Source organism: Synechococcus sp. CB0101 (assembly GCF_000179235.2).
Taxonomy (GTDB): domain Bacteria; phylum Cyanobacteriota; class Cyanobacteriia; order PCC-6307; family Cyanobiaceae; genus Vulcanococcus.
Genome location: NZ_CP039373.1, coordinates 214,526 through 270,162, shown reverse-complemented (window position 1 = coordinate 270,162; position 55,637 = coordinate 214,526). Strand labels below are relative to the sequence as shown.

Annotated in this window: 58 protein-coding genes, 1 tRNA gene and 1 pseudogene (2 of these 60 running past the window's edge); 26 read left to right on the top strand and 34 right to left on the bottom strand. The window is 63.2% G+C overall.

Translation table 11 applies throughout. The features are described 5' to 3' along the window. Positions 1-902, bottom strand: the start of a protein-coding gene (locus CB0101_RS01495) for a mechanosensitive ion channel family protein (RefSeq protein ID WP_043717723.1). It extends 1,291 nt beyond the left edge of the window; the window shows 902 of its 2,193 coding nt (coding positions 1-902); the start codon lies at positions 900-902; its stop codon lies beyond the left edge, outside the window. A 187-nt stretch (positions 903-1,089) separates the two neighbouring features. Between CB0101_RS01495 and nrdJ the strand changes: the two genes are divergently transcribed. The 3 genes from nrdJ to CB0101_RS01480 all read left to right on the top strand — a co-directional run bounded on the left by nrdJ (position 1,090) and on the right by CB0101_RS01480 (position 4,880). Continuing rightward, entirely contained in the window at positions 1,090-3,399 is a 2,310-nt protein-coding gene (gene nrdJ, locus CB0101_RS01490) for a ribonucleoside-triphosphate reductase, adenosylcobalamin-dependent (RefSeq protein ID WP_010309435.1), read from the top strand. A gap of 358 nt (positions 3,400-3,757) precedes the next feature. Further along, positions 3,758-4,198, top strand: a complete 441-nt coding sequence (locus tag CB0101_RS01485; protein WP_136643927.1) for a hypothetical protein — start codon at positions 3,758-3,760, stop codon at positions 4,196-4,198. Between the two features lie 304 nt (positions 4,199-4,502). Next, the gene (locus CB0101_RS01480; protein WP_010309439.1) at positions 4,503-4,880 is read left to right on the top strand and encodes a hypothetical protein; all 378 of its coding nucleotides are present in this window, start codon (positions 4,503-4,505) and stop codon (positions 4,878-4,880) included. Here CB0101_RS01480 and CB0101_RS15205 read toward each other — a convergent pair. Further along, positions 4,860-5,024, bottom strand: coding sequence for a hypothetical protein (locus tag CB0101_RS15205; RefSeq protein WP_010309441.1), 165 nt, complete (start codon positions 5,022-5,024; stop codon positions 4,860-4,862). The genes CB0101_RS01480 and CB0101_RS15205 overlap by 21 nt on opposite strands. A 124-nt stretch (positions 5,025-5,148) precedes the next feature. Here CB0101_RS15205 and CB0101_RS01475 point away from each other — a divergent pair. Together CB0101_RS01475 and CB0101_RS01470 are read left to right on the top strand one after the other, a co-directional pair. Continuing rightward, positions 5,149-5,233, top strand: a tRNA-Ser gene (locus CB0101_RS01475). A gap of 136 nt (positions 5,234-5,369) precedes the next feature. Continuing rightward, complete coding sequence (locus CB0101_RS01470; protein ID WP_010309444.1) at positions 5,370-5,567, top strand: hypothetical protein; 198 nt, start codon at positions 5,370-5,372, stop codon at positions 5,565-5,567. Between the two features lie 137 nt (positions 5,568-5,704). On the opposite strand, the gene ppk2 is transcribed toward CB0101_RS01470, so the two are convergent. The 5 genes from ppk2 to CB0101_RS01445 are packed head-to-tail and all read right to left on the bottom strand — an operon-like array spanning position 5,705 to position 8,347. After that, positions 5,705-6,508 (bottom strand): polyphosphate kinase 2, encoded by an 804-nt coding sequence (gene ppk2 / locus CB0101_RS01465; protein ID WP_010309452.1) that lies wholly within the window; start codon positions 6,506-6,508, stop codon positions 5,705-5,707. Next, the gene (locus CB0101_RS01460) at positions 6,505-6,906 is read right to left on the bottom strand and encodes a hypothetical protein (RefSeq protein ID WP_010309455.1); all 402 of its coding nucleotides are present in this window, start codon (positions 6,904-6,906) and stop codon (positions 6,505-6,507) included. The genes ppk2 and CB0101_RS01460 overlap by 4 nt, the downstream gene beginning before the upstream one ends. Continuing rightward, positions 6,903-7,151 carry a hypothetical protein gene (locus CB0101_RS01455; RefSeq protein ID WP_010309457.1) on the bottom strand — a complete coding sequence of 83 codons (249 nt, stop codon included), beginning with the start codon at positions 7,149-7,151 and terminating at the stop codon, positions 6,903-6,905. The genes CB0101_RS01460 and CB0101_RS01455 overlap by 4 nt, the downstream gene beginning before the upstream one ends. Positions 7,152-7,188: 37 nt before the next feature. Next, positions 7,189-7,785, bottom strand: coding sequence for a DUF4335 domain-containing protein (locus CB0101_RS01450; protein ID WP_010309459.1), 597 nt, complete (start codon positions 7,783-7,785; stop codon positions 7,189-7,191). Positions 7,786-7,810: 25 nt separating this feature from the next. Next, positions 7,811-8,347: a DUF3038 domain-containing protein gene (locus CB0101_RS01445; RefSeq protein ID WP_010309460.1), complete on the bottom strand. Its 537-nt coding sequence runs from the start codon at positions 8,345-8,347 to the stop codon at positions 7,811-7,813. A gap of 39 nt (positions 8,348-8,386) precedes the next feature. Here CB0101_RS01445 and CB0101_RS01440 point away from each other — a divergent pair, with 39 nt between their 5' ends. Next, positions 8,387-8,911, top strand: coding sequence for an adenine phosphoribosyltransferase (locus CB0101_RS01440; RefSeq protein ID WP_010309462.1), 525 nt, complete (start codon positions 8,387-8,389; stop codon positions 8,909-8,911). Positions 8,912-8,928: 17 nt separating this feature from the next. Here the strand turns inward: CB0101_RS01440 and CB0101_RS01435 are convergent, their stop codons facing one another. The 6 genes and pseudogenes from CB0101_RS01435 to dapB all read right to left on the bottom strand — a co-directional run bounded on the left by CB0101_RS01435 (position 8,929) and on the right by dapB (position 12,280). Next, positions 8,929-9,144 (bottom strand): DUF2949 domain-containing protein, encoded by a 216-nt coding sequence (locus CB0101_RS01435; RefSeq protein WP_010309463.1) that lies wholly within the window; start codon positions 9,142-9,144, stop codon positions 8,929-8,931. A gap of 30 nt (positions 9,145-9,174) precedes the next feature. Continuing rightward, a complete protein-coding gene (locus CB0101_RS15820) occupies positions 9,175-9,876 on the bottom strand; it encodes an FAD-dependent monooxygenase (protein WP_371413613.1) in 702 nt (233 codons plus the stop codon). 295 nt (positions 9,877-10,171) lie between these two features. Continuing rightward, a pseudogene (locus CB0101_RS15815) lies at positions 10,172-10,357 on the bottom strand (2-octaprenyl-6-methoxyphenol 4-monooxygenase); the annotation flags it as partial. A gap of 78 nt (positions 10,358-10,435) precedes the next feature. Next, the gene (locus CB0101_RS01425) at positions 10,436-10,681 is read right to left on the bottom strand and encodes a high light inducible protein (RefSeq protein WP_010309466.1); all 246 of its coding nucleotides are present in this window, start codon (positions 10,679-10,681) and stop codon (positions 10,436-10,438) included. 67 nt (positions 10,682-10,748) lie between these two features. Then, a complete protein-coding gene (locus CB0101_RS01420; protein ID WP_010309468.1) occupies positions 10,749-11,396 on the bottom strand; it encodes a hypothetical protein in 648 nt (215 codons plus the stop codon). A gap of 26 nt (positions 11,397-11,422) precedes the next feature. Further along, the gene (dapB, locus tag CB0101_RS01415; RefSeq protein ID WP_010309471.1) at positions 11,423-12,280 is read right to left on the bottom strand and encodes a 4-hydroxy-tetrahydrodipicolinate reductase; all 858 of its coding nucleotides are present in this window, start codon (positions 12,278-12,280) and stop codon (positions 11,423-11,425) included. Between the two features lie 123 nt (positions 12,281-12,403). Between dapB and CB0101_RS01410 the strand changes: the two genes are divergently transcribed. The 5 genes from CB0101_RS01410 (at position 12,404) to CB0101_RS01390 (ending at position 21,913) form a co-directional block, all read left to right on the top strand. After that, positions 12,404-16,405, top strand: coding sequence for a magnesium chelatase subunit H (locus tag CB0101_RS01410; protein WP_010309474.1), 4,002 nt, complete (start codon positions 12,404-12,406; stop codon positions 16,403-16,405). 13 nt (positions 16,406-16,418) lie between these two features. After that, the gene (locus CB0101_RS01405; protein WP_010309478.1) at positions 16,419-16,676 is read left to right on the top strand and encodes a Nif11 family protein; all 258 of its coding nucleotides are present in this window, start codon (positions 16,419-16,421) and stop codon (positions 16,674-16,676) included. A gap of 74 nt (positions 16,677-16,750) precedes the next feature. Next, complete coding sequence (locus tag CB0101_RS01400; protein WP_010309480.1) at positions 16,751-17,899, top strand: HlyD family secretion protein; 1,149 nt, start codon at positions 16,751-16,753, stop codon at positions 17,897-17,899. Between the two features lie 5 nt (positions 17,900-17,904). Continuing rightward, positions 17,905-19,872 (top strand): glycosyltransferase, encoded by a 1,968-nt coding sequence (locus tag CB0101_RS01395; protein WP_010309482.1) that lies wholly within the window; start codon positions 17,905-17,907, stop codon positions 19,870-19,872. 64 nt (positions 19,873-19,936) lie between these two features. Then, the gene (locus CB0101_RS01390; protein WP_136643925.1) at positions 19,937-21,913 is read left to right on the top strand and encodes a CHASE domain-containing protein; all 1,977 of its coding nucleotides are present in this window, start codon (positions 19,937-19,939) and stop codon (positions 21,911-21,913) included. Here CB0101_RS01390 and folP read toward each other — a convergent pair. From folP to CB0101_RS01375, 3 genes are read right to left on the bottom strand one after another with little or no spacing between them, the layout of a single operon-like run. After that, the gene (gene folP / locus CB0101_RS01385) at positions 21,903-22,790 is read right to left on the bottom strand and encodes a dihydropteroate synthase (protein ID WP_010309486.1); all 888 of its coding nucleotides are present in this window, start codon (positions 22,788-22,790) and stop codon (positions 21,903-21,905) included. The genes CB0101_RS01390 and folP overlap by 11 nt on opposite strands. Further along, positions 22,790-23,530: a triose-phosphate isomerase gene (gene tpiA, locus CB0101_RS01380; protein WP_029553006.1), complete on the bottom strand. Its 741-nt coding sequence runs from the start codon at positions 23,528-23,530 to the stop codon at positions 22,790-22,792. Before tpiA ends, folP begins: the two co-directional genes overlap by 1 nt. 44 nt (positions 23,531-23,574) lie before the next feature. Then, positions 23,575-23,799 (bottom strand): RNA-binding S4 domain-containing protein, encoded by a 225-nt coding sequence (locus tag CB0101_RS01375; protein WP_010309490.1) that lies wholly within the window; start codon positions 23,797-23,799, stop codon positions 23,575-23,577. A gap of 23 nt (positions 23,800-23,822) precedes the next feature. Between CB0101_RS01375 and CB0101_RS01370 the strand changes: the two genes are divergently transcribed. Next, complete coding sequence (locus tag CB0101_RS01370; RefSeq protein ID WP_010309493.1) at positions 23,823-25,559, top strand: ABC transporter ATP-binding protein; 1,737 nt, start codon at positions 23,823-23,825, stop codon at positions 25,557-25,559. 43 nt (positions 25,560-25,602) lie between these two features. Continuing rightward, positions 25,603-25,830, top strand: coding sequence for a DUF6447 family protein (locus tag CB0101_RS01365; protein WP_010309494.1), 228 nt, complete (start codon positions 25,603-25,605; stop codon positions 25,828-25,830). 24 nt (positions 25,831-25,854) lie between these two features. On the opposite strand, the gene cysK is transcribed toward CB0101_RS01365, so the two are convergent. Further along, a complete protein-coding gene (cysK, locus tag CB0101_RS01360; protein WP_010309497.1) occupies positions 25,855-26,832 on the bottom strand; it encodes a cysteine synthase A in 978 nt (325 codons plus the stop codon). A gap of 98 nt (positions 26,833-26,930) precedes the next feature. Between cysK and CB0101_RS01355 the strand changes: the two genes are divergently transcribed. Continuing rightward, the gene (locus CB0101_RS01355) at positions 26,931-27,431 is read left to right on the top strand and encodes an HdeD family acid-resistance protein (RefSeq protein ID WP_010309499.1); all 501 of its coding nucleotides are present in this window, start codon (positions 26,931-26,933) and stop codon (positions 27,429-27,431) included. A gap of 9 nt (positions 27,432-27,440) precedes the next feature. Here CB0101_RS01355 and CB0101_RS01350 read toward each other — a convergent pair whose 3' ends face one another. Further along, positions 27,441-27,692: a hypothetical protein gene (locus tag CB0101_RS01350; RefSeq protein WP_010309501.1), complete on the bottom strand. Its 252-nt coding sequence runs from the start codon at positions 27,690-27,692 to the stop codon at positions 27,441-27,443. 86 nt (positions 27,693-27,778) lie between these two features. Between CB0101_RS01350 and CB0101_RS01345 the strand changes: the two genes are divergently transcribed. Continuing rightward, a complete protein-coding gene (locus CB0101_RS01345) occupies positions 27,779-28,975 on the top strand; it encodes an FAD-dependent oxidoreductase (protein ID WP_010309503.1) in 1,197 nt (398 codons plus the stop codon). Here CB0101_RS01345 and CB0101_RS01340 read toward each other — a convergent pair. The 6 genes from CB0101_RS01340 to CB0101_RS01315 form a co-directional block, all read right to left on the bottom strand. After that, the gene (locus CB0101_RS01340) at positions 28,972-31,140 is read right to left on the bottom strand and encodes a glutamine synthetase III (protein WP_010309505.1); all 2,169 of its coding nucleotides are present in this window, start codon (positions 31,138-31,140) and stop codon (positions 28,972-28,974) included. The genes CB0101_RS01345 and CB0101_RS01340 overlap by 4 nt on opposite strands. A gap of 103 nt (positions 31,141-31,243) precedes the next feature. After that, positions 31,244-31,630: a hypothetical protein gene (locus CB0101_RS01335; protein ID WP_043717708.1), complete on the bottom strand. Its 387-nt coding sequence runs from the start codon at positions 31,628-31,630 to the stop codon at positions 31,244-31,246. Beyond that, positions 31,630-31,917, bottom strand: a complete 288-nt coding sequence (locus tag CB0101_RS01330) for a hypothetical protein (RefSeq protein WP_010309510.1) — start codon at positions 31,915-31,917, stop codon at positions 31,630-31,632. Before CB0101_RS01330 ends, CB0101_RS01335 begins: the two co-directional genes overlap by 1 nt. Positions 31,918-31,996: 79 nt before the next feature. After that, the gene (locus CB0101_RS01325) at positions 31,997-32,755 is read right to left on the bottom strand and encodes a pirin-like bicupin family protein (protein ID WP_010309512.1); all 759 of its coding nucleotides are present in this window, start codon (positions 32,753-32,755) and stop codon (positions 31,997-31,999) included. Between the two features lie 14 nt (positions 32,756-32,769). After that, positions 32,770-33,297, bottom strand: a complete 528-nt coding sequence (locus CB0101_RS01320) for an NADPH-dependent FMN reductase (protein WP_010309514.1) — start codon at positions 33,295-33,297, stop codon at positions 32,770-32,772. A 59-nt stretch (positions 33,298-33,356) separates the two neighbouring features. After that, positions 33,357-34,586, bottom strand: a complete 1,230-nt coding sequence (locus CB0101_RS01315) for an FAD/NAD(P)-binding oxidoreductase (protein WP_010309515.1) — start codon at positions 34,584-34,586, stop codon at positions 33,357-33,359. Between the two features lie 148 nt (positions 34,587-34,734). Between CB0101_RS01315 and CB0101_RS15785 the strand changes: the two genes are divergently transcribed. The 4 genes from CB0101_RS15785 (at position 34,735) to CB0101_RS01295 (ending at position 37,632) form a co-directional block, all read left to right on the top strand. Beyond that, positions 34,735-35,448 (top strand): rubrerythrin family protein, encoded by a 714-nt coding sequence (locus CB0101_RS15785; protein ID WP_010309517.1) that lies wholly within the window; start codon positions 34,735-34,737, stop codon positions 35,446-35,448. 80 nt (positions 35,449-35,528) lie between these two features. Further along, complete coding sequence (locus tag CB0101_RS01305; RefSeq protein ID WP_010309520.1) at positions 35,529-35,717, top strand: hypothetical protein; 189 nt, start codon at positions 35,529-35,531, stop codon at positions 35,715-35,717. Between the two features lie 67 nt (positions 35,718-35,784). Beyond that, entirely contained in the window at positions 35,785-36,489 is a 705-nt protein-coding gene (locus CB0101_RS01300) for a response regulator transcription factor (RefSeq protein WP_010309522.1), read from the top strand. A gap of 3 nt (positions 36,490-36,492) precedes the next feature. Continuing rightward, on the top strand, positions 36,493-37,632 hold the full coding sequence (locus CB0101_RS01295; RefSeq protein ID WP_010309525.1) for a cell wall metabolism sensor histidine kinase WalK: 1,140 nt from the start codon (positions 36,493-36,495) through the stop codon (positions 37,630-37,632). Between the two features lie 4 nt (positions 37,633-37,636). Here CB0101_RS01295 and CB0101_RS01290 read toward each other — a convergent pair whose 3' ends face one another. Beyond that, positions 37,637-38,257, bottom strand: a complete 621-nt coding sequence (locus CB0101_RS01290; protein ID WP_010309528.1) for a Crp/Fnr family transcriptional regulator — start codon at positions 38,255-38,257, stop codon at positions 37,637-37,639. A gap of 89 nt (positions 38,258-38,346) precedes the next feature. Continuing rightward, entirely contained in the window at positions 38,347-39,264 is a 918-nt protein-coding gene (locus CB0101_RS01285; RefSeq protein ID WP_029553010.1) for a CHAD domain-containing protein, read from the bottom strand. Between the two features lie 119 nt (positions 39,265-39,383). Here CB0101_RS01285 and CB0101_RS01280 point away from each other — a divergent pair, with 119 nt between their 5' ends. Beyond that, on the top strand, positions 39,384-39,632 hold the full coding sequence (locus CB0101_RS01280; RefSeq protein WP_010309534.1) for a hypothetical protein: 249 nt from the start codon (positions 39,384-39,386) through the stop codon (positions 39,630-39,632). On the opposite strand, the gene CB0101_RS01275 is transcribed toward CB0101_RS01280, so the two are convergent. After that, entirely contained in the window at positions 39,623-39,808 is a 186-nt protein-coding gene (locus CB0101_RS01275; protein WP_010309537.1) for a hypothetical protein, read from the bottom strand. The genes CB0101_RS01280 and CB0101_RS01275 overlap by 10 nt on opposite strands. Before the next feature lie 318 nt (positions 39,809-40,126). On the opposite strand from CB0101_RS01275, the gene corA reads away from it, so the two are divergent. After that, positions 40,127-41,245, top strand: coding sequence for a magnesium/cobalt transporter CorA (gene corA / locus CB0101_RS01270; RefSeq protein ID WP_029553011.1), 1,119 nt, complete (start codon positions 40,127-40,129; stop codon positions 41,243-41,245). A gap of 12 nt (positions 41,246-41,257) precedes the next feature. Here corA and CB0101_RS01265 read toward each other — a convergent pair whose 3' ends face one another. Then, entirely contained in the window at positions 41,258-41,629 is a 372-nt protein-coding gene (locus CB0101_RS01265) for a Crp/Fnr family transcriptional regulator (RefSeq protein ID WP_010309541.1), read from the bottom strand. 104 nt (positions 41,630-41,733) lie between these two features. Between CB0101_RS01265 and CB0101_RS01260 the strand changes: the two genes are divergently transcribed. The 3 genes from CB0101_RS01260 (at position 41,734) to CB0101_RS01250 (ending at position 46,692) form a co-directional block, all read left to right on the top strand. Beyond that, positions 41,734-43,575, top strand: a complete 1,842-nt coding sequence (locus tag CB0101_RS01260; protein ID WP_010309543.1) for an NAD-binding protein — start codon at positions 41,734-41,736, stop codon at positions 43,573-43,575. Continuing rightward, on the top strand, positions 43,568-44,584 hold the full coding sequence (locus CB0101_RS01255; RefSeq protein WP_010309545.1) for an esterase-like activity of phytase family protein: 1,017 nt from the start codon (positions 43,568-43,570) through the stop codon (positions 44,582-44,584). Before CB0101_RS01260 ends, CB0101_RS01255 begins: the two co-directional genes overlap by 8 nt. Positions 44,585-44,715: 131 nt before the next feature. Then, the gene (locus CB0101_RS01250; RefSeq protein ID WP_010309547.1) at positions 44,716-46,692 is read left to right on the top strand and encodes an alkaline phosphatase PhoX; all 1,977 of its coding nucleotides are present in this window, start codon (positions 44,716-44,718) and stop codon (positions 46,690-46,692) included. A 45-nt stretch (positions 46,693-46,737) separates the two neighbouring features. Here the strand turns inward: CB0101_RS01250 and CB0101_RS01245 are convergent, their stop codons facing one another. From CB0101_RS01245 to CB0101_RS01220, 6 genes are all read right to left on the bottom strand, one after another. Next, positions 46,738-47,577 (bottom strand): sigma-70 family RNA polymerase sigma factor, encoded by an 840-nt coding sequence (locus tag CB0101_RS01245; RefSeq protein ID WP_010309550.1) that lies wholly within the window; start codon positions 47,575-47,577, stop codon positions 46,738-46,740. Between the two features lie 10 nt (positions 47,578-47,587). Continuing rightward, positions 47,588-50,125: a glycogen/starch/alpha-glucan phosphorylase gene (locus tag CB0101_RS01240; RefSeq protein WP_010309553.1), complete on the bottom strand. Its 2,538-nt coding sequence runs from the start codon at positions 50,123-50,125 to the stop codon at positions 47,588-47,590. Between the two features lie 37 nt (positions 50,126-50,162). Beyond that, positions 50,163-51,599, bottom strand: a complete 1,437-nt coding sequence (locus CB0101_RS01235) for an MFS transporter (protein ID WP_010309557.1) — start codon at positions 51,597-51,599, stop codon at positions 50,163-50,165. A 60-nt stretch (positions 51,600-51,659) separates the two neighbouring features. Continuing rightward, a complete protein-coding gene (locus tag CB0101_RS01230) occupies positions 51,660-53,117 on the bottom strand; it encodes an NAD(P)/FAD-dependent oxidoreductase (RefSeq protein WP_010309559.1) in 1,458 nt (485 codons plus the stop codon). An 82-nt stretch (positions 53,118-53,199) separates the two neighbouring features. Further along, on the bottom strand, positions 53,200-53,961 hold the full coding sequence (locus tag CB0101_RS01225; protein WP_071778135.1) for a phosphatase PAP2 family protein: 762 nt from the start codon (positions 53,959-53,961) through the stop codon (positions 53,200-53,202). Next, positions 53,958-54,566 (bottom strand): hypothetical protein, encoded by a 609-nt coding sequence (locus CB0101_RS01220; protein ID WP_010309564.1) that lies wholly within the window; start codon positions 54,564-54,566, stop codon positions 53,958-53,960. The genes CB0101_RS01225 and CB0101_RS01220 overlap by 4 nt, the downstream gene beginning before the upstream one ends. A gap of 143 nt (positions 54,567-54,709) precedes the next feature. Between CB0101_RS01220 and CB0101_RS01215 the strand changes: the two genes are divergently transcribed. Further along, a complete protein-coding gene (locus CB0101_RS01215; RefSeq protein WP_010309565.1) occupies positions 54,710-55,021 on the top strand; it encodes a hypothetical protein in 312 nt (103 codons plus the stop codon). Positions 55,022-55,071: 50 nt separating this feature from the next. Continuing rightward, positions 55,072-55,637, top strand: the 5' portion of a protein-coding gene (gene ppk1 / locus CB0101_RS01210) for a polyphosphate kinase 1 (protein ID WP_010309567.1). Its footprint extends 1,687 nt past the window's final position; the window shows 566 of its 2,253 coding nt (coding positions 1-566); its start codon is at positions 55,072-55,074; the stop codon falls past the right edge of the window.

The window sequence follows — 55,637 nt, the reverse complement described above, 5'->3', positions numbered from 1 at the left end:
ACCGCCAGAAACACCAGCAGGCTGATCAGCACCGCAACGATCTGAAAGAGGGTTTGATCGCCAAAGGGAATCTCAAGGGTTTGGCGCAGGGTCTTCGGGAGCGCGAGATACCAATCAGGCGGAACGAGATAGCCAGGTGTATAGACAAAATCACTAAAGAAATCAGGTGTTGCGAAGGGCTGCTTCACCACGGGATAGCCCTGGATCTCGCGATACATCTGGCCGATCGCCATCACCGTTGGCACGGAGAAGCGATAGTCCTCGTTATCAGGGTCGCCGTCTTCCTCAGCTGTCAGCGTGATCGCGGTACCTGGAAGGCGCCAAGACTCTGTTGGCGTGGTGCGCAGGTCATTGATCGACTTCATCCCAGCGGCATCCGGGATCTGAATCGGCTTGGCGCTATGGGTGAAGACGTAATCCAGCACATGCTTGAGCTGAATGGCAGCTTCTTCTGCCATATCCACGCGCACGCTCGCTGGGAAGCCCGAGGCATCCAGCGCCTTCACAGCCAAACGAAACAACAGCTCGGTGTCGTCGATCTGCTCTTGGCGCTCAGCGGGCGTTAGGCGCTCCTGATGCCATGGGCCCAACCGGCCTAGCCGCTCCGAGCGATGCCCCACCTCAGCCATCACGGCGTAGAAGTTGAGGAGAGTGGCCTGGGGGCTGCCGCCCACCACCTGATCCAGCACCACATCTGACCAAGCCTTAGCCGTGAGCTCCAACTCCCCATAGAAGGGTTGCTGCTCGATCGGGATCAGCGCGGCTGTGGCGCGCGACCGAGCCGCCACCGACGACAGGGCCGGAGCAGCCTGCAGGGGCGCGAAGACCTGAAGGGTCAGCACAGCAGCCGCCACCAGGAGCGCCGCAAACCAGCGCCTGCGCAGACGATGAAAGGAACGCATCGACGCCAGAGCCATCAGAACCGGTGCCCGCAATCTGCCAAAACCCAGGCAGAGCTGCACGGGAGCACGCCCCACCGCCAATGGTGGCAACGGCAGCTTGCAGACCCCATCAGTGGCGTTATGGTTCCGACACGCTGAGTCAACGCCGCACGTGACCTTGTCAGTTCCTGGACCAAGCACCGCGCCTGTGGGCGATGCCCTCAAGGCCCCCAGACCTGACTTCCCGGCCACGGCCCCAGCGGCCAATCCGGTCTTCTACCGGACCTATTCGCGCAAGACCGCCAGCGGCCGTGAAAGCTGGCAGCAAGTGGCTGAGCGCAACCTGGGCGGCCTGCAAAAGCTGGGCAACCTCAATCAAGACGAGGTGGATCTGCTGCGTCGCATGCAGCTCGAGCAGAAGGCGCTGCCCTCAGGCCGTTGGCTGTGGATCGGCGGCACCCCCTGGATCGAGCAGAGCGAAAACTTCTCCGGCTCCTACAACTGCACCTCCACCAACCTGGTGGATTGGGAAGCCTTCGGTCTGATGATGGACCTGGCGATGATGGGCTGCGGCACCGGCGCCATCATTGAGCCCCACCTGATCAGCCGCCTGCCCGCGGTGCGCAACCAGCTGGCGATCAAGTCGGTGAGCGACATTGGCGCCACCCCGCCTGGCCAGCGCCAGGAACACACCAGCCATCGCATCGACGGCCAACAGGTGTTCATCAAAGTGGGCGACACCCGCCGCGGCTGGGTCGACAGCTACCAGCTACTGCTCGAGCTGTGCAGTGATGAGCGGTTTGTGGCCACCGCACCGATTGAGATCCACGTCGATCTCGCCGATGTGCGCCCCGTGGGCGAAACCCTCAAGGGCTTCGGTGGCATGGCCAACCCGGTCAAGCTGAAGGACCTCTATGGCCGCGTGGCCCAGATCCTGGGCAAAGCCCAGGGCCGCCAGCTGACCTCGGTGGAGTGCTGCCTGCTGATCGATGAGGCGGCCGTCACGATCGTGGCCGGCAACATCCGCCGCAGCGCCGGCATGCGTCAGTTCGCCGCCGAGGATCATTCCGCCGCCGGCGCCAAGGAAAACCTCTGGCAGCAGGACAGCGACGGCAACTGGCGCATCGACCCCGAGCGCGATGCCCTGCGCATGGCGAACCACACCCGGGTGTTCCACACCCGTCCCGATCGGGCCACTGTGCTGGAAGCCGTCACCAAGCAGTTCCATTCCGGCGAAGGCGCCATTCAGTTCGCACCCGAAGCGATTGCCCGCTCCAATGCCGATCTACTCAGCACCCCGGAGCTGCGGGCTGAGTTCATCGAGATCTATTGCGACCAGGGCCGTGAAGAAGCCGGCCGCTGGTTAACCACCCATCACCCCGAGATCAGCGCGGCTGAACTGGAGCACCGCCTCGGCCGCTACGGCCTCAATCCCTGCGGCGAAATCCTCGGGGCCGATTTCCACTGCAACCTGGCCGAGGTGCACCTCAACCGCATCGACCCCGACGATCTGGTGGCCCAGGAAGAAGCCTTTACCGCAGGCGGTCTTGCCGTGGCTTGCCTGCTCAACCATCGCTTCGAAGTGGAGCGCTACCGCCAGAGCCGCGCCTGGGATCCGATTGTTGGCGTGAGCTTCACCGGTCTGTTCGATTTCTTCGTGCATGCCTTCGGGACGCCCTGGCTCACCTGGTGGGAAGCCGGCCGCCCCGACACCGAAGAGGGCCGAGTTTTTAAAGCCAAGGAAGCGGAGTACCTCAGCCGTTGGAAGGCGATTGTGAACAAGGCGGTTTGGGACTACTGCGATCGCCATGGCCTGCGCCGCCCGAATCGCTGCACCACCGTGCAGCCGGCAGGCACCAAGAGCCTGCTCACCGGTGCCTCCCCCGGCTGGCACCCCCCCAAGGCTCAGCGCTTCATCCGCCGGATCACGTTCCGCAAGAACGATCCCGTCGCCCTGGCCTGCATGGACTACGGCTACACCATCGTGCCTTCACAATCCGACAAGGATGAGCAAGGCCGGCTGCTCAACGATCCGTTCGATCCGCGCTGCACCGAATGGCTGGTGGAGATCCCCACCGAGGTGAGCTGGGCCAACATCCCCGGCGCCGATGCGGTGGAGATCAACAACTTCTCCGCCATGGCGCAGTTCGACTTCTACATGCAGGTGCAGCAGCATTACACCGCCCACAACACCTCCGCCACGGTGGAGTTCCGGGAGCATGAGATTGAGCCCCTCACGGATGCCATCCACACCGCGATCGACAACGGACAGGGCTACATCTCCGCTGCACTGTTGGCTCGCTTTGATGCCAACGCCACCTTCCCGCGCCTGCCCTTTGAACCGATCGATCACGCCACCTACGAGCAACTGCAAAGCGAGGTGGTAGGGCGCCGCCGCACCAGCGACTTCTTCGAAGCCCTGCAGCGCTACGACGGTGGCGAACTCATGGAGGCAGGCCCTGCTGGCTGCGACTCTGACAAGTGCCTTCTGCCCTTGGCCAAGCCAAACGACAAATGAACCCCCAGAGGAACGCTTGCATTCAATGAGCGCAGGCCAGCCCTAAGACAACGCAATCTCGATATCAGTCGCCGCGGCATTCACTAGCCAAAGAGCCCGGGTTACTCCCGGGCCTTCTTTATGGACGGTTCGCACGAAGATGTTCAGCAGAGTCGGAGAGGCCCTCTTGCAACACGGAACCATGCACAAACGCCCTTCAAGAAAAGACACCTGCCCAACACATCAGAGCGTCTTTTCGCTAGAGAAACCAAAATAATGCTGAAGAATTGGGTTCCAAGAGGTCAGTATTGGCCCACAACACAACACACCCATAGACGACAAGCGTGTGGGTTGACGGTCAACAGAGCCTGGCCTAATGTTGACACAGAATAATTTCTCGCCATTGGCAACCTACGTTTTAAATGTAGACCTTATTGGAGTTGACTCTATTACCGGTGTGATCGGCGCATTTTCTGGCAAGGTTCGTGGCAAAAGAGGCCAAACAGTTTTTTCGCAGGCAGAGACCATCAATGGGAACTCTTTGGAGTTTCGCGTTCGAGCCAAGGGAGACAAATTAATCGGCTCTTTCAGCTTCGCTGCCGATGAGAACGCCAGCTATACTTTTGGAAGCCAGACCTTTGAGTTTGTGAATCCAGGCTCCAAGCGCGTCAAGATCAAGGCCAAAGAAGACGAGAAGCTTCCGATGGAAGAAATTAACATTAGTTTTAATAAGATCCCGCGAACTGGTGCATCAGACGAGTTTGCACTGCAACTAGACGAAAGTCCATTCGCCATGCTTGCAACTGACTCAATGGCCTAAATTCTTGAAGCAGGCCAACCAAGCAAAGCATATCCAGACCATCAAGACATGCTCAGTTCAGCAGTCTTTACCATCAGCACACAAAGCCTGCTTCTACTTTCACCAGCACAAGCGATAGGCGCATTGACTTACAATCTATTGCCTGTTTAACTAAACTAAGTCTCCGAATGCCTGCGGTAAGGCGCGGAAGAAGATTCGATTGAGACATCACGTCACCTTTCGGCGCATTGAACGCAAGAGCCCTTGCCCCAAACTGCTACTGAACACTTCGGCCCCTGTTCACGTCATAAGCCAGATCAGCCCCATGCCATCTGCCTCAAACATCAGGGCAGCGTTCCTGCTGCTTCTGGCTGTTCAGGTCCCAGCGGCCATGGCCGCCGGTGAGGCCATCCAAAGCGAAGGCCAGGTGCGACGCACAGCGTTTGAGGCCTTGAATCGCTGCAGCACAACCCGCAAGCAACAAGCCTGCCTCGAGGCCAGCGATGCACTCCAGGCCCTGATCCGCCAGGAAGAAGGAGCCGCACAACGGATTCGCCAGCCTCGCTGCTTCGGAGCACTCACCCATGCAGAAACGGTGCTTGCAACCTTTCGCTGGCAACTGGAGCGCAGCGACAACCTGCAGCGGGTGATCGACGCGGCTGCACAGCAATGCCCGTTGGCCTCAGGGGCTATCAGCCAGTAGATCGAGGGCAATGGCGAGCTGCTCGAGGAGCTCGCAGCAGCGCTCATAGTGCAGCTCGGGCGCCAGGCTCACCGGCAGGGTTTCGATCAGATCCGCCAGCTCGCGTGTCCGCAAGGCCAGCAAGTTGGTGGAGAGAACAGCCATGGCAGCAACGACAACCCGAGAGGCGCCAACCCAAGCTTGAATCACGATCTCATGAGTCTTGAATGAGATTTTCAAGGGGTTGCCGCGCGTGAGACACTCTCATTGGTCCATTGGGCCGACCGCTGGAGAGGTGGTCGAGTGGTTGATGGCTCCGGTCTTGAAAACCGGCGAAGTGAAAGCTTCCGTGGGTTCGAATCCCACCCTCTCCGTTCTGTCCAACGCCCCTGGCACCTGCTGCCGGGGGCCTCTGGCATCCAGAAACTCTTAACAACCAGGCGCACTGCAGCCGTTGACACACCACCGCCGCCTGCGGCGCGTTTGCATGGGATCGGTACACACCCCTGTATGGCCTACGAACCCGGAACGACCGATTGCCGCGTGCTGATCGACAGCAAGGCCCAGATCGAGGCGATCCTGCTCAACCTCGCCAAGCTTGAGCACACCGAGCACATCCGCCAGCAACTGGTGGCGGTGCACAACCAGCTCGAGGGGCTGCATGAGCTCAGGCGCCAGAAGCGCAGCGCCAGCCTCAGCGCCGCCTGATCCAGCTCAGGCCAGGCCGCTTAAGCTCCCGCGATGATCTTCGACAACGACAAGCGGCCGGCCTGGCTCAACTGGCTGTTCCTCGGCATCTTCCTGTGGTCGAGCTGGCAGCTGGCTGGCATGTGGTTCAGCCAGCTTCACGGGTAGCAGTTGGGCACGAAGAACTGCTCATTGATCGGTGGCCGCTGGTAGCCCTTGGCGCTCCGGCGCGGTGGCAGCTTCTGAGCCGGCGGTGTCATGTCTTCGTAGGGCACCTTGCTGAGCAGGTGCCGGATGCAATTGAGCCGGGCTCTGCGTTTGTCGTCGGCCTCCACCGTGAACCAGGGGGCCTCGGGGATGTTGGTGCGGGCAAACATCGCATCTTTGGCCTTGGAAAACTCCACCCAGCGATCGCGCGACTGCAGATCCATCGGGCTGAGCTTCCAGCGGCGCGCCGGATCATCGATGCGGGCCTGAAAGCGTGCCTCCTGCTCCGCATCGCTCACCGAAAACCAATACTTGAGCAACACAATCCCGGAGCGCACCAGCATCCGCTCAAATTCCGGACACGACTGCTCAAACTCCCGCAGCTCCGCCTCGCTGCAGAAGCCCATCACCCGCTCCACACCGGCGCGGTTGTACCAGCTGCGATCAAACAGCACGATCTCACCGCCTGAGGGGAAGTGCTCCACGTAGCGCTGGAAATACCACTGGCTGCGCTGCTGATCGCTCGGAGTTCCGAGGGCCACCACGCGGCAACCGCGGGGATTGAGCGGTTCGGTGATGCGTTTGATCGTGCCGCCCTTGCCGGCGGCATCGCGCCCTTCAAACAGCACCATCAGGCGAAAGCCCGTGGCTTTCACCCAGTACTGCATTTTCACCAGCTCCACCTGCAGCCGCGCCAGCTCCTGCTCGTAGAGCTTGCGCTTCAAGCGGGAGCCGCCGGTGCTCTCATCGTTCATCGCCGCAGGGGGGGCTTCTTGGCCTTGGGCGACTCGGCAAGCAACAACGCCCGCACCAGGCGCACGAGGCCCGCCACCAGGAGCAACAGCGCCGACAGTGCCAAGCCCACCAGCACCAACACCGCCAGCAGCTGCAACACACCCATCAACAACTGCGAGAGCCCACCGATCAGGTGGCCAATCGCCGTGCTGATCAACAGCAAGCTGTCGAGGTCGATCAACTCGGGGAGCTGCAACAGCAGCACCAGCAAGCCCACCCCCGCTGCCATCAGCAGCATGGCTTCCAGGATGAGACGCGGCCGTGGCGGGCGGCGGCGCTTGCGAAACACGGCCCGCGCTGGATCTGAAGCCTGGCTGCGACCGCCCCGCACCACCTGCAGCCCGCGGCGACGGCTCATGACTCGATCCGGTATCCGGCTCCCCGCATCCAACGCTCGAACTCCACCAGCACCAGCTCGTTCGGGCAATCCACCAGGCTCAGATCACCCACGCTGCAATCACCCTGGCCACCGTGGTGCAGGGAGAGGTGGAACTGATCGCCGCTGAGCCCGCACACTTCCGGATCGCTGCGCACCACCACATCGAGGCAGGCCCCCAGCCGGGTCACACGACGACGCAGTTCAGGCCAGCTCAAGTCGCTCATTGCGGTCGGGTCAAGTGTGGTGGGGAATGGAGTGGCGTCAACCGCCGCGCGTGGGCGTGCTCACCGCCGCCGGTGCAGGGGCAGGTGGCTTGGGTGTGGGCAGCAGGGAGGCCAGGCCAGCGGCCACCAACAGCGCTGCGATCCCGGTGAGCGGTGCCGCCACACGGCGGGCCAAGGGAAGCCGGTGACGCAGCTCCGAACGCCGGAGCGGTTGCGGCGCGGGCCACTCAAGGGGCACCGCGATCTGCGGATCGAGCTGCAGGCGATCGAGGCAACGCACCAGATCGCTCAGCTCAGCGTCGTCGAGGGGAAGGCGCAGGGGTGGGGTATCGGGCTGGCTGCTGCGCAGCTCCAACTCGTGGTGGCCTTCCAGCGGGCGAATGGCGACGGGCACCTCGGCTGAGCCCTGGGGCCGGGCCACGCCGCTGATCAGATCGCGGGCGTAGGGGAGCACCACATTGAGCAGGGCCTGCAGGTGATCGCGCTGGCCTTCGAGCTCGGTCTTGCCCGCCAGCGCCAGGCTGAAGCCCGTGAGGATGCCGATGGTCTGGCTGCCCTGGCCGGCGGAGAGATCGGGCAGACCTTCCAGCACAAGCCGGCAGCTGGTTTGTTCGTAGCGGCTGGTGAGTTTCATCGCAGGGGGAGAGTCGTGCTGCGGATCACGCCGCTGCGTCCATCAAGCTGGCCTTCAGCCGTGCAAAGCCGCCCGGGCCGGCGCTGAGGGCCATGGTTTGGATCAGCTCACGGCAGAGCTCAGGCCCTTCCTGCGGATCAAGCAGGCGTTGCACCCCACCGCGGCGTGGATTGAAACGCTCCTGCAGCAGCTCCTGCAGCCGGCCGCGGAACAGAGCCCAGCGCTGTTCGCTCAGCTGAGGCGATTCCGCTGAAGACAGCAGGCTGCGCAACATCGGATAGAGCCGATCGGCCAGCGCATTGAGGATGCGGATCAGGCCATCGGCTTCGGCTTCGCTGATGGGGTCGCGGCGGGTGGTGCGCCGCAGCGGATTGCTGCAACGGCGTTTCCACAGCTCCACCCGGTTGGGAAACAGATCGGTGAGCCCCATCTCCTCGCTGAGCCACACCATCGCCTCGCCGCCGTTGAGGTCGAGCGCTTCAGCGGAGAGCAGCAACAGATCGAGCCGCTCCAGACCCCGCCTGGAGAGCGAGCGCTGGGGTTGCAAAGGAGCATCAGCCATGGCTGCGATACTGCCAGCTGCGCACCCGATCCGTCGACCATGACCACCCTTGACCTGCGTGGCCTGGTGCGCGACATCCCCGACTTTCCCAAGCCGGGCATCCTGTTTCGTGACATCACCCCGTTGATGCGCAGCCCGCTGGCCTGGCAGGAAGTGATGCGCCAGATGGGCGACGTGTGCGACCGGCTCGCCCCCGATCTGATCGTGGGCATCGAATCGCGCGGCTTCATCGTGGGCACCGCCCTGGCCACCGCCCGCAACATCGGCTTCAGCCCAGTGCGCAAACCCGGCAAGTTGCCCGGCGAGGTGATTGGGGTGGATTACACCCTTGAGTACGGCAGCGACCGGCTGGAAATCATCCCCGATGGCTTTGAGCACGGCCCGCGGGTGCTGATCGTGGACGACCTGCTCGCCACCGGCGGCACGGCCGGTGCCTGCGCCGAGCTGGTGAACCGCGTGGGCGGTGAACTCTGCGGCTTTGCCTTCATCGTGGAACTGGCCGATCTGGGCGGCAAGGCCAAGCTGCCGGATGCGGTGCCCGTGGAATCGCTGATCGTGTACTGAGCGCAGCTGCGCTTCCCTCAGGGATCCAAAGCGGCCTGCCAGGAGAGCACCTGATCAAACTGCTCCAGCGTGATCAGGCCGAAGCGCCACAGCACCACCGGCAAGGGAGCCTGCTCCTGATCGGCTTGCTTGAGCCCCAGCTGCAGGGCGTTGTCGGTGACCCCCAGCTCCTGGCGCAGATAGCGCAGGAGCGCTGGATTGGGCGCCGGCTGCGGCGAGCTGCTGATCACCATGGCCCCCGCGGCGGCGTGCCGCCATCCTGATCAGGGCCAGCGCAAGCGGCAAGGGCCATCGCTCATGGCGCTCAAGCTGAGGGCACGCAGCCAAGGCGCCCGGGCCAACAGCGCCAGGCCGAGCCGCCGCAGGGGCAACAGCAGCGGCTGGCGGTTGGAGAACAGGCGCACCAAGGCATCGGTGGCCAAGAGCACCAAGGCGATATCCAGCCAGCGCCGAGCGGCGTAGCGGCCCGGGAGCTGACGCGCCGCAAGCCGGCCGGCCTGCACCTGGCCCGCCAACTGCTGCAACACCGCCACATCACGCCAGCAGAGGTTGAGGCCCTGGCCGCCCACCGGATGGGAGCGATGCGCCGCTTCACCAACCAACACCAGGCCTCGGCGTTGCAACGGCCAGGCCCACTCCAGGGCCACGGGGAAGGCGCGCGGCTGATCGAGCAGCACCTCCGCCTGCAACCGCTCCGGCAAGGCAGCGCTCAAGGCATCGAGAAAGGCCACCGGCTCCAGCCGCTCCAACTGCTGCAGCCGCGGCAGGGGCGCACTCCACACCAACTGGAAGGCATCCCCCCCGAGGGGCAACACAGCAAACGGACCCTCCGGGCGAAACAACTCCCAGGCCTGATCTGCTTCGGAGCCCCGCAGCCGCACCTGCACCGTGAGGCAGCCCTGGCGGTAGGGGCGATGCCAATGGCGAATACGGGCCGTCCGGCGCCGGGGGGGAGTGATGGCCATCCGCCGCCACCTCCAGATCCACTGCCTCTGCTGTTGTGCAGCCCGCGGGATCAGCCAGGCGCAGGCTGATGCCGCTCTCACCTTCCAGGGCCTGCAGCAATAGGGCCATCAAGGGCCGGTGCTGCAGGATCCAACCGACGGCGTCAGCGCTGCTGCGGGCTGAGGAGCCGGGCAAGTCACTGCCTTGAAAGGTCACCCGCCGCAGCAGGGCCTGATCACACAGTTCCAGGCGTCGAAACGGCGCCAGGTGCCGCTGCAGCGACGGCCAGAGCCCCAGCTGCTCCAGCAGCTCGGCGCTGGAGTGGGTGAGGGCATAGGCACGGCTGCGATCGAGCAGGGCCGCAGCTGGCAGGGGATCACACAGCTCCACCTGCCAACCCGCACGAACCAACGCCAAGGCCGCTAGGGCACCGGTCGGGCCAGCCCCGAACACCCGGGCGCGCAGGGGCGCAGCAGTGGTGACGGTGGCTGAGCGGCGCATGGGCAGAGCACTAAAAAACCGCAGCACGATTGTGTGCTGCGGTTGGATCAGGCCGAGGCCCGAGAACGAAGCCGTGGATCAGCCGATGCCGAGCAGACCGCGGGTGAAGGATTCGCCGCCGAGGGCAAATTCAGTGGCGAGCAGAGCAATGAAGCCGAGCATGGCCATGCGGCCGTTGAGCTTCTCGGCGCGCTCGTGGAAACCCCAGCCGTTCTCGGCTTCCACCACCAGCATGCGGGGTTCGGAAGCGAAGGCGTTGAGGCGGCCGCCGTCTTCCTCGGTCACGGTGGCGCCGCGGATGACGGGAGTGTTGGCTTGGGTCATGTCTGCTACCGGCGAATGCATGAAGTGTAACGCAATGTTGCGCGTTGTTGCATGCCGTAAACCTGCTTCAGCGCAGCCGCTTGAGGCAGAGCTCCTCAAAGGCTGGCCGTAGGAGGTAGGGGTACTCGCCCACCCAGAGCTTCGGCTGGGGCAGCCAGGCATCGCTGAGGGCACCGATGCGGGAAAAGTCTTTGCGCTCGCTCAGCACCAGGCAGCGCACCACCATGCCGCGGCGGATCAGCTTGTGCTTTTTGTCGTAGGGGAAACGCACGCTGCCCAGATAGCCGTCTTCGTCTTCGAGCTCCAGGCAGAGCCAGGTGCGACGGTTTTCCACCATCTCCAGTCGTCCCTGCTTGTCGGTGGTTTCCTGGCGACCCTCCACCAGTTCTTTGGTGTAGTAGTCGGCCACCTCGCCTTCGAAGATGGCCGCCGCCGGGTAGCGGCGCAGGGTGGCGTTCTTGCGGCCGGCCTCCACGATCGGCCCCCAGAGCACGTAGAGCAGAAACACAAAGCCGATCACCAAGAAGATCGGGCCGGCCTGGTTGGAGAAGAGCAGCGTCTGGCTGATCAACAAGGTGATCACGCCGCCGATCACCGAGATGAACAGGCGCTGCAGCAACTTCTGGGGGCTGCCGCTGCAGGCATTGAATTGGGGACCGGTGGCCACCGCCGGGATCAGGCGCGGAAGCTCACCGGGGCGAAGCGGGATCAGCATGGGGCCAGTGTCGAAGCCATCCGGCTTCAGAGCAAGCGCTCAAGGCCATACACCAGCCCACCGAGCTGCCGCACCTTGCGCACGCTGAGCAGCACGCCGGGCATGTAGGCCGAGCGATCAATCGTGTCGTGGCGGAGGGTGTAGGTCTCCCCGGGGGCGCCAAACATCACCTCTTGATGGGCCACCAGTCCGGGCAAGCGGATCGAATGCAGGCGCAGACCACTGGAGCGCTCACCACCGCGGCAACCAGCCAGGGTTTCGTGCTCCTCCACCTGCTGAGGGTTAAAGCTCTTGCCCAGTTCCTCCATCAGCTCAGCGGTTTTGATGCAGGTGCCGCTTGGGGCATCAGCCTTGCGGTTGTGATGCAGCTCGGTGAGCTCGGCGAAGTCGTAGAAGCGGGCGGCGGCGGCTGCGGCCTGCTGCAGCAGCACCATGCCCACGGAGAAATTGGGAATCACGGCGCCGCCCACTGAGGCCTTGTCGGCAAAGGTGGCCAGATCATTCAGCTGCTCAGGGCTGAGGCCCGTGGTGCCGATCACCGGATGCACGCCGTAGGCAATCGCACCGCGGGTGTGCTCGTACACCACGGAGGGATGCGTGAAATCCACCAGCACCGCCCCAGCGCCGGGTCCGTCGTTGCGCACCGCTTGGCTGGCCTGGCAGAGGCAGCCTTCGAAATCCGCGGTGATCGCCACCTCCAGTTCACCCAGCCCCAGCTCCAGGCCCACATCTGCACCCTCTTTGCCCGCTGTGGTGTCGATAGCACCCACCAGACGGCAGTCCGGCGCTGCGGTCACGGCCTTCACCACCTCAGCACCCATCCGCCCCAAGGCTCCAGCCACCACCACGGAGATGGGCTGAGCGGGCGCTGTGCTGGTGGTCATGGCGTTAAGGCAACGGGCCGAGCCTATGGGTGCCCCGCTCCAAGCCTGTAACAGCTTGGAATCAGCGCTCGCGGCGGTGCCTCGGCCTACGTAGGCTCCTTCACATTGCTCAATCCAGCGCGCATGTTCACGCAGGTCCGCTCCGCCTCCCGCCGCGTCAGCCCCGGTGAGGTGAACGGCCGGGCGGTGATGAAGGCCGTGTATGTGGTGCTGGAACCTCAGTATCAAAACGCCCTCACGCAGGCCGCCACCTCCCTCAACGATCAGAACGGTCCGCTGGCGATCGATCTGAGCGGTTACCTAATCGAGGAGCTGCGCGACCCGCAGAACTACGCCGATTTCTGCGCCGATGTGGCGGAGGCCGATGTGTTCATCGCCTCGCTGATCTTCATCGAAGACCTGGCTCAGAAAGTGGTGGATGCCGTGGCACCCCACCGCGATCGCCTCAAAGCCGCCGTGGTGTTCCCCTCCATGCCGGAGGTGATGCGTCTCAACAAGCTGGGCACGTTCTCGATGGCCCAGCTGGGTCAGAGCAAGAGCGCCATTGCCGGCTTCATGAAGAAGCGGAAGGAGGCCGGCGGCGCCGGCTTCCAGGACGCGATGTTGAAGCTGCTCAACACGCTGCCCACCGTTCTCAAATACCTGCCGGTGGAGAAGGCGCAGGACGCCCGCTCCTTCATGCTCAGCTTCCAGTACTGGCTGGGCGGCACGCCGGACAACCTCCGGAACTTCCTGCTGATGCTGGCGGACAAATACGTGTTCCCCCGCACCGCAGCTGATCGGCCCGAGCTCCAGGTGGCCGATCCGGAAGTGTTCCCCGATCTGGGCATCTGGCACCCCCTGGCCCCCTCGATGTTCGAGGACCTGAAGGAATACCTGAACTGGAACGCCAGCCGCAAAGATCTTTCAGAGAAAGCCCGCAAAGGCCCGGTGATCGGCCTGGTGCTGCAGCGCAGCCACATCGTCACCGGCGATGAAGCCCACTATGTGGCCGTAATCCAGGAAATGGAGTATCGCGGTGCCACCGTGATTCCGGTGTTCTGCGGCGGGCTCGACTTCACCAAGCCGGTGAATGCCTTCTTCTACGACCCGATCAACCCCGACGTGCCCCTGGTGGACGGCGTGGTGTCGCTCACGGGCTTCGCCCTGGTGGGCGGCCCTGCCCGCCAGGACCACCCCAAGGCGATCGAGGTGCTGAAGAAGCTCAATCGCCCCTACATGGTGGCGCTGCCTCTGGTGTTCCAAACCACCCAGGAGTGGGAGGAGAGCGATCTCGGTCTGCACCCGGTGCAGGTGGCCCTGCAAATCGCCATCCCCGAACTCGATGGTGCGATCGAACCGATCGTGCTGAGCGGCCGCGACGATGCCACCGGCAAGGCCCACACCCTTCAAGACCGGGTGGATGCCATCGCCGAGCGCGCCATCCGCTGGGCCTCATTGCGGGTCAAGCCCCGCAGCGAGAAGAAGCTGGCGATCACCGTGTTCAGCTTCCCGCCCGACAAGGGCAACGTGGGCACCGCGGCCTACCTCGACGTTTTCGGTTCGATCTACCGGGTGCTCGAGGAGATGCGCGCCAAGGGCTACGAGGTGAACGATCTGCCCGCAACGCCCAAGGCGCTGATGGAGGCGGTGCTCCAGGACCCCGAGGCGCTTGAAGGTGCACCGGAGCTGGCGATTGCCCACCGCATGAGCGTGGAGGAGTACGAACGCCTCACGCCCTATTCGGAGCGACTGGAGGAGAACTGGGGCAAACCCCCCGGCACCCTCAACACCGATGGCACCAACCTGCTGATCTTCGGCCGCCACTTCGGCAACGTGTTCGTTGGCGTGCAGCCCACCTTCGGCTACGAAGGCGACCCGATGCGCCTGCTCTACTCCCGCAGCGCCAGCCCGCACCACGGCTTCGCGGCCTACTACACCTACCTCGAGAAGGTGTGGGGTGCCGACGCGGTGCTTCACTTCGGCACCCATGGCTCGCTGGAGTTCATGCCCGGCAAGCAGATGGGCATGAGCGAAACCTGCTACCCCGATTCACTGATCGGCGCACTGCCCAACCTCTACTACTACGCCGCCAACAACCCCTCGGAAGCCACGATCGCCAAGCGGCGCGGCTATGCCGAAACCATCTCCTACCTCACCCCGCCCGCTGAAAATGCTGGTCTCTACAAGGGTCTGAAGGAGCTGGGCGAGCTGGTGGGCTCCTACCAGCAGCTGCGTGAGAGCTCCCGCGGCATTCAGATCGTGAATGCGGTGGTGGAAACGGCCCGCCAGTGCAACCTCGACAAAGACGTGCAGTTGCCGGAGGTGGATGCCTCCGAGCTGGATCTCGATGCACGCGACGCCGTGATCGGCGCGGTGTACCGCCAGCTGATGGAGATCGAAAGCCGGCTGCTGCCCTGCGGCCTGCACACCATCGGCAAACCCCCCACCGCCGAGGAAGCGATCGCCACGCTGGTGAACATCGCCGCCCTGGAGCGCGAGGAAGACGGCATCCGTTCCCTGCCGGCCCTGCTGGCCGAGAGCAAAGGCCGCACCATCACCGACATCTATGCCGGCAATGACGACGGTGTGCTCGCCGATGTGGAGCTCAACCGCGTCATTACCGAGACATCCCGGGCCGCCGTGGGGGCCATGGTGCAGGCCGTGACCGGCAGCGATGGGCGCGTCACCCTACGCCGCAACTTCGCCTGGTTCTTCAACCTGCTGGAGCAGTTCGGCTTCAAGCTGCCCAGCCCCTGGCTGAGTGCCTGCCGTAGCGCCGGTTTCCCGGATGTGGACCAGGCCGAGCTCGACAAACTGTTCGGCTACCTGCAGTTCTGCCTCGAGCAGGTGTGCGCGGATCTGGAAATGCAGAGCCTGCTGCGGGCACTCGATGGTGAATACGTGCTGCCGGGCCCCGGCGGCGACCCGATCCGCAACCCCGGTGTGCTGCCCAGCGGCAAGAACCTGCACGCCCTTGATCCCCAGGCGATCCCCACCAAAGCCGCCATCGCGGCGGCCAAGGGCGTGGTCGACAAACTGATCGAGCGGCAGAAACAGGAGCAGGGCACCTGGCCTGAAACCATCGCCTGTGTGCTCTGGGGCACCGACAACATCAAGACCTACGGCGAGTCGCTCGCGCAGATCCTCTGGTTCATCGGCGTCAAGCCGGTACCCGATTCCCTGGGCCGGGTGAACAAGCTGGAGCTGATCTCCCTGGAAGAACTGGGTCGTCCTCGCATCGACGTGGTGGTGAACTGCAGCGGCGTGTTCCGCGACCTGTTCATCAACCAGATGGCCCTGATCGATCAGGGCGTGAAGATGGCCGCCGAGGCCGATGAGCCCCTGGAGATGAACTTCGTGCGCAAGCACTCCCAGGAGCAAGCGGAGAAGGAAGGCATCTCCTTGCGTGACGCCGCTACACGGGTGTTCTCGAACGCCAGCGGCAGCTACAGCTCCAACGTGAACCTTGCGGTGGAGAACAGCACCTGGGAAGAGGAGAACGAACTGCAGGAGATGTATCTCTCCCGCAAGACCTTCGCGTTCAACGCCGATAACCCCGGCGAGATGAACCAGAAACGCGAGGTGTTCGAATCGGTGATGAAGACCGCCGATGTGACCTTCCAGAACCTGGATTCAGCCGAGATCTCACTCACCGATGTGAGCCACTACTTCGACAGCGATCCCACCAAGCTGATCCAGGGCCTGCGCGACGACGGCAAGGCACCGGCGAGCTACATCGCCGATACCACCACCGCCAATGCCCAGGTGCGCTCTCTGAGCGAAACCATCCGCCTGGATTCCCGCACGAAGCTGCTCAATCCCAAGTGGTACGAGGGCATGCTCAACTCGGGCTACGAGGGTGTGCGTGAAGTGGCCAAGCGCCTCAACTTCACCCTGGGTTGGAGCGCCACCAGCGGCGCCGTTGACAACTTCGTGTACGAAGAAGCCAACGAAACCTTCATCAACGACCCAGAGATGCGAAAGCGGTTGATGGAGCTGAACCCCCACAGCTTCCGCCGCATTGTGGGCACGCTGCTCGAGGTGAATGGCCGCGGTTACTGGGAAACCTCCGATGAGAACATTCAGCAACTGCAGGAGATCTACCAGGAGATCGAAGACCGGATCGAGGGCGTCGCCAACTGAATCCCCCAGGCGCATGACATCCGCCCAAGCCATGCGCCTCAAGCTCCTGCTGAAGGACGACACCCTTCTTCAGCAGGAGCTTTCGCGTTGCAGTAGCCCAGATGAGGTGATCGCCTTCGCCGCCAAGCTGCAGCTCCAACTCAGCATGGCCGATCTGCTGCGGATGGAAGCGCTGATGACGCTCACCCTGACGGATGAACAACTCAACGACTGGTACACCACGCCTTACTGGAAGCGCGTGCTCACCAGCCTTGGGGCGGCAACGCTGTAGCCCGAGACCAATTGTTTCAAAGCTGCACTCTGCAGCAAAAACACGCTTAGCTACACAGGCGAAATACTGCTGGCGTGGAAACAACAGCTCTGAAGGGCTGGATTGAAGGAGTGAGTGCCAAGCTTCCTGAGAAGCAGTGGCGGCGGTTGGCGGGTGGTGGGCTCGCCGGTTTGATTGTGATCACGGGTGGCTCCGTGCTGCTCCGGAAACGCTCCATTGAGGCCTATACAACGGCCGATGTTGTGAGTGTTTATAGCCCAATTCAAGGCGTTGTTAAACAGCAAAACCTCACGGCGGGCGAGCAATTCAGCGCGGGTGAAATGCTGCTCGATATCCAGGCAAGCCGGAACGACGCCTCCAAGCTCGCCAGTACAACGCTCAAACTTCGCCAAACCGAAGCGGAGCTCAATGCAGTTACTCAGGAACTGCAACGCTATAAGCAGATCAATGTGGCTCGGCTTGAAAGCGAGGTGGATCGGGCCGAACGCACACTTCAAGACCTCGAGGCTCAGCAGCGACGGTATGCGAGCCAGGCCAATCGCTATCGAGATCTGGTGAAGACCGGTGCCATGGATGAAGACACCCTGATCGGCTCCGAAACCATGGCCACCAGCCTGGCCCAGCGCGTTGGCAATCAGCGCCAGGATCTGGAGAATCTCAGACTGGAGCTCCAATCAGCCAACGCAGGAATCAACACGCTGATGGATACTCCATGGCGATCCGCTCGCCGGATGGAAATCATGGAAGTGGAGTTGAATCGCCTGGCCAGCCGTCGTAAAGAACTGCTGGATCAACGCGACCAACTGCAGCAAGAGGTTGCCGCAGCGCAGAAACGATCAACCTTCGTCTACAGGCCCCAGTTCCCCGGAATGATTCTCACGAGCCGGACCAGCGTGGGCGATGAAGTGAATGACGGCAACCTATTGCTCACGGCGGTGAACTGCAACAAGATGCGGGTGGAAGCGTTATTTGAGGCAAGCAAACTCAAAGATCTCCGGCTCGGACAAGATGTACGAATTGAATGGCCGCTCAGCGGCCGAAGAAGCACAGGCCAAATTGTGAGCCTCCGGGGTGAGCAAAGCCTGAGCGGACTCGAGAGCATTGGCGCCGCAAAGTTCAGGCCCGCCCACGCCGATCGCAGTCGGGTGCTGATCGAGCTCAACCCCAACGACCTGAAGGCTCAGCAATGCCGGCTAGGGGAACGGGTCCGCGTTGATCTCTGATTCGCATGGGTCTGGAGATCGCGTTTCTAGCTCTCGCCATTCCCACTGCCCTTGGGCTGTTGCTGCCTGCAGGCAACAAGCGGCGGGTGCTGCTCGTGCTGGTGATCGCTTTGTTCACAGGTCGCTATGTGAACTGGAGAATTGGCAATTTCCCATTCGGCTCTTTCTTCACCAGCCCTGAGGGTTGGTGGATGGCCGCCGTTCTGGTGGTGGAGATGTTGGCGATCCTGGAATACGTGCAGTTTCTGGTCACGATCACCTGGCTGACCGACCGACGCGCCGAGGCAGACGCGGCCGAACAACGCCTACGCGAGCGCTATGCGCGCGAGGGAGAGGACGCCATTCCCAGCGTGGATGTGCTGATCCCGACCTACAACGAAGGCCCCGAGGTGGTGACCAAAACCATCCTGGCGGCACTGCAACTCGACTATCCCCGCTTCAAGGTCTACGTGCTGGATGACGGCCAGAGGCCCTGGCTGCAGCAGTGTTGCGAGCAGGTGGGGGCTCACCACATCATCCGATCGGATCGTAAGGGCGCCAAAGCAGGCAACATCAACCACGCGCTGAACATCATCGATGGAGACCTCAATCTGCTGCTCGATGCCGATTTCATCCCGTATCAAAACTGCCTGTGGCGCCTTGCTGGTTTTTTCGACGATCCTGCGATTGCCACGGTTCAAACACCGCAGAACTTCTACAACCCCGATGCGATTCAACACAATTTGAACATCAGCGGGAGTTGGGGTTGTGAACAGGCCTTCTTCTTCCAGATCATCATGCCGGGGCGCGATGCCGTTGGTGCGGCCTTCTGCTGCGGCAGCTGTTGCATGCATCGCAATGCAGCGCTGAGAGCTGTCGGAGGTTTTCCCACCACATCGATCACAGAAGACATCCTCTTAACCGTGTCGTTTGTGAAGCGCGGCTGGAAAACCATTTATCTACGGGAAGCCACAACCATGGGACTGGCTGCGGAGAGCATGGAATCGTTCTTTGTGCAGCGCAAGCGCTGGGGGCGCGGCAATATCCAAGTGGGTTACATCATTGCCCAGGAAAAAGGCTTAAGCCTCATCACCAAAATCCTCATTTTCCCCTTCTACTGGATGATCCAGCACGGATCGCGCATCTTTTTCCAGCTCATCCCCTTGATCTTTTTCATGACGGGCGTGGGGCCATTACCAGCAACCGAGGGGCAAGAAATTCTCGATTTCCAGCTGCCATTCATCCTGGCTGTCAGCAGCTGCATGTTCATCTTGATGCGGCCGTTCTACCTACCGATCTTCACCGAAGCGATGAGCCTGTTCAGCGCCTTCGCCCTATTACCAGAACTGCTGCAGTCGTTGGTGAGGCCCTACAGCAAAGGCTTCAGCGTGACACCCAAAGGCACAGCCAACTCGGATCTCACACAGGCTCTCTTCAAACAAACCTTTCTGCCCAGCTGCGCGCTGCTGGGCTTGAATATCGTTGTGCTGCTTCAGATCATTCTCGACCTCAGCAGCGCACCCAACAGCGTGGGTTGGCAACTGGCGTTGTATGGAGTGATCTGGTGTGCGATCAATGTCAGCCTGCTGGTGATGTGCGTGTTGATGTCTCAAGAGCGGCCGCAGCCGAGACAAGAACATCGCATCAACGTGCAACAACCTGCTCGAATGATCACCGAAACAGGAACCATCATTGAAGGCCTCCTCGACGATCTCTCCATGAGTGGAGCGCGCTTCACAGCCGATTCAGGCCCATCTCGGGAACGGGAAGACTGCACCCGCCTTGAACTCGCCAATGGGCTCCAAGTGCCAGTGCAGGCCCTCTGGCGCAACCACCGCAACGACTGGGTGATGAGATTTGCAGAACTCAACCTGGAACAGCAAAAAGGGCTGATTGGCTATGCATTCAGTGGTGAATTTGAATCAGCCGAGCAACCGCAGAGGGTTCAGCTCAGACGCACCTTCGAACAACTCTGGCGAGATGTGGTCGGATAGGCCATGAAGCTGTGGGCAAATCTGTGGAACAGTCCTAGATTGAGACGAGGCGCTGGTTCCTGACATGCGAGTGCCCGTCTTCTCCAGCAGGATCTTCAACCTGAAGGCGCTGCCCTGGCTCGTGCTGGGCTCTGGACTGCTCGCAACGACGCTGTGGTGCTCGAGCTGTCTCAAGGCGAATCAGCTGGAACACGAACGCCTGGAGCTGGAACTGGGCCGTCAGATTACGCAGGCCATCAGCACGCGCCTGCAAACCAACAGCGCCGTTCTCGATTCTGTGGTGGGGCTGTTTAACGCCTCCAGTGAAGTGAGCCGAAGGGAATTCTCGGCCTTCTATCAAACCCTGAGCCGCGGAGGGAACACCCTCAAGGGCATTCAGGGTGTGGGCTTCGCCGCGGTTGTACCGAATAACAACATCGCCGCCTTTGAGCAGACCATTCGAGCCGACGGCCTGCCCGATTTTCAAATCAAACCACCGGGTGTTCGCGCACTCACCACTGCAATCATCTATCTCGAGCCCAACGACTGGCGCAATCAACGCGCGCTGGGCTTCGACATGTATTCACAGGTCACGCGCCGTGAAGCGATGCACCTGGCCGCATCCAACGGCGAACCAGCCCTGAGCGGACCGGTGCGACTGCTGCAGGAAACATCCCTACGGCCCCAGGTGGGTGCCTTGCTGTATCAAGCGATCTATAAAGATCCCAATGTGAGCTTTAGCTCACCCCAAGAACGCTTCGGGAGGCTGCGTGGATGGGCGTATTCACCACTAAGCATGGATGATCTGATCCACGGGGCGCTGGCGAACGTGAGCCACTCAGCGTTAAAGGATGCGGGCGTCTTGATCTATGACACCAATCGCAAGAACCCAGACAATCTCCTATTTGACAATCTTGAACTAGCCAACAGTGATCGACTCACCCACCCAACCTGGCGTGATGTGACGATTGCCAATCGAACCTGGCAAATTGGTATTCAGCTCGACAACCGATTGATCAGTGCTAGCGGCTGGACCCAAAGCCTCGTGCTACAGGCCTTCTTGGGGATCAGCCTCAGTTCGCTGGCCGGCCTGATCAGCCAAGGGTTGTTAAACAACCACTTAGCTCTGCGCCAAGCCCTGGCCCGAGAGCTTGAAGCGTCCAAAGAACGCGCTCTTGCGGGCACGGTGTTCGACAGCAGCCCCATTGGCATTGTGGTCACCGATGCCAGTGGTTTGATCCTGCAAGTGAACGGAGCGTTTAGCCAGTTAAGTGGCTATTCAGAACTGGAGGCGCGGGGGCAAAAAACAAATCTGCTGCGCTCCGGGCGCCACGAAAGTAGCTTTTACGAGCAAATGTGGTGCGCCATTATCCAGAAGGGGTATTGGAATGGTGAAATCTGGAATCGCCATCGCAATGGCCAGATCATGCGCCATGAACTCGCCATCACAGCCGTCTTAGATCCACAGCAGCAGATCACCAATTTCGTTGGACTTTTGCGTGATGTGAGTGAGCGCTACACCCAACAGGAGCAAATGCGTCACCTGGCCACCCATGATCCACTCACAGGCCTGGCCAACCGTGCTCTCTTAATTGAGGAGTTGAATCTCAGCCTGGCGTTGGCCAAACGCCAGGGGCATGGGGTTGGCCTTCTGTTTCTCGATCTTGATGCATTCAAACCGGTGAATGATCGCTATGGCCATGGAACCGGTGATGTGCTGCTCCAGGCCGTTGGCCAGCGATTGAAGAGCTGTGTGCGTGAAAGCGACACCGTCTGCCGTCAAGGGGGGGATGAATTTGTGCTGTTGATTCCAGATGCACCATCCCTGGAGCAACTGCAACTGATCGCCAGCAAGCTGAACCAAGCGCTTCAACAACCCTTCGACGATCAGCCCGAACTCCCCGAGGGCATCCGAATCAGCGCCAGCATCGGCGTGGCGCGCTGGCCAGATCACGCCGACGATGCCGATGGCCTCCTGGAAGCAGCCGATACCGCCATGTATCGCGCCAAACAGATGGAGGAGCCGCGCATCGCGACTGCGCCGTCGCCGATCAGCAGCTAACGGGACCTGAACGCCACAGCGCATCCGCCATCCGCGCCACCTGCACGATCGGGCCGCCATCGTGCACACGCACCACGTCCACACCCGCTGAGACGCACTGCGCCACCACCGCTGCCGTGCCCCACAACCGGGCCTTCGCCCGTGGCTCGTTGAGCACCGCTCCGATAAAGCGCTTGCGCGACGGTCCCACCAACAGCGGAATCCCCTCCGCCCGCAACCGCGGCAAGCCGCGCAGCAGCTCGAGGTTCTGCTCGGTGGTTTTGGCGAAGCCGAGGCCGGGATCCCAGATCAGCTGGTCACGCTGCAGCCCTGCCGCGATGGCGCGCTCAGTGGTGTGTTGCAGCTCCCGGAGCACCCCATCCACCACCCCGGCTGCGCCGTACTCCGTCAGGCCGTCCATGCTCTGGCTGTCGCCGCGGGAGTGCATCAGCACATAGGGGCATCCGGCCTGAGCCACCAGGGGCAGGATCGCCGGATCACGGCGGCCACCGCTCACATCGTTGATCCAGTCGGCTCCAGCCGCCAGTGCCGCTTCGGCCACGGGAGCACGGAAGGTGTCCACCGAGATCAGGGGGGGCTGAGGCGCCTGTTGCACGCCATCCGCTGGGCAGCGCAGCTCACCGGCTGCAATCGCCTCGCTGATCAACTTCAGGGCTGGAAGTAACCGCTGCTGCTCAACCTCCGCGCCCACATCTTCTGCACCCGGACGGGTGCTCTGGGCACCGAGATCGAGGATCTCCACCCCTTGGGCCACAAGCCGGCGCGCCTGAGCCAAGGCCCTCTCGGGCCGATCGAACTGACCGCCATCACTGAAGGAATCGGGGGTGACATTGATCACCCCCATCACATGGGTGCGCTGACCCCAGCGCCAAGCCATCAAGCGGCGACAGGAACCTGGTAGTTGGCGATGCGGGCGAAGCCTTCGGGATCCAGCGAAGCGCCGCCCACCAGCACGCCGTCGATATCGCTTTGGGCCATGAGCTGGTCGATGGTGGCGGGGTTCACCGAGCCGCCGTACTGAATCACCACCTCGGGGTAGCCCACCCACTCGCGAATCAAACCGCAGATGCGGTTGGCTTCCGCGGCTTCACAGGTTTTGCCGGTGCCGATCGCCCAGATCGGTTCGTAGGCCACGATCAAGCGGGCGGGATCGAGACCATCCACCCCCTGCTCCACCTGACGGCGGATCACTCGCTCGGCCTCACCGGCTTCGCGCTGCGAATCGCTTTCACCCACGCAAAGAATCGGGATGATGCCGTGCTTCTGGGCGCTGCGGGCGCGCAGGTTGATCTGCTCGTCGGTCTCGCTGTAGTACTTGCGCGGTTCGCTGTGGCCCACGATCGCGTGGGTGACGCCGTGCTCCATCAGCATCGGCGCCGAGATCATGCCGGTGAAGGCGCCCTTCTCCTGCCAATGGATGTTTTGGGCAGCGATGTGGATGCCGCTGCCGGCCAGCGCACTGCTCAAGGTGGGGATGGCCGTGAAGGGGGGAGCCAGCACCACCTCGCGATCAGCCGGGAGGTTGGCCACCAGGGGCTTGAAGGCGTCTGCAAACGCCTGCGCTTCGGCGCAGGTCATGTGCATCTTCCAGTTGCCTGCGATGACGGCCTTACCCACAGCGTCCTGAACGAATCGACCCACCAACCTAGAGGCTGCCCGGTTCAGGCCTGATCAGCCGTGTCCTGGGGCACCAGATGGGTCTGACCGTCGATCTCGACGCGATCACCGGGTTTGAGCTTGCGACCCCGCTGCGTTTCCTGAAAGCCGTTCACCCGCACTTCTCCACCCTGGATGCGCTGCTTGGCCTCGCCGCCGGTGAACACCAGCCCCTGCCATTTGAGGAATTGATCGAGGCGAATGGGTTCAGCCGCAGGGGGGGTGGCCAAAAAAGCGCTGATAGCTTGCCCCGATGCTCGCACCCCCTTCGGCCGGCTTCCGGCGGCTCCTGCCGCTGCTGATGCCCTACCGCTCCGCACTCCTGGCCGGTGGGGTGTGCATGCTCGTGTTTGTGGCCTGTTGGCCGCTGCTGGCCTGGTTGGCGGGCCAACTGATCCCAGCGATCGGCGCCGGGGATTTCGGCCGGGTGCTGCAGGTGATCGGCCTGGCCCTCACCGTGTTCATGCTGCAGAAACTGGCCCAGTTCGGCCAGGACACCCTGCTAGCGGGCCCAGCGTTGCAGGTGAGCCAGGAGCTGCGCCGCCGCCTGTTCGCGCGGCTGCAGAAGCTCGATTTCGGCGTGCTGGAGAAGCTCTCCGCCGGCGATCTCACCTACCGCCTCACCGAAGACGCCGACCGCGTCGGCGAGGTGATCTACAAAACGATCCAAGACACCACCCCCTCTGCTCTGCAGCTGGTGGTGGTGTTCGGATACATGGTGTGGCTCGACTGGAAGCTATCGCTGGGCACCCTGCTGCTGGCGCCCCTGGTGGCGGTGCTGGTGAGCGTGTTCGGCGCCAAGGTGATGGGGGCAGCCGAGAAAAGCCAGAAGCAGGTGAGTGAGCTGGCCTCCCTGCTCGGTGAGGCGATTGGCGGCCTGCCGCTGGTGCGGGCCTTCGCGGCCGAACCCTGGTTGCAGCAGCGCTTTGAAACGGAGATCGATCTGCACCGCCGCGCCCGCTACCGCACCCAGCGGCTGCTGGCACTGCAATATCCGGTGGTGGGCTTTCTGGAAGCGGCCGGGATCCTGTCGGTGCTGCTGATGGGCGCGGCCCGCATCCAGAGCGGCGACCTCAACGGTCAGGGCTTCAGCAGCTATGTGGCCGCCCTGTTGATGCTGATCGATCCGATCAGCCACCTCACCACCAACTTCAACGAGTTCCAGCAGGGCCAGGCCTCCCTGAGGCGCCTGCGGGAGATCGAACACCAGGCGATTGAGCCACCCGATAAGACCCAGGCTCTGGCCCTCGACCACGTTGCCGGCGAACTCACCCTCGAGCAGGTGAACTTCAGCTACGAGGCCGAGCAACCCGTTCTGCGCAACCTCAGCCTGCGGGTGAAGCCCGGCCAGGTGGTGGCCTTGGTGGGCCCTTCCGGCGCCGGCAAGAGCACCCTGTTTTCACTGCTGCTGCGCTTCAACACGGCCCAGAGCGGCCGGGTGTTGCTGGATGGGTGCGATCTGGCTGATCTCAAGGCCAGTGAATTGCGCAAGGCCGTGGCGCTGGTGCCCCAGCAAAGCGCCGTGTTCTCGGGCACCGTGGCCGAGGCGATTGCCTTTGGCCGGCCCGCCACGCTCGAGCAGATCCGCGCCGCTGCCCGCCTCGCCAATGCCGACGGCTTCATCGAAGCGATGCCCGGCGGCTACCAAGCGCGGGTGGAAGAGCGTGGCAGCAACTTCTCCGGTGGCCAGCTGCAACGGCTCGCCATTGCCCGGGCGGTGCTCGGCGATCCGGCGGTGTTGCTGCTCGATGAAGCCACCAGCGCCCTGGATGCCGAATCGGAGGAAGCCGTGCAGCGGGGCCTTGATCAGGCCATGGCAGGGCGCACGGTGCTGGTGATCGCCCACCGCCTCTCCACCGTGCAGGAAGCCGATTCGATCGTGGTGCTCGAGCACGGCCAGATCGTGGATCAGGGCAACCACGACCTCTTGATCAGCCGCCCCGGCCGCTACCGCGACCTGTGCGAACGCCAGCTGATCCGCGGGGCGTGACTCCCGCAAGCCCCATAAGCTGACCACGACTGACACCTGTGTTGTGACCGACTCCGCCGCCCAGCAGCCCCCCGTGCTCACCTTCGAGGGCAAGCGCTACGACCTGAACACCCTGCCCGATGACCTGAAGGAACTGGTGCGCGGCATGCAGGTGGCCGATGCGCAGCTGCGCATGCACGAAGACACCTTGAAGGTGCTGGCCGTGGGTCGTCAGTCGATGGCGATGCAACTCAACGAGCGCCTCAAGGGCGTCACCCCTCTGGCCGACTGAGCCAACCGAGCCTGAGGGCCCGCCTCAGACCGGCAGGCCCCGCTCGTTGAAGATGCCTTCAAACAACACCGAGCTGAGGTAACGCTCGCCGGAATCAGGCAGCACCACCACGATGGTTTTGCCGGCCATCGCCGGTTCCTGGGCCAGGCGCACTGCCGCCACGGTGGCTGCGCCGCAACTAATGCCCGCGAGGATGCCCTCCTCCCGCGCGAGGCGGCGGGCCATCGCCACGGCCTCCTCATCGCTCACCTGCTCCACCCGGTCGACGAGATCGAGATCGAGGTTGCCGGGCACGAAGCCAGCGCCGATGCCCTGGATCTTGTGGGGGCCGGGCTGCAGAGGGGCGCCGGCTTTGGTCTGAGTAATCACCGGGCTGTTGCAGGGCTCCACCGCCACGCTCAGCAGCGGCTTGCCGAGGGTGGATTTGATGTAGCGGCTCACGCCGGTGATCGTGCCGCCGGTGCCCACACCCGACACCAACACATCCACCTGGCCGTCGGTGTCGTCCCAGATCTCTGGGCCGGTGGTGTCGTGGTGGATCTGAGGGTTGGCGGGATTCACGAACTGCTGCAGCAGCACGTAGCGATCGGGATCACTGGCGGCGATCTCCTTGGCGCGGTTCACGGCGCCGGTCATGCCGAGACGGCCTTCGGTGAGCTCGAGGTGGGCGCCGAAGGCGGTGAGCAGCTTGCGCCGCTCGAGGCTCATCGTTTCCGGCATGGTGAGGGTGAGCCGAATGCCCTTGCTGGCCGCCACAAACGCCAGGGCAATGCCGGTGTTGCCGCTGGTGGGTTCGATCAACTCCTTGCCGGGGCCGAGCAGCCCATCGCGCACGGCGGCATCCACCATGGCAGCGCCGATGCGGCACTTCACCGAATAGGCGGGGTTGCGGCCCTCGATCTTGGCCAGCACCCGCGCCCCGCAACCCTCGGTGAGGCGATTGAGCTGCACCAGCGGAGTACGACCGATCGTGAGGCTGTTGTCGCTGAAGATCGCGGCCATCGGTCGGCGGGTGAAGACAGACAGTGCTCGCACCCTAATGAGGGCTCCGTCAGCCGGGCAAAACGCACCTAACCTGTTGCGTTCCAGCCTTCTCCCCGGTGAATCCGACAACCCTGCGTCGCATCACGGCCGTGCTGCTCTTCGTGGCGGCCGCAGCATCGATCGCATTGCCCTTCCTCTCCGCCACAGCGCTCACCCTGAGCATCGGTGTGATCGCGGCCGTGGCGGGTGTGACCCAACTGCTACGCCTGGGGCAGGCCGAAGGCACCAAGGGAAAAATCTTCCGGGCCCTCTCTGGTCTCTTCTATCTGGTGGCCGGCATCTGGGTAGTGGCCTACCCGATTGAAAGCGAGATCAGCCTCACCCTGTTTGTGGGTCTGCTGCTGATCTTCGAAGGCGTGATGGAACTGGCCGCTGCCGCCGCCAGCCAGGGCGAAGCCCGCGGCCTGGTGCTGATGGATGGTGTGGTGACCGCCATTCTCGGCGGCCTGCTGGTAGCGGAATGGCCATCCGACAGCCTCTGGGCTGTGGGCACCCTGTTCGGCATTTCGCTGTTCTTCAGCGGTTTCCGCCTGCTCACCGCCCCTGCTGAGGCCTGAAGCGCCGGATCACTCCAGCTTCACCACATCCACGGGCTGGCCAAACAGGCTGGCAATGTCACGGGCGGCTGCCACCGCCCGTTCGTGGGTGTGGAACACCCAAGCCCGGTGGGGATCGGGCACTGGTTCGATCAGCTCATTGCGGGTGGCAATTCCCAGGAACTGGGCATCGCAGCCAGCGCGCAACACATACCGCTCCGGCTGGGATCCTTCGCCGCAGCGATGGGGATCGATCCAGGGCCTCCAGAACTTGAGGGTCATCTCAGCGTGAGACGCGGCAACATCCACGCTCTAGCCACGATCTCCGCCGCAGACCAACACATCCCCCGCAACCTGCAGACCGCTTAATGAACCGGTTCGTGGTGGTGGGAGCAGGTCCTGCTGGTTTAAGCCTCGCTCTGCAGCTGGCCCAGGCCGGCCACAGCGTTCACCTGGTGGAGGCCAGCCGCCAGTTTTCGCGCGCGTTCCGGGGTGATGCGCTGATGCCCTGCGGGCAGGAAGCCCTGGCGCGGATGGGCCTCCTGCCCCTGCTGAGCGCCCTTCCCCAGCGCCCTTTGACGGGCTGGAGCGTGTGGGTGAACCAGCGCCGGTTGTTCAGCGTTGCCGAACCGATGGGATCGCTGCAGCCCTGCCGTTTGGTGACGCAGCAGGCCCTGCTTGAAGCGCTGCTGCATCAAGCCCTGCAGGAGCCAACGCTGCACTGGCATCCGGGGCAGGCCGTGAAGGCACTGCGGCGCAAGGGCCAACGGATCAGCGGCGTGCAGCTGGCCGATGGCACCGCGCTGGACGCTGATCTGGTGGTGGGCTGCGACGGGCGCAACTCACTGGTCCGCCGCGATGCGGAGATTCCAATGGGCGAGAGGGGCCAGGGCCTTGAGCTGCTCTGGTTTGAGCTACCGGGCCCGCTCCCCACAGAGCTGGATGGGAGCTTCAACACCCACCTCGCCGGCGGGGCCTTGGGCAGCAGCTGCGTGGGGGCCAGCGGCGAGCTGCAACTGGCCTGGCTCCTGTCCAAGGGCAGCCCCACCCCACCGCAAAGCCTTGAGGCCTGGGGACAAACCTGGGCAACCCTGCTGCCGCCGCCTCTGGCGGCACTGGTGCAGCAGCGAGCCGCTGATCTGAAAGGGCCGCTGCGGGTCTCCGTGCAGGTGGGGATGGCGGAGCGTTGGCATCAACCCGGGCTGCTCTTGCTGGGGGATGCCGCCCACCCGATGAGCCCCGTGCGGGCCCAAGGGATCAACATGGCCCTGCGTGACAGCCTCGTGGCCGCCCATTGGCTCAGTGGGGCCAGAACCGATCAACTCGATCAGGCCGCCGCAGCGGTCGAGCAGCAGCGGCGCCCAGAAATCACACGGATGCAGGCCCTGCAGAGCGCAGAAGCGCGGCAGGGCCATCTGGTGGGTCACACCGCGCTGATCAGGAGCGTTCTCTCGGCGGGAGCTCCCTGGCTGGGGCCGATCGCCCAGCGGGTTTGGCAGGCCCGCCAGACCCCCTTGCGGGAGGGACTGGCGGGAGCACTACCGCTGCAGAGGCTGGCGCCTTAGCGCACGAACAGCATCTCCTGGTAGGTGGGCAGCGGCCAGGCAGCGTCGTCCACCAACAGCTCCAGGGCATCGGCGGCAGCGCGCAGTTCACCCATCAGCGGCATCAGCTGATCGGCGCAGTGGCGCATGTGGGCTTCAGCGCCATGGGGCGCGGAGCCAAGGGCGGCCTCCAGAGCATTGGCCCGATCCAGCAGCTGCTGGTTCAGACCGGCGATCTGTTGAGCGATCGCCTTGGAGGGCTGCAGGCCGATGGCCTCCTGCTCCTGCAGGGAGCCGGCCAGCTCGCCGAGGTAAGCGCTCACGGCTGGGTAGAGGGAGGTGCGGGCGATGCGCAGTGCCAGGCGCGCTTCCACCTCGATCGCCAGGATGTACTGCTCGGCGTACACCTCGAAACGGCTCTCGAGCTCCACGGGGCTGAGCACGTTCTGGCGGGAGAACAAATCGCGGATCGCCTCGCGCTTGAGCACCGGCAGCGCATCGGCACTGGTGCGCAGGTTTTCGAGGCCGCGCTCCTTCACCGCCATCTCATGCCAGGCGCTGGAGTAGCCGTCGCCGCCGAAGATCACGGCGCCGTTCTCCTGGGTGATCTGCTGCAGCACCGCGAAGCTGGCCTGCTCGATGCTTTCGCCCTTGGCGAGGCGAGCCTCCAGCTGATCGGCCACCCAGCTGAGCGAATCAGCCAGCACGGTGTTGAGCACCACCAGCGGACCGGCCACCGACTGCCCGGAGCCCACAGCGCGGAACTCGAAACGATTGCCGGTGAAGGCAAAGGGCGAGGTGCGGTTGCGATCGCCGGCGTCCTTGGGGAACTCGGGCAGGCTGTCGACACCGAGCTGCATCACGCCGCCGCTGGCGGAGCTCTTCAGCTGACCGGCCTTGATCTGGTTGAACACATCCTCGAGCTGGCTGCCGAGGTACACCGAGATGATCGCCGGAGGGGCTTCGTTGGCGCCGAGGCGGTGGTCATTGCTGGCGGTGGCGATGGCCGCGCGCATCAGCGGGCCGTACTGGTGCACGCCGCGGATCACGGCCCCACAGAACAGCAGGAACTGCATGTTCTCGTGGGGGGTCTTGCCGGGGTCGAGCAGGTTGCCCTGGGTGCTGTTCCCGATCGACCAGTTCACGTGCTTGCCACTGCCGTTCACACCGGCGAAGGGCTTTTCGTGCAGCAGGCAGGTGAAGCCGTGGCGCTTGGCGGTGCTCTTGAGCACCGTCATGATCAGCTGCTGGTGATCGGTGGCCACGTTGGCGGCCTCGTGCACCGGCGCGATCTCGAACTGGCCGGGGGCCACTTCGTTGTGGCGCGTCTTAGCGGGCACACCCAGGCGGTAGAGCTGATCCTCCACGTCCTGCATGAACACCTGCACCCGCTCGGGGATGGCGCCGAAGTAGTGGTCATCAAACTGCTGACCCTTCGCCGGCGGAGCGCCATACAGGCTGCGGCCGGAGAGCTGCAGGTCGGGGCGCAGCGCCATGAAGGCGTTGTCCACCAGGAAGTACTCCTGCTCAGCGCCACAGCTCGAGTTGATCGGCGCGATCTCCTTCTCGCCGAGCAGCTTGAGCACGAGGCGCGCCTGGGCGTTCACCGCGGCATTGGAGCGCAGCAGCGGAGTTTTCTTATCGAGAGCCTCACCGGTCCACGACACGAACACCGTGGGGATGCACAGGGTGACGCCGTTGGGGGTGCGCATCAGCCAGGCAGGGCTGGTCACGTCCCAGGCGGTGTAACCGCGGGCCTCAAACGTGGAGCGCAGGCCGCCATTGGGGAAGGAGGAGCCATCCGGCTCGCCCTGCACCAGCAGCTTGCCGGTGAATTCAGTGATGGCACGCCCATCACCCTTGGGCACGATGAAGCCGTCGTGCTTTTCCGCCGTGAGGTTGGTGAGCGGATAGAAAACGTGCGCGTAGTACAGGGCGCCGCGGCTGGTGGCCCAGTCCTTCATGGCGCTGGCCACCGCATCGGCCACGGAGGGATCGAGGCGGCCGCCTTCGCGAATCGTGGATTGAACCGACTTGAACACGCTGCGGGGCAGCGCTTCCTTCATCCGATCCAGGGTGAAGACATCGCTCGCCCAGATGTCGGAAAGAGCGGAGGGAGCCTGAACAGCGGCAGGCTTGCGCCGCTGGATGGTCTGCAGGGCGGCGAAACGCTCAGCGCTGGGCATGGCCGATTGGTAGCGATGGGAACCATGCAAGGCGCCAACGCAACCACATTTGGTATCAGGTGATACCAAAGGTGAGATCTGCTGGCTGGTTTGGGGGCGGTGCCTAGCGCCACCAGGGCCGAGGCAGGCACCAATAGATGAGCAGGAGCAGTTCAGCCACGCTCAAGCTCCCCAACGCCACCGCCACCCAGACCCGGCCTAGCGGCACCAGCGCCAACCACACCACGCCATAGCTGAGGGTGACCGCCAACAAGAGCCCCAGGGCCACGATCGCCACAACCCGCCCCCAACGGCGCCGCTTCAGCAGGGCAGCGGTGGCCACCAACCCCAGCACCAAGGCGGGCAGGATCGCGCTCAAGCCCACCGCCCAGTTGGCCGCGGCCATCGATCCGCCGCTGAGCAAGAGCTGCAGCAGCCAAGGCAGGGCCGCCACATTCACCAGCAACCCGAGCCAGGCCAGGCGCTGGTCGAGGGTTTCGTTGGGTCGCATCAGCCGCCCGGGGAACGCCAAGCCATGAAACCGGCATGGCGCAAGGTGCGCCAGGAACCACTCGGCGTGCTCATCTCCACCCCCACCTGCAGGGCCAGCTGGCGCTCGCGCTCACGCTGATCAGCCCTGGCATCCACCAGCCCGCCCTGCTCTAGCCAATCCAGAGCCGCCTCGAGCGCTTGATCGAGGCTCTCGAAGCACTCATCGAGCACCGGGTGGGGTTGCCCCTGGCGGTCGGTGAGGCGATAGAGGCGAACGTGGGTCGCTGAGCTGGGGGCAAAAGCCATGGCCCCAGCCTGGCGAGATCACGCGATCCGCCCGGTGCCCTGGAGCACAGGCACCGGTGGCTTGCGTGCGGGTGCGGGGTTAGTGCAAGGCAAACAACAGCAGATCTGCCCCAGCAGCCGAGGCGCTGAGAGGCGGCGCAGCGTCAGCGTTCACCGACGACCAACCCAGCCCATCACCCCGCTGCAGCGTCCAGGGGGCCATCAGTTCACCATCGATCATCTGCAGCCAGACAGATCCCTCCAATGGGGGCAGGGGGAGCGCCTCGCCAGGTTGCAAGCGGGCGCGCCAGAGCTGCACAGGCCGATGAATCGCCATGGCGCCCTCACGGCGCTGCGGATCGAGCAGAGGCGTCCAGCCAGGCTGTGAAGGGAACAGCTTCTGCTCATAGGCAGGCGCAATCCCAGTGGAGCTGGGCTGCACCCAAATCTGCAGCAAGCGGCAGGGCTGCTCACCGCCATTGATCTCGCTGTGCACCACACCGGTGCCGGCACTCATGCGCTGCACTTCGCCGGCGCGCAGCACCTCGGCGTGGCCCATCGAATCGCGGTGGTGCAGCTCCCCCTCCACCATCACCGTGATGATTTCCATATCCCGGTGGGGATGCATGCCAAAGCCCTGGCCGGCGGCAATGGTGTCGTCGTTGATCACCCGCAGGGGCCCGAAACCCATCCAGGCCGGGTCGTAATGACTCGAAAACGAAAAGCTGTGCCAGCTCTCCAGCCAATCGAGTTGGCTGTGGAAACGCTCGGCAGCAGGGCGCAGCACCAGCGCCTCCACAGACAGAGCGGCCGCCAGCTCGCCATGGCTGGCGGGAATGGCGATGGGAGTGGTGGTCATGGCGCGTGGATGGCTCAAACGGGGAGGGGTTGCAGCCGTTGCAGGCGTTGAAGCAGGTCGTTGATGGTGGCGTCGCTGGCGCCCTGGCTGGCGTTACTCACCAGCTGCCGCCCCACCACATGGGCCCCGAGGTGGGCCAACTGCAACCGCAGGGCCGCCATCAACGTGTGACCACCCCCGCCGGAGTGGGTGGCGATCGCTACCGGCCGGCCGTTGAACAAGGCGCGAAAGTCGTCTCCTTGCACCGACAACCAGGCAATCGCGCTGGTGAGGACCGGTGGAATCGAGCCGTTGTATTCCGGCGCGCAGATCACCCAGCGGGGTGCCGCATTGAGTTGGGCCTGCAGCGCAGCCACGCCATCGGGAGTGCCGGCGGCCATGGCGCGTGGCGTGAACAGGGGCAGATCCAAAGTGGTGAGATCCACGACGGCAGCGGAGAGGCCCTGCGCACGACCTGCCGCTGCAAACCGCTCGGCCAACTTGAGGTTCTCACCGTTGCTAGCGGCGATCACCAGAAGATCTGTGGTTTGAGCTGGTGTCATCGCAGATCACGCAAGGCCATGGTCTCAACCATGGTCGTGCATCCAGGCGAGCCTGGCGATCAGTGCTTCACGCCGGGGATGAAGCGCTTCTCGTGATCAGCGCCTTTCAGCATTCGGTTCCAATACACCCACGGCAAGATGGTGGTCTTCATCACCCACATGCTCCAGCGCTCCTTGGTGGGATCGAGGGGGAAAGACGGCTCGGGCTGGGCGTCGTAATTGAACTCGGCCATGATCGTTTTGCCGTAGCCGGTGATCAACGGGCAGCAGCTGTAGCCGTTGTAGGAGCCGTCGCCCTTGCCGCCATCGAGCTGGGCTAGGAGGTTGGTTACCAACGCCGGAGCTTGACCACGAACGGCCGCGGCCGTTTTGGAGTTGGGCATGCCGCTCACATCGCCGATGGCGAACACGTTCGGATAGCGCACATGCTGGGTGGAGTGCTTATCCACCTCCACAAAACCGCTGGCGGCTGCAAGGGGGCTCTGGGCCACCACATCCGGCGCCGCCATCGGCGGAGTCACATGTAGGAGCTCGTAGTTGATCACCTCCTCGCGCGGCTCTTCGCCCTCCTTCGCCACCTTGAACACCGCTTCTTTGCTCTGCGGCCGCACCTCGATCAGGGTGTGGCTGTAGCGAGCATCAATGCCCTTGCGCGCCACCACCTCGCGCAGCGGTGCGGCGTAGGCCGGGATGCCGAAGATGCCAGGGGTAGCCGTGGCATAGATCACCTTGCTCTTGGCCGCCACCGCCGGATCACGCTTGATGGCGTCGTCGGCCATGTAAGCGATTTTTTGCGGAGCACCGGGGCACTTGATCGGCATCGGCGCGCAGGTGAACACCGCATTGCCGCCCTTGAAGTTTTGAATGCACTCCCAGGTGTAGGGAGCGAAATCCTTGGAGTAGTTGCTGCACACACCGCCTTTGCCCAAGGCTTCGGGCAGGCCCTTAATCGCATCCCAGTTCAGCTTCAGGCCTGTGGCCACCACCAGGGCGTCGTAGGTGAGGGCCTGGCCGCCGCTGGTGCTCACACTGTTGTGATCCGGATCGAAACCGGCCACGGCCTCGCGGATCCAGGTGACTCCCGCCGGGATGAGATCGGATTCCTGGCGGCGGGTCTGGGCCACGGTGAACACACCGCCACCCACCAGGGTCCAACCCGGTTGGTAGTAGTGCTCGCTGGAGGGCTCCAGGATCGCCACATCCAGGCTGGGGCGGAAGCGCTTAAGGCGCGCGGCCACGGTGATGCCGCCCGCACCACCGCCCGCGATCAACACCTGGTGATGACCCATGACCCTGGGATCTGAATTGCTGTCCCAGATCTAACCAGGCCCGCCGACGCTGACCACTGACCCCATTGATCACGAAGTCGGACCGACTTCGCTTTAGGCGGGTTATGCTCGCTGCATCGACCCACGCGCCAGGCGCGCACCACCAACCATGGATCTCTCCAAACCCGGCACTCAGGCCAATCTCGAGGCTGCTTTCGGCGGCGAAAGCATGGCCAACCGCAAATATCTGTTCTTCGCCGATGTGGCCAAACAGCTCGGCAACAGCGAATTGGCCAAGCTGTTCCGCGACACCGCCAATCAGGAAACCGAGCACGCCTTCGCGCACTTCCGCCTGCTGCACCCCGAGCTGGTGGTGGAGGACCCCGCTGCCCTGAGCGACGAGCAAAAGCAAGCCGTGCTCAGCCGCTGCCTGGAGCTGGCCATCGAGGGCGAGACCTATGAGTACACAACGATGTACCCGGAGTTCGCCGCCCAGGCCCGCAGCGACCGCGACAGCGGCGCTGAAGCGGAATTCAACGAGCAGATCAGCGAATCGCAGGAGCACGCCGGCATCTTCCGCACCGCCGCGCGCAACTTCGGCTTGCTCACACCGGTGGAACACCATCACGCCGATCGCTACAGCGTCGCCCTTGAAGCACTGCAGGGCAAGGGCAGCGCCGGCGAGGCCGCAACACCAGTGAGCGGCCTTTGGATCTGCAAGGTGTGCGGCGTGATATACGACCCCGCCGTGGCCGACCCCGATTCGGGCCTGGCAGCCGGCACCCCCTTTGAAGCCATCCCCGACGACTGGACCTGCCCGATCTGCGGCACCCGCAAGGCCAACTTCATGCCCTATCGGCCCGCTGAACTGCAGGCGGCCTGAACCCGTGCGGGGCTGGTGCTTAACAGAACCCCACCAGCCCCTAGCCGACTTAGTGTGCGTTCCAGCACAGAACGAGCGGCATGCACGCCGATCTCACCCCCAACAACCAGCCCGCTGACGCCCACCCCCAGGTGTCTGCCTCGAGCACCAGCCTCAAATGGGGTCAAAACGGTGAACTCTCACCGGTTGATCTACAGCGGGTGCTGGAACGCCTCACCGATCCTTCGCTCACCCAGTGCAGCCTCCACTCCGACGCCAGCGCGGATTGAGGCACGCGAGGGATCTTCCCTTGGCTTGGTATCGAGCAACACAGGGGGTCACGCCCAGAATTGGCGCATGAATCAGGTTGACGACGCCACCCCCATGGCGCGGCTGCTGGTGGTGGAGGACGACGACACCATCCGGGAAACCGTGGCTGAGGCCCTGGAAATGGAAGGCTTCGCTGTCACGGCCGCCACCAATGGCCGCAGCGCCTGGGACCTGCTCAGCCGTGACAGCTACGACCTTGTGGTGCTCGACCTGATGCTGCCGGGCATCAACGGCCTTGATCTCTGCCGCCAGCTCCGCCAAGGCAGCACGCCTCCACTGATCCTGGTGGTGAGTGCCCGCGACACCGAAACCGATCGGGTGCTCGGCCTTGAAGTGGGGGCCGACGACTACCTGATCAAACCCTTCGGGATGCGAGAACTGGTGGCCCGTTGCCGCGCCCTGCTGCGGCGCCAGCGCACACCGCTGCCCACCACCAGCAGCCTCGAGCACCTGGATCTGCAGCTCTATCCCGGTGAATGCCGGGTCACCCGCGCCGGAATCGAGATTCGCCTCTCACCCAAGGAATACAAGCTGCTGGAGCTGTTCATGCAGAACCCACGGCGGGTGTGGAGCCGCGAGCAACTGATCGAGCAGGTGTGGGGGGTGGACTACATCGGCGACAGCAAAACCGTGGACGTGCACATCCGCTGGTTGCGCGAAAAGATTGAGGACGATCCCTCCACCCCCGCCAAGCTGGTGACCGTGCGCGGCTTTGGCTACCGCTTCGGCTGACCGGTGAGCGCAACCCATGCCCTGGCCTTCCTGATCGGCGGCGGCGCTGGCGCCGGCCTGGCCCTCTGGCTGAAACGCAAGCCGCGCCTGAAGCGGCGCAGCCGCAGAAGCCCCCTCGATCCACCCGACGCTCAGCTCCGGGAGTGGATGGAGGAGATGCCGCAGGGATGGTTGCTGATCAACGGCGATAACCGCATCGGCGGTCTCAATCCCCGCGCCGAATGGCTCCTCGAACTCGAGGATTCCGGCCTGGGGCTGCGGGGTGAACCGTTTGCGCTGCTCGATCCCTCCGATGAGCTGCTGCACCTGGTGAACCTGGCACGGGAGAAAGGGGTGGCCCAGCGCAGCTCCTGGCCGTTGCGCAGCAGCAATCTGGATGTGCGGGTGATGCCGGGCGACGCCGGCTGGGTGGCCGTGGTGCTGCAGGGGCGCAACCCACTGGAGAGCCAGCTCGAGCGCCAGGAGCAGTGGGTGAGCGATGTGGCCCACGAATTGAAAACCCCCCTCACCGCCCTGCGCTTGGTGGGCGACAGCCTGGCCATCAAGGCCGACGGCCGCCAAGCGGTGCTGGTGCAACGCTTGCAGCGGGAACTGGAGCGGCTGCAGGTGCTGGTGAGCGATCTGCTCGACCTCTCCCGCCTCGACAACACCCCTTTCACCGAATCCAACCCGCAGGCGGTGGTGGATCCAGCAGCGCTGTTGAGCCAGGTGTGGAGCACCCTCGAGCCCATGGCCTGCGAACGCGGCGTGGCGCTGAAGCTGAGCCCCGCGGCAGCAGACAACAGTGCCCAGGCGGCGATCGATCCGGCCCGCTTCCATCAGGCCCTGCTCAACCTGCTCGACAACGCCCTGCGCTACAGCCCCGATCAGGCGGCGATTGAAGTGGAGATCAGCGCCCGCAACCGCTGGTGCATGGTGTCGGTGCGCGACCACGGCCCTGGCCTGAGCGACACCGATCTGGAGCGGATGTTCCAGCGCTTCTACCGCGGCGATCCCTCCCGGGCGCGTTCACCGCGCAGTGGCAGCGGGCTCGGCCTGGCAATCGTGCAACAGATTGCCCTCTCCCAAGGAGGGATGGTGCGGGCCAGTAACCACCCCGAGGGCGGCGCGCTGCTCGAATTGCTCGTGCCGCGCGCCGCCTGAGCGATCAGCCCCGCGGCAGGTGGCTCACCACCAGCTGACGCTGGTCGTCGAGCTGCAGCCAACCCTCTTCCCGCAGCAGCCCCAGCACCCGGGTCACAGTGACGCGGGTGGTGCTCAGGGCATTGGCGATGTCCTGATGGGTGAGGCGCAGGTTGAGCAGCAGACCCTGATCGCAGGGCTGGCCGTAATCCTGGGCGAGCAGCTCAAGGAATCCGCGCACCCGCTCTTCGATGCGGCGCAGGCCGAGCAGCGCAATCAGCGCTTCCGACTGACGCATGCGGCTGGTCATCGCCTTCACCAGGGTGATGGCCAGATGCGGCGTGGATTCGATCTCATCCATCGGCAGACAGAGCAGATCGCTGTCGCCGATGGTGGTGGCCTCATAGAGATCAATGTTGGTGAGGGGTTCACCAAAGATCTCGTTGGGGCCAGCCAGACCCAGCAGCAGGTCGTCGCCCTGCTCATTCATGCAGCTGAGCTTGACCATGCCGCGGGTCACCAACCACACGTGATTGCGCAGCAGAGGAACCTTGCTACCGGCTCCCAGATGCACCAGATCGCGGCGCTGATAAACATCTTCGAGCGAGCTGCGAAGACCTTGCTGACCGCTTGGCGTGTAAACCATCGAGCTGTTGTGCCGACGGGACCCGCGGACTGTATGGAGCATCACCAGCCCTTGAGCAAAGCTCGGGTAGAGGCTGGGTTAAGGCTGGGTTAGCGGTTGAGCGCCAGGCTCAGCAGGCGGTGCCGCCCCGGTGCCGTGCGCAGCTCAGCCGAGGCAGCCAGCCAGCTGCTCCAAGCCTGATCACGGGCCTCGAGGATCAGGCTGCAGAGGCTGGGCAGCGCCGCATCCGGGCGCTCCTCAAGCAGGCGCTCGAGGGCGTGCATCAGCACGCGCAGGTCTTGCAGCTCACCGAGGGTGGTCTGCATCTGCTTGAGCTGATGTAGCCAGGGCTCATCAAGCTCCGGGGCCAACGCGCTGAGATTGACCAGGCCATAGCGAGCACGCTTGATGCGGCGCCGCAGCTGATGCAAGGCCTGGGCCCCCTCCTCCTCGTGGGGTCGCTCCACCCACCAGCCGGGAAGCGTGAACAGGCCAGCCAACACCACCTGCTGCAGCTCAGGCATCCAATCCGCGATCGGCTCAGCACCCATCGGGGTGATCGAAGGCTCTCGCAACCAGGCCTGCAGCCGGGCCAGGAGCTTCAGATAGCGGCGCCCTTTGAGGGTGTCGGTGGTGATCGCGAAGGCCAGCTTGCGTTCGCGCTTCAGCTGTTTGAGCACTTTGCGCAGGGGGGCCTGCTCCCGCTCCGGCAGCAGAGGCAACCAGCGCTGCTGCAGCTGATCGCGCATCACATCGAGATCGCGGGCCAGGCCGAGATCGGAACCGATCCGGGCTAGGCGCTGGGCGCTCACCTGCTCGGGCAACTCCAGGGCGGCCTGGAATTGCTCCACCGTGCTGCGGATCTGACGGCAGCACACCCTCAGTTGGTGCAGCGGCTCAGGATCGCGGTCAGCCAGCACATCCAGCTGCAAGGCCACCAAACGGCGCGCCCGTTGCTCGAGCAGAAACGACGCATAGGCGCCACAACTCTCTCCACCGGACAGCACAGCGTGATCGAGATCGCCCACCGCGCAAAGCTGCGAAAGGCTCACTCTGAACACAATCAAGAGGTTAAGGAGTTAAGAGGAGGTTATGGCTTCGGAGGTGAACACGAGCGCTGCTACGTTCCTGGAAAAAGTCTTCCTGCGTGAAGCTGTCCACACTGATCCGAGAACCACTGGCAGCGGACAACGCCAGCCGCATCGCCGATCAGCCATCCACACAACATCTCCTCTGCCTCAACCAACAGGAGGCACTGATGCTGTTTGGCTTACTGCAAGCGGCCTGCCGGCATGAGGCCACACGACGCACGCTGCTCAGCAGCGGTGATTACCAGCAGTTTCACCGCCAACTGAGCCAGTCGCTGGCGGAAGGCCTCGCCAAACCTCAGAAGTAGAGGCTGCTCGCGAAGTGGTCGCGCTCCTGCAAGCGAGGGAGCCAGCGCTCACGCAACTGCTCCCGACTCATCGACCATTCTTCAAGCGGTTGCTGCGCCGCAACAAGGCTCTGAAGCCAGTCGCGAAAACGCTCCAGGCTCTGGAGATCGTCTTGCAGACCGGGCCGTTCAGACACGGGGCTTCAAACCACTCTTGACCACAGTAGGCGAGGTTTTGCCACTCATTCGGTGCAGATTCTGAAGATCTGAAGGCGGATGAGCGGGATCCAACACGTGCAACACACCGAGGCAGAAGGCCTGGATCGCCATGCAACTGGCCACTGAGGGAAGCCAGTTCAAAACGCTGTCCATCAATAGGCTGGCTGTTGCCACCTGATTCGAATGGATTGGAGCGGGGTGGGCTGTGGCAGACAACACCGCCCACCCGTGTGGACGCTCACATCCAGCGGTTCACAGCAGCTGGCACCGTTGCCGATGGATGAGCGAACGACCCCATGCAAAGCCTCCCCCAACTGAGGCCAACGCCGGGCTCGCTCGACTCACGGCGGCTGGAAGAGCGACCGGGCCAGATGCCCAACAGCCTGTACCTGGCCGGCGGGCGCGCACCCACGAGCTTCTCCGCCTTGGTGCTGTGGCCAGAGGGTCCACAGCTCTGCCGGCTGATCAGCCAACAGCAACTGCAGGATCTCCTCAGCCAACGGGTGCCGATCTGGCTGCGGATCACTGGCATGGGGCAACCGCACCTGATCCGCGAGGCCCTCGAGCTATGCCGGATCCCCTCAGCCTTCAGCCCGCTGGTGCTCGACACCCCACAATCCACCCGAGTGGATTCCATGGGCGATGTGATCGCCGTGGTGCTGCACCGGCTGCGCTTCTCCAGAGATCCCCTCAACCTTGTGAGTGATCAAGTGAGCATGCTGCTCACCCACAACTGCCTGATTTCGATTGAAGAGGCACCAAGCGGTGAACCATTTGCCTCGCTCACCGATTGGCTGATGCACAAAACGCCAGTGGCCGCCGCTGAAGACCTCGACGATCTGCTCCACTACATGGTGGACAACATCCTCGATGGCATCTTCCCGATGCTCGAGCAGATGGCTAACCGGCTGGATGACCTGGAAGAGGCGGCCCTGCGCGATCCCCGGCCTCGGGTGTTAACGCGCGCCTACCAACTGCGAACGAACCTGAGGCGCATCCGCCAGCAATTGTGGCCGCTGCGCCATCAGATCCTGCTGTTTTTACGCCAGAACCAACCGGTGATGGGGCCCGATGGCCTGCTGGGGTTCCAGGAGATGGCCCAAAACGTGGAGCAGATTTTTGACAGCTGTGAAATCCTGCGCCATCAGTGCGATGCGGTGACCGAGGCGCATATGGCGAGCACCGGCAATCGCATGAACCAGATCATGAAAACGCTCACGATCGTTTCCACGATCTTTGCCCCGCTCACGTTCATCGCCGGGATCTATGGCATGAACTTCGACAACATGCCCGAGCTGCACTGGCGTTACGGCTACATCGCCTCACTCGTGCTCATGGGTGCGATTGCCACGATCCAGGCGCTCTACCTCTGGCGGCGCGGCTGGTTTGAGGATTGGACCGCACCGCGGCGTTGAACCACGGCCGACCTATTCATCCTCTAAGCGGTGCAAACGGCGCTCGAGGCTGGCCATCAGTTCGATGGCAAACATGGGCGTTTCCTGCACCGCAAACAAAAACTGCTCACGGCCCATTTCGATCAGCTCGCTGGCCTCCAATGCCCGAGCAGTGCCGTGCCGGCGATGGTTGTCGCTCACCAAAGCACCGACCCCAACCACCTCGCCCGGACCAAACTGCTCCATCCCATCAGCGCCCCAACGCAGCTCAACCGAGCCGCTGATTACACAGAAGATCGAATCACCCGGTTCACCCGCTTCAAACAACAGCTCGCCCGGCGCCAGAACACGCAGGGGCAAGCTGCTGGCCAGGGCCTGCATGGTGTGAAGCAGACCAGAGTTCATGCAACTGATGCACCTTGCACCACCTTGCCGACTTTTGATAAAGGGACGGTGAAGGACAGCCGCTGAGGCGGTTTCTACGGTGATGGCGACGGGTTTGAGCCAGGGTGTCGATCGGGGATGGGGCTGTTCTGATCTGCGGGCTGGGTGCGCTGGGTCAGGCTTGTCTGGAACGTCTGCTGCCCTTCGACGTGCCGCTGAGGGCGGTTGACTTGCACTCTCCTCAATGGCGGCGAGCGGACCTCAGCCAACGGATCAGCCTGGTGGTGCAAGGGGATATGCGCCAGGCCCAGGTGCTCGAGCGCGCGGGGGTGCGCCAGTGCCGATCCGTGTTGCTGCTCAGCGCCGATAGCCAGGTGAATCTTGAGGCCGCCCTGCAGGTGCGCGTTTTAAATCCGGATGCCGACGTGGTGGTCCGCTCCAGATCCGGTGAGCAATCCATCGGCCAGCTTCTGGAGCAACGGCTCCCCAAAGTGGCGGTTGTCGACCCCCTGGTGCTCACCGCCGGAGCCGTGGCGAGTGCTGTGCAACCCCATGAGGGATTGATTCAGCTCGACACCCACGGCGAAGACGAAACCATCAGCGTGGTGAGCCAAGCGGAAGCAGCGACTGCCCTGGCCTGCAGGCGAATGCGCGCCAACGGCGGTGCCCCATCCGACCTCTGGATCACCGTGCGCCAAAGGGGCAGCGCTGTGCAACACGCCAAAGGCTCCAACTGGTGGCAACTGCCAATCAAGATCCTGCGCTGGCAACCGCGCTGGCGCTCCCTGGCGTGGCAACCGATGAGCTGGGTGGCTCCACTCGTTCTCGCCGCCATCGTGCTGGGCCTGGCCCTGTTCTCCGGGCAGGCGGGGAGTTGGCAGCGGGCGCTGTTGATCACCCTGGGGCTGTTGCAGGGTGAATTCGTTGACCCCGTGATGCTGCTGAGTCAGCGCAGCCTGTGGCATTTGCTGGCTGGGCTCAGTTATGCCCTCCTGGGAACCCTGCTCACATCGGCCCTGGTGGCCCTGATCCTCGAGCGCCTGCTCACAGAGCGCTTGGGCTTACGCCGCCGGGACCGTGTCAAAGGCGGCAGCCGACAGGTGGTGATCGTGGATGGGCCAGAGGTGGTGGAGCCGATTCGAACGCTGCTGGGAAGCGAACGCATCGGTGTTCAAACCGCCAGCCTCAGCGAGGGGATGACCGCTCTCGATCGTGAACTGGAGCGCTTGAACAACAGCCAGGTGGTGGGGATTGGACTGCTGAGCAACCACTTGCTGAGCAACGTGCATGCTGCCCTGGCCCTGCAACAGAAGGATCCAACATGCAGGCTCGCCGTGCTCGCCCATGCGATGGAAGCGAGCGATCAACTCGGGCAAATGCTCGGTGGGGTCACGGTGATCTCGGCGGTGGATCTGGCCGCTGACGCACTGGTGGCAACAGCCTTTGGTGAACGCGTTGAGCGGGTGTTGCAGATCAAAGGCGTGAACCACCTGGTGGTGCGCTACAGGATTGAGCCGGATGATCAGCTGTGCGGGCTCACAGTCGCGCGGGTGGAAAACGGCTACGGCATGACGGTGTTGCGTCACCAGCGCCAGCATCGTCCACAGGCCCGCGCGATTCCGCCCCTGGATTGGTCGTTGTTGGCGGGGGATGCCATCACCGTGCTCGCCACCCTCGACAGCCTCCGGCGCGTGGAGTGCGGTGATCGCGAACCGCCGCAGTGGTGTGTGGAGCTGCGCTGCCAGCCCCATCCCCATGAGCGCTTTGTGGTGCAGCAATGTCTCGCCCGCTATCTCGATCTGGCACCTGGACAAGTGCAAGGCTGGCTCGACGGCCACTGGAAACGAAGCAAACCCCTCGATCGCGATCTGGCGGAGCTGATGGAACGGGAATTGCAACGCCTGCGGGTGCAAACGCGACTGTGCCGAGCCGACGCCCCCAGTCATCCCGGCAGCAGCCATGACTGACTGGCTGCCGCCACTGCTGCTGGGGCCCGGCTGGGGACTGATCAGCCAGCTTCTGCCCTGCCCATTGGCAGCGGGTTGGACTGTTCAGCAGGATCTGCCCTTGCCGGCTCCAGGTGGCGGCTATTCCGCAATCCAAATCGAACCCGCCACGCATCGCGTCTGGCTGTTGAGCGACCTGCCGGAAGGCGAGCTCAGCTCCTGGACGTTGCCATTGGAAGGGCGCCAACCCCGCCGCATCAGGAGCCTGCAACTCCAAGTGCCGCCATCGGTGACCCAACAATTGGATAGCGAAGGCCTGGTGATCGAGGCTGATCAGGCCTGGATCGCCACCGAAGGCCGGCGCAGCCCTGAGCGCGAACCGCAGCTGTTGCGGTTCTCCCTCAGCAACGGAAACCTCCAGGCCTCATTCCCCCTGCCCCCAGCCTGGCAACAAGGCCTAGAAAGCAATGCAGGTCCGGAGTCATTGGCACGGCTCAGCCGCTCCAGCGAACCCCTGGCCCTGCTGATGGCCGCGGAGCGACCGCTCCGCCAGGACCCTGCGAATCAGGTTCGCTTGCTGCGCTGGCACTGGCCCGCCGGCCGCGACCCACAGCGAGATCCGCCAGAGACCAGCGAGCAGGGCGCGTTGGCCGCGCCGGCGGGGGGCGACTGGGGGCTGACCGATCTTGTGGTGCTGCATCCGGCTGGGCCACAGCCACCCCTGCTGCTCACCCTCTGGCGCCGCTACCAAGACCCCTTGCAATGGAGCAATCAACTGCGCCTGTATCGGCTCCCCAGGGCACAAAATCTGGAGCAGCCCTTGCAGCAGTGGGATCTGCAAACGAGCGGCTTGACTCCGGAAAACTGGGAAGGCCTCAGCATGGGTCCCACGCTGTCGCCTGGACAACCGAGCCTGATGCTGGTGAGCGACGACAATCGCAATCCCTTCCAGACCACCCGGTTGGCACTCCTACGGCCACGTCGCTCCAGCCAGTGCACGCCGGAGCAGGCAGGAAGCGAGCGCAGATGAAGAGGCGGACGCTGCTCGAATTGTTAGGCCTCAGCGCGGCAGGCGCTGCCGTAGGGACAGGGGGCCATCACCCTGTTTCAGCCCGGCCAGGCCCAACCGCGCGATGGCCCTCGATCCGAGGGCCAATCCCGTTGCCCAGCGATGGGCTCGATGCCGCCCAGCAACGCCTGAGCTATCAACGCACCACACTCCACGACCGGGTCGACGTACCCGCCGGATTCCGCGCCGATGTGTTGCTGAGCTGGGGAGATCCGCTTGGCGAGGGCGTGATGGGCTTCAACAACGACTACCTCGCCTTCACGCCCTTGAATCCAGATCGTGCTTTGCTCACGATCAACTTCGAATACATCAGTGCACTGACCTGGCGCGAGGGCTATCTCGACGCCCATGGCACCAACCTGCCGTTTGCAGCACTGGAGGAACGTCTCAAGGAGGCCGGTGGTCGAGCCCACATCCCCGCGCTTCCGGCAGATGCCGCGTTGCGCACCCTGGCGGTGCAAGTGGCCTCGGCCGCTCTCGAAGATCTCGGAATTGGTGTGGCCAGCCTGCGGCGCGAAACAGGCGGGGGTTGGCGCCATGAACCCACAGCGCTGGAGCGACGGATCCATGGCCTGAGCGGCCTGAAGAATCCAAGCCAAAGATTGCGCAGCACCGGGCCGGCAGCGGCGGTGTTTCGCCGGCGCAATCGCCTGGGCTACGACGACGGCCTCGGCGATCAGATCATCGGCACTTTCGCCAACTGCGCCGGAGGACAAACACCCTGGGGAACCGTGCTATCGGCCGAAGAAAATTTCCAAACCCAGGTGCCCGAAGCGGTATACGCCGATGGCAGCTCGGCAGACCCAGCGGGATGCCCCTTCCAATTCAGTCGCCAACGCATTGGGGGCCTGGGGAATCCCTTTGGACTGGCCGGCAACAAATACGGCTGGATGGTGGAAGTTGATCCCCAGAATCCCAACCAACCAGCGATCAAGCACACCTGGCTGGGGCGCTTCCGTCATGAAGCGGTGGCCGTACGCGCCAAGGCCGGTGAGCCGCTGATCGTCTACTCAGCCTGCGATCGGCACAGCGGGCACCTCTACCGCTTCGTGAGCCGCGAGCGGGTGTTCGATCCCCAGGATCCTGATAACTCACGGCTCCTGGAAAACGGACGACTGGAGGTGGCGCAGCTCGCTGCGGATGGCACAGGACGCTGGCTGCTGCTGGCTCCGCAGACGGCGGTTGCCCCCCTCAACCCTTCGCATTACGAACGGTTCGGCAGTCCATCCAGCGTGGAGGTTCCCCACCGTGATCGCAGCCGTGCCGGAGCCGAACGTCTACGCACAGACGCCGATCGACAGCGCTACTGCGCCCAATTCCAGACATTGGCTGATCTCTACAGCGGCGAGGGCGATGAACAGCAGGGGGCGATCCTGATCGATGCCCATCTGGCGGCCAACGCGATCGGTGCCACCCCGACAGCCCGGCCGGAAGATACCGACCTCGATCCCATCAGCGGCGATCTGTTGATCACCTTCACCATGGGTGGATCCGATGAAACGGGCAATCCTGACCCCGCCATCTTCCGTGGTCCAAAGGGTGAAACGCCCTGGCCATTCGGTTGGGTGATGCGAATGACCGACGCTCCAGCCGACAACACCAAACCCGGCGGCAGCCTGCAATGGCGGATGGCCGCCACCGGTGGAACGCCGTGGGAGGGAGGCCTGGGATTTGCCAACCCCGACAACCTGGCCATCGATCGTCAGGGCAATGTCTGGATGGTGACTGATCGATCCTTTAGCAGTGCTCAAAGCGACGTCTTTGGCAAGAACGCCTGTTGGATCCTCCCCCGAACTGCATCAGCACAACAGGAAGCTGTGCTGTTTGCCAACGGTCCGATCGAAGCCGAGCTCTGCGGGCCCTGTTTTGACCCCGAGGAACACACGCTGTTCCTGGCGGTGCAGCATCCAGGCGAACAACACGGCTGTCACCAACGTCAGCAGATCGAACACCAAGCCTTCACCTTGGAAGATCGTTCGGGTCAACGCTTTGATCAGCTACGAACGGTGCCACTGGGGTCGAACTGGCCTTCGGGGTGCCGGGCCGCGCGCCAAGGCCCGCGATCGTGAGCGTGCGGCGCCTGGGGGGTGGGCCTTTGCTGCCGCAGGGCTGATTCAGGCCAGATCGGCGAGCAACTCGCGGGCAGAAGGATCCACCAAGCGGAGACGTTTGCTGGCCCGCTCCAAGCGGCGATTCAATGCCTGACGGGTGATGCCCATGCTGCGGGCCACCTCACTCTGGCTTTCGCCCTGCGCCAACCGATCGAATACGGCGATCTCACTGGGTGCTTTGCGGCGAAACCGCGCAGCGACATCCTGCAGATCCTGATGATCCAGCGAACGATTCAGGGGCGCCGCAAGAGAATCACTCAACTTGAGCTGGTCGTTCCCCATCTCGATCGGGCGATCGAGACTATCCACCTGCGATGCACGCCAGGCCTCCTGCAGCTCCTTCAGCTGGCGCGGCTCCACACCCAGATACTCAGCCAGTTCATCGTGGCTCAGGCCCGGCGGCGCAAAGTGGGCTTTGAGCCGCATCTGTTGCTGACGTGCTGAGAGGCGGATGGAACTCTCGCTCGCCTCAATCTCACGGCGAATCGCCTGGCGAATCCACCAGCTGGCATAGGTGGAAAAGGAATAGCCCAAGGCGGGGTCAAATTTCTCCACGGCACGAATCAGACCGATCGTGCCGGCCTGAAGCAGATCCGAAAACTCAAGCGCTGAACTTCTCTGAATGCGAGCGTGATAGGGCTTCGCAATACACACCACCAGGCGGAGGTTCTCTTTGATCATGCGGCTGCGTGCCCTGGCAGCCGCACGGCGCTGGGCTGGGGTGGCCTGGGGATCGTCGGCCGCCCGAATCTGCTGGCCGCGGCTGATCACCAGCCGCGACGATCCCTGGGGCAAGCGGCCGACGGCATCGAGCCAGGCGCGGGTGCTGTCTTGAGCTGCCATGGTCTCAGGATCAGTCGGATGTCGATGCAGCGGGCTGTTCCGCCAAGGAGCAGGCCAGCTCCACGGGCAGAGGCTTCACCTTCCAAACACGGTCGGCATACTCCTGAACGGAGCGATCCGAGGAGAAGAAGCCGCTGCGCGCCGTGTTCATCAGGGATGATCGCCGCCAACCGGTCGGATCCAGCCAACGGCCATCGATCCGTTGTTGCGCCTGTTGATAAGCATCGAAATCACCCAGCACAAAGAAGGGATCCGAGTGCAGAAGGCCATCCAGCAAGGGGGCAAACAGGCCACGGTCGCCCTCGCTGAAGTGACCGGAATAGAGCAGTTCAACGACCTCCTGCAGCATCGGCAAACCCTGCAGCACCTCCCAGGGCCGATAGCCCGAATCACGCCAGGCAGCTACTTCATCGGTGCTCAGCCCGAACAACTCAAAGTGTTCATGGCCCACCTGCTCAAGGATCTCGACATTCGCGCCATCGAGGGTGCCCAGGGTGATAGCACCGTTCATCATGAATTTCATGTTGCCGGTACCGGAGGCTTCAAGGCCAGCGGTGGAGATCTGCTCCGACAGATCAGCGGCCGGATAGATCTTCTCTGCCAATTTCACATTGAAATCAGCAAGGAACACCACCTTCAGCAGATCTTTGCAATCCGGGTCGCGGTTCACCACATCCGCAATGCCGTTGATCAGGCGGATGATCAGCTTGGCCAAGTAGTAACCAGGAGCCGCTTTACCGGCGAATACCACCGTGCGCGGCACCATTCCTTCGGTGAGGCCCTTCTTGATGCGCAAATAGCGAGCAATGACCTGCAGAGCGTTGAGGTGCTGACGCTTGTATTCATGAATCCGCTTCACCTGCACATCAAACAGTGAGGTGGGATCCACCAGCAAGTCATGACGCTCGGCGATCAAGCTCGAGAGCTGGCGCTTGGCCGCCAGCTTACAGGCCCCCCAACGATCCAGGAAACTCGAATCATCAGCGAGCCGCTCCAGCTCGCTCCAGCGCTGCGGCTGCACGGGCCAGCCCTGCCCCAAACACTCGCCAAGCAGAGCAGCCAAGGGCGGATTGGCCAGAGCCAGCCACCGGCGCGGCGTCACACCGTTGGTGACGTTGGTGAATTTCTCAGGCCATAGAGCCGCAAACTCCGGGAAGAGATCACGCTGCACCAGCTGGCTGTGCAATGCCGCTACACCGTTGATGTGATGGGAGCCAAGCGCAGCCAGGTGAGCCATCCGCACCGCTTTACCGCCACGCTCATCAATCAGCGATACACGGCTGAGGATGTCGTCGCGGCCGGGATAGCGCAGCCGCACCTGTTGCAGGAATCGGCTGTTGAGTTCAAAGATGATCTGCAGATGCCGCGGCAGCAAACTCGCGAACAGGCCCAAGCCCCAGCACTCCAGAGCCTCTGGTAGCAGGGTGTGGTTGGTGTAAGCCAGCGAGCGGGTCGTGATCCCCCAGGCCTGATCCCAATCCAGCTGATGCTCATCCACCAGCAATCGCATTAATTCAGCCACCGCGATCGCTGGGTGGGTGTCGTTGAGCTGCACCGTCCAGTGATGCTCAAACTCGGCAATGGGGATCTCCCGCTCCTGCAGGCTGCGCAACATGTCCTGCAGCGAACAGCTCACAAAGAAATGCTGCTGCTTGAGCCGCAGGCGGCGCCCCGCGTCGGTGCCGTCGTTGGGATACAACACCTTGGAGAGCGTTTCACTATTCACCTTGTCTTCCACAGCAGCGTGATAATCACCACTGTTGAAAGCACGGAAATCAAAGCTCTCCGTAGCCACGGCCCGCCACAGCCGCACCCGCCCGCAGGTGTTCACCCCATAGCCGAGCACGGGCACATCGTGAGGGATCCCCAGGGCTTGCTCCGCTGGTTCCCATCGCACCCGCAGCCGACCGTCGCTGTCGTGAAAGGTGCGGGTGCTGCCGCCGAAACCAACACGGCACGATTTGTAGGGATACACCACCTCCCAGGGCCAACCGCCCTTCAGCCACTTATCGGTGATCTCCACCTGCCAGCCGTTTTCAATCAGCTGATCGAAGATGCCGAATTCGTAGCGAATGCCATAACCCGTCGCCGGAATCTCCAGGCTGGCCAGCGACTCCACATAACAAGCAGCCAGCCGGCCAAGCCCTCCGTTGCCCAGACCCGGCTCCTCCTCCACCGCCAGGATGCGGTCGAGATTGCTCACCCCAAAACGGGCCATCGCGTCTTGGGCCTCCTGCCGGATCCCCAACATCAGCAGGTTGTTCCCGAGCTGGGGGCCAATCAGGAATTCGGCCGATAGATAGGCCACCGATTTGGTGGGATGTTGGCGCTGCAGATCCTTGTAGGCCAGATGCCGTGCCATCAGGCGATCACGCACGGCGTAGCTCAGCGCCATGTACAGGTCGTGATCGCTGGGAGACGACGTGCTCGCCCCCTGGCTGAAGAACAGATGCTCGGTAATGCCGTCGAATAGGTCATCCGAGGTCAGACCGGTGCGCTGGGCATCGCCATAACTGGCTGGCAGCGCAACTTGAGGGGAGATGGTCATGGCAGTGGCAAAGAGGAGAAGAACGGGATGACGCGATTCAGAGCGTTTCCATATCCAGACCTTTGGTTTCAATCCGGTAGAGCCAGGTCACAACCGCTCCCAGCAAGGAGGTGATCACCAGGACCATCAACAACCGCTCCGTGCCCCAGGATTTCAGCAACGTGGGGAAGAAAAAAGCGGTGAGCACTGCACCAACCTTGCCGCTCGCGGCAGCAAAGCCAGCACCCAGGCCGCGGATGCGGGTAGGGAACACCTCTCCAGCCAGGAGATAAGTGGTGGCGTTGGGGCCGAAGTTGGTCATGAACTGGAAGATCAAGAAACCAGCCACGATCAACACCAGATGATCCGTGGATTGGTTGCCTCCCCCACCCAGTGCCGCCAACAACAAGCCAACGGCGCAGCCGATGAATCCGATCACCTGAAGCGGGATACGCCCCCAGCGATCGGCAAGCACAATGGCCACCGCAATTCCCACGAGGAAGCCCACATCAATCAGAGCGGTGCCCCGTGCACCGATCAGATCGGCGTGGATGACGGAAGCCACGTTGTGTTCATGGCTGGCTTTTCCAAAGGCCAGGCCAATGATCACGGGTGTGAAAATGCCGATCCCGTAGGTGGACAGATCCTGCAGGAACCAGGGAAGCGAGGTAAGGATCGTGCCCCGCAGATACTTGCCGATGAACAGCTGCTCCCAGGAACCCTTGCGCTGAGGGCGCCCAGACTCGCTCTCCACTTGAACGCTTTTGAGTTGGAGATGCTGCCGGTTGAGCAACTTGCGCAACTGCTTCTCAGCCTTGGCGGTGAGTCCGCGCGTCACCAACCAATGACTGCTTTCGGGCAGGAACAGACGCCCCCAGATCACGGCTGCCACCGGGATGACCGGCACGAGATAAAACAGGCGCCACGCATCGAGATCGGGTTTCGCGCCCAAGATCACGGCCGCGATGGCCGTGCCGAGTACAGCACCCACGGCCTGAAAACTGAAGGCACCCAGCACCAGCCGACCACGAATGGAGGCGGGAATGCTCTCCGAAATCACCAGGTGCGCCGTGGGGTAATCAGCACCGAGAGCGAGGCCGGTGACGAACAGGCTGCCGATCAACACCTCCTTGGACGGCGCAAAGGCCGCCACAAGCAAGGCGATCAACAGCAACACCATCTCGCCGATGAAGACAGGTTTGCGGCCCAGCCGATCCGCGAGCCCACCGAGGAAGAGGGCACCAAACAGGATTCCCGCCAGGGTGGCCGCCGTGATCAATCCCTTATCGATATCGGTGAGCGCAAACTCCTCACTGATCAGGGGCAGGCCGACGCCTTGCATGAAGACGATCATGCCCTCGAAAAACTTGCCAGCGGTGGCGAGCCCCCAAACCAGCCACTGCATCGAGGAAAGCGGCGGACCAGCCAGATGGTCGCCGTCGTCCCAGCTGGGTATTTCCTCAATGAACGCCTGAACGGTCTTGGGGTGGCCCATGGGAAGGGACGTGACCCTTCGACCATGGCAAGCATCATCAAGCTCTGCGTTAAGGCAAGGTCAACATTCGCTCAAGGCTTTTTGTTGCTCTCGCTGCTGGAACTGCTCCACCGCCTCCGCCATCGGACCCAGTAGATCAGCGAATGAAGGTTCGTTGTCCCAGCCCATCGGGAAGGGAGCCGTGCCCTGGCCTGGTTGCACATCATTGGGCAGACCCGTGATCAGCAACGAACTGCGCTGCTCACTCACGATCGCCCACAGCCACTTCACCAGCAGGGTGATGCGGTTTTCGTCGTCGGGCATAAACGCGAGGTGGGCCAAGGCCCAGAGCACCCAACCCGGAAAGCCTGCGAGCTTGATGCCCCGCAGGTTGGCCACAGCACTCAGGCGGCCCAGCACAGCCATGCTGCCGAAATCCACGTAGCGGAAGGGGGCGTGAGCGCGCCCTTCGAGCTGGGCGCGGATCTCCCGGCCCACCCATTGGCCCATCTGTGTGGCAGGCCCCGCCATCCCGGGGATGGCTTGGCCGTCTGAGCTGGCGTGGGCGTAGTGGCAGAGGTCACCCACCACACGGATGTCGGGATAGCCGGCAATGGAGAAATCAGGCTCCACGATCACCCGCCCGCCACGATCCAGCGCGCAACCGGTGGCATCCGCCAAGCGCTGGCCCAGCTTCGAAGCCCGCACACCAGCCGTCCAGAACACATTGGCCGCCTGCACTGGGAGCTCCTGTTCATCAGCGCAGCGGATCACCACCTCGCCGGGTTGCATGGCCACAACACGGCCAGGAACCAGCTCGATGCCCTTGGCGCGCAGGTCTGCCGATGCAGCCTCCGACAACAACTCGGGCAGCTCCTTGAGCACACGCCCACCGGAGACAACCAGCACCACACGGGTCTGTTCAGGATCGACACGGCGAAAATCCTTCGCCAATGCACGCCGCATCAGCTCAGCAACCGAGCCCGCCAATTCGCAGCCGGAGGGGCCACTGCCCACCACCACCACGGTTTGCAAAAACTGGCGCTGCTTCGGATCCACCGTGCGCTCCGCTTCTTCAAGCGCCATGAGCAAACGGCGGCGAATTTCCTCGGCGTGCTCCAGAATTTTCATGGGCGGAGCTAAAGCCCGCCATTCCTCATGGCCGAGATAGGTGCTGCCGGAACCGGTCGCGAGCACCAGGTGGTCGTAGCGCAGATGGGTGCCGTTGAAGGCAATGCTGCGTTCAGCTGGATCAATCTGCGTGACCTCCCCCAACAGGATCTGCAGATTGGCCTGATCACCCACGAGCATCCGCAGCGGGATCGCCACATCACCGCGGGAGACCAATCCCGTGGCCACCTGATACAGCAACGGTGCGAAGAGATTGAAGTTGCGCTTGTCGATCAAGGTGACACGCACCTTGGCGCCTTTGAGTGCCCGGCACACCCGTAACCCAGCAAAACCTCCTCCCACCACCACCACATGGGGCCATGAGGATGTTTCGGGTGACTCAAGCTCTAGAAAAAAGCGCTCGGCCATGGTGCGCGTTGGCAGATACGCCGAAGGTATTGAGGGCTTCTGTGTTGTCCTGTGCTGTGCAACACACGCCCTCAGCGACGCATCAATGCACCAGCACGGGTAAAGCTGAAGCCGGCGCCTTGCGCACCTGATCCAATTCAGCCTGCACGGCTGGATCAGCTTTGAACGCGCGCCACTGGGGCGACTGAATCAGCTGGTTGGCCGCGGCAGCACCGAGACGCTGACCGGCCTCCACATCTGAGGGGTAGTGCATCCCGCACAGCACACGGCTGTTGCCGCCATGGCGCCCAAGCTCAAGCAGCCTGGAGCGCCGCTCGGGCAACAGATCAGCCAAGAGCTCTGAGGCAGCGCGATACCAGGTGGAGTGTCCTGAGGGGAACGACGCACTCGACTCCAAAGGCAAGCAGGGAATGATCTGGGGATGACTCACAAATGGACGGGGCCGATTCACGCGGTCCTTGATTTGATCCTTGAGGCCATCCACCGGCTTGAGAAAAGCTTTGAGTGCGGCATTCAGCAAAGGGGTGGTGCGCACCATGTCGACACCGAGAGCACGGCTGAAGGCGGTGGGATTGCGCTCCAGCAGCGCCCAACTGCCACTCACAATCTCTGGAGTACGCGCCTGTTGCAGCCAAAGCAGAATGGCCAGATCCTCCCGTGCCGCTGCACTTCCTGCAGCAGGCGGCAGCCCCACCACACGGCTGAGGGGATCGGCGGTGAGCGTTGGCACTGACAAGGCCCCCGATTCAGCTCGAGCCGTGAGCGGTGCCGCCAAACCGGCCAGCACAGTGAAGGAGGCGATTAGCCGACGGGGGGCGAAGCAACGAGCAGGAACGGGAGTCATGGCCGAATGCGTGGAGTGAGGGCGGAGCAGCGCTGCGAACCATCCAGCAGTGCAACTTGGCTGTAACGCCTCACCAAGGGTGTGGCGGAATTGTTGGCGTAGGTCAATCGATACAGGGTGTCGAAATCGTCGTCGGCAATCGGGGGCATCCCAGCCCAGCCCAGGCCAGCGGCCAAGAGAGGCAGATGCCGATGCTCCCAAAAAAGCACCAGCAGACCACCCTGGAGGGATGGATCAAGGAGCATCTGTTCGCCGGAGCGCCGTGAATCCTGAAGCGACGTGCGATCAATCCGGATGTTCACACCGCTGGCCACACCAAGCGGCACGGCCGTTTGATAGCTGCGGGCGTTCTTGCTGGTCTCGTCATCGAGGGCATAGGTGGTGATCTGCGTGGGCGCGCCAAAACAAGCGGGGATCACGTTGGCCAACGCGATCGCACGCTGAAAACCAGCGGGCGAAAGGTTGTAGGACGTGGCAGAGGGATCTTTGTGGCCATGGCGCATCAACAGCACCTGGGCCGGTAGCGACCACACAGGCCGATCACCCCCGGCGCACAGCACCAAGACCAGGCCACAAACGCTGAGCAGGGCAGCATGCGCGCGCAAGCCGAGAGCACTGCAAATGACACCGCCAGTGTGGTGCACAACCGCAGATCCACCATCACGGTGGCGACACGCCAACGTGCATGGCGACACCACCCATCGGCCAAGGACAGCGAGAGAGTGAGTGGGGCCGGCTCTCGTTCGCCATGCCCGAACTCGCTTGGACGACCAAGGTGCACCAGGCGAGCATCCTGCGCCTGCGCTCATTGATCGCCAGCAGCCTGGACCTTGAACTGCAGCAACGACATTGCCGCGATGGCTACCTCCTGCTGCGGGAGGCGGGATTGCCGCGCCATTGCCAGGCTGAAGCTGTTGTGGTGACGATGCACTGGAAGAATTCACGCACAAACCTCTGCCACATCAGCGTGGTGAGTGAAGAGATCGACCACCCGGAATCCACCCGCTGCTGGGATGTGGCCGTTCGACTGAGGCGGTTGCTCCAGCCAACCAAGCCATAACCTGACCGCAACCTTCGCCCCCTACAAAAGATTCATCCCTCAGGCGATCCATGACTTCCGCTCAGCTGGCCCACGAGCTGTATCTCAACCGTGAGCTGAGCTGGATCAAGTTCAACGAGCGTGTGCTGGCGCAGGCCCTGAATCCACGCACACCTCTGCTGGAGCAGGCCAAGTTCAGCGCCATCTTCAGCAACAACCTTGATGAATTCTTCATGGTGCGGGTGGCCTCATTGCAGTCGCAGCTGCATGCAGGCGTGCAAAGCCTTAGTGAAGATGGACGCACGCCAAGACAACAACTGGATGCGATCCGCGAGCAGCTCGAGCCTCTGCTGCTTCGGCAGCAGGATCACTACCGCCACAGCCTCAAAAGCAGCCTGGCCGAGCAAGGCATTCTTCTGCTCGATTACGACGATCTCTCCCGCAAGCAGAAAGACTGGGCCAACAGCTACTTCCACACCAGTGTCTTCCCCGTTCTCACCCCACTGGCGGTTGACCCAGCCCACCCATTTCCATTCATCAGCAATCTCAGCTTGAACATTGCGGTCACCATTCGTGACCCCAACACCCAACAACAACAATTCGCGCGGATCAAAGTTCCCCAGAAAAACCTGCCGCG

Bases quoted from the DNA above. Each gene is read 5' to 3' on its own strand.
- CB0101_RS01480 (WP_010309439.1), top strand. From the start codon at position 4,503: ATGCCATCTGCCTCAAACATCAGGGCAGCGTTCCTGCTGCTTCTGGCT.
- CB0101_RS15205 (WP_010309441.1), bottom strand. From the start codon at position 5,024: ATGGCTGTTCTCTCCACCAACTTGCTGGCCTTGCGGACACGCGAGCTG.
- CB0101_RS01470 (WP_010309444.1), top strand. From the start codon at position 5,370: ATGGCCTACGAACCCGGAACGACCGATTGCCGCGTGCTGATCGACAGC.
- ppk2 (WP_010309452.1), bottom strand. From the start codon at position 6,508: ATGAACGATGAGAGCACCGGCGGCTCCCGCTTGAAGCGCAAGCTCTAC.
- CB0101_RS01460 (WP_010309455.1), bottom strand. From the start codon at position 6,906: ATGAGCCGTCGCCGCGGGCTGCAGGTGGTGCGGGGCGGTCGCAGCCAG.
- CB0101_RS01455 (WP_010309457.1), bottom strand. From the start codon at position 7,151: ATGAGCGACTTGAGCTGGCCTGAACTGCGTCGTCGTGTGACCCGGCTG.
- CB0101_RS01450 (WP_010309459.1), bottom strand. From the start codon at position 7,785: ATGAAACTCACCAGCCGCTACGAACAAACCAGCTGCCGGCTTGTGCTG.
- CB0101_RS01445 (WP_010309460.1), bottom strand. From the start codon at position 8,347: ATGGCTGATGCTCCTTTGCAACCCCAGCGCTCGCTCTCCAGGCGGGGT.
- CB0101_RS01440 (WP_010309462.1), top strand. From the start codon at position 8,387: ATGACCACCCTTGACCTGCGTGGCCTGGTGCGCGACATCCCCGACTTT.
- CB0101_RS01435 (WP_010309463.1), bottom strand. From the start codon at position 9,144: ATGGTGATCAGCAGCTCGCCGCAGCCGGCGCCCAATCCAGCGCTCCTG.
- CB0101_RS15820 (WP_371413613.1), bottom strand. From the start codon at position 9,876: ATGGCCATCACTCCCCCCCGGCGCCGGACGGCCCGTATTCGCCATTGG.
- CB0101_RS01425 (WP_010309466.1), bottom strand. From the start codon at position 10,681: ATGACCCAAGCCAACACTCCCGTCATCCGCGGCGCCACCGTGACCGAG.
- CB0101_RS01420 (WP_010309468.1), bottom strand. From the start codon at position 11,396: ATGCTGATCCCGCTTCGCCCCGGTGAGCTTCCGCGCCTGATCCCGGCG.
- dapB (WP_010309471.1), bottom strand. From the start codon at position 12,280: ATGACCACCAGCACAGCGCCCGCTCAGCCCATCTCCGTGGTGGTGGCT.
- CB0101_RS01410 (WP_010309474.1), top strand. From the start codon at position 12,404: ATGTTCACGCAGGTCCGCTCCGCCTCCCGCCGCGTCAGCCCCGGTGAG.
- CB0101_RS01405 (WP_010309478.1), top strand. From the start codon at position 16,419: ATGACATCCGCCCAAGCCATGCGCCTCAAGCTCCTGCTGAAGGACGAC.
- CB0101_RS01395 (WP_010309482.1), top strand. From the start codon at position 17,905: ATGGGTCTGGAGATCGCGTTTCTAGCTCTCGCCATTCCCACTGCCCTT.
- CB0101_RS01390 (WP_136643925.1), top strand. From the start codon at position 19,937: ATGCGAGTGCCCGTCTTCTCCAGCAGGATCTTCAACCTGAAGGCGCTG.
- folP (WP_010309486.1), bottom strand. From the start codon at position 22,790: ATGGCTTGGCGCTGGGGTCAGCGCACCCATGTGATGGGGGTGATCAAT.
- CB0101_RS01370 (WP_010309493.1), top strand. From the start codon at position 23,823: ATGCTCGCACCCCCTTCGGCCGGCTTCCGGCGGCTCCTGCCGCTGCTG.
- cysK (WP_010309497.1), bottom strand. From the start codon at position 26,832: ATGGCCGCGATCTTCAGCGACAACAGCCTCACGATCGGTCGTACTCCG.
- CB0101_RS01350 (WP_010309501.1), bottom strand. From the start codon at position 27,692: ATGACCCTCAAGTTCTGGAGGCCCTGGATCGATCCCCATCGCTGCGGC.
- CB0101_RS01345 (WP_010309503.1), top strand. From the start codon at position 27,779: ATGAACCGGTTCGTGGTGGTGGGAGCAGGTCCTGCTGGTTTAAGCCTC.
- CB0101_RS01340 (WP_010309505.1), bottom strand. From the start codon at position 31,140: ATGCCCAGCGCTGAGCGTTTCGCCGCCCTGCAGACCATCCAGCGGCGC.
- CB0101_RS01335 (WP_043717708.1), bottom strand. From the start codon at position 31,630: ATGCGACCCAACGAAACCCTCGACCAGCGCCTGGCCTGGCTCGGGTTG.
- CB0101_RS01330 (WP_010309510.1), bottom strand. From the start codon at position 31,917: ATGGCTTTTGCCCCCAGCTCAGCGACCCACGTTCGCCTCTATCGCCTC.
- CB0101_RS01325 (WP_010309512.1), bottom strand. From the start codon at position 32,755: ATGACCACCACTCCCATCGCCATTCCCGCCAGCCATGGCGAGCTGGCG.
- CB0101_RS01320 (WP_010309514.1), bottom strand. From the start codon at position 33,297: ATGACACCAGCTCAAACCACAGATCTTCTGGTGATCGCCGCTAGCAAC.
- CB0101_RS01315 (WP_010309515.1), bottom strand. From the start codon at position 34,586: ATGGGTCATCACCAGGTGTTGATCGCGGGCGGTGGTGCGGGCGGCATC.
- CB0101_RS15785 (WP_010309517.1), top strand. From the start codon at position 34,735: ATGGATCTCTCCAAACCCGGCACTCAGGCCAATCTCGAGGCTGCTTTC.
- CB0101_RS01305 (WP_010309520.1), top strand. From the start codon at position 35,529: ATGCACGCCGATCTCACCCCCAACAACCAGCCCGCTGACGCCCACCCC.
- CB0101_RS01300 (WP_010309522.1), top strand. From the start codon at position 35,785: ATGAATCAGGTTGACGACGCCACCCCCATGGCGCGGCTGCTGGTGGTG.
- CB0101_RS01290 (WP_010309528.1), bottom strand. From the start codon at position 38,257: ATGGTTTACACGCCAAGCGGTCAGCAAGGTCTTCGCAGCTCGCTCGAA.
- corA (WP_029553011.1), top strand. From the start codon at position 40,127: ATGCAAAGCCTCCCCCAACTGAGGCCAACGCCGGGCTCGCTCGACTCA.
- CB0101_RS01265 (WP_010309541.1), bottom strand. From the start codon at position 41,629: ATGAACTCTGGTCTGCTTCACACCATGCAGGCCCTGGCCAGCAGCTTG.
- CB0101_RS01255 (WP_010309545.1), top strand. From the start codon at position 43,568: ATGACTGACTGGCTGCCGCCACTGCTGCTGGGGCCCGGCTGGGGACTG.
- CB0101_RS01245 (WP_010309550.1), bottom strand. From the start codon at position 47,577: ATGGCAGCTCAAGACAGCACCCGCGCCTGGCTCGATGCCGTCGGCCGC.
- CB0101_RS01240 (WP_010309553.1), bottom strand. From the start codon at position 50,125: ATGACCATCTCCCCTCAAGTTGCGCTGCCAGCCAGTTATGGCGATGCC.
- CB0101_RS01235 (WP_010309557.1), bottom strand. From the start codon at position 51,599: ATGGGCCACCCCAAGACCGTTCAGGCGTTCATTGAGGAAATACCCAGC.
- CB0101_RS01230 (WP_010309559.1), bottom strand. From the start codon at position 53,117: ATGGCCGAGCGCTTTTTTCTAGAGCTTGAGTCACCCGAAACATCCTCA.
- CB0101_RS01225 (WP_071778135.1), bottom strand. From the start codon at position 53,961: ATGACTCCCGTTCCTGCTCGTTGCTTCGCCCCCCGTCGGCTAATCGCC.
- CB0101_RS01215 (WP_010309565.1), top strand. From the start codon at position 54,710: ATGCCCGAACTCGCTTGGACGACCAAGGTGCACCAGGCGAGCATCCTG.